The sequence below is a fragment of the Pseudomonas sp. GW458-11-26-14-LB4 genome (genome assembly GCF_059423925.1).
The window spans coordinates 1-56,715 of the sequence record NZ_JBWKYU010000032.1; the positions used below are offsets into that span (position 1 = coordinate 1).

Sequence of the window (56,715 nt, forward strand, 5' to 3'; positions counted from 1 at the left end):
ACCCCGAAACCGACCCAACCTCCCCATACACCTCCGTCAACTCGAAAAAACTCCACGAAGCCGCCGAACGCGCCCTCGATCATTACCTCTGCCCCGGCGCCCACATCATGGGCAGCGTCAACGAACCCGCCCCGATGTACCTCGCCAACCCGGCCTACAACACCGAATCCCTGCTCGCCAACGCCAGCGAATCCCTGGGCTCGGCCAGCGAAATGCTCAACAACTTCGCCGCCACCCTCGACCCCGCCCACCGCAAGACCGCCCTGGGTATCGCCCAGATCCTCATGCTGGGTGAACTGGCCGTAAATCAGGCCTTGGATCACGTCGAGCTGAAGGGCTGATCCAGCACATGCCCAATAAAAAAACGCGGCCCAGCAACGGGTCGCGTTTTTCACATTCAAACTGGAGTCACCATGGATCCCCTGATCTCCACCATCGTTTCAGACTTCGAAAGCGAAGAGCAGGCCGCCAGCTACGACCGGTGGTTCCGTGCCGAAGTCCAAGCGTCAATCGACGACCCGCGTCCAAGTATTCCGCATGAGCAAGTGATGGCTGAAATACAGGTATTGATGGAAGAGGTTCAATGCAGGTACCAGACACTTGAGGCGTCGAACAAGGACTGCACCGCAGCACCAAATTGATCGTTCCCACGCTCTGCGCGGGAATGCAGCCCCTGACGCTCCGCGTCAAATTCGCGAGTTGGAACGCGGAGCGTCCCTTGAGGCATTCCCACGCAGACGGTTCGACGCCTCGACGTGGGAACGATCAATACCCAATCATCAGCGCAAAAAAAACCGCGACCTCAAGATCGCGGTTTTCCAACACCCAACACTTACTGCTGCAAAACCGTCGCCTGGTTAGCCGACCCGAACTGCTGAATCGTCGCGGTCTGCGTCATCCCGCTCTGATCCACATTGGCAATGTTCCCGGTGCCGCCCTGGGTTACATACGCCACGTTCATGGTGTCAGCCTGTTTCACGGTGATCATGTTGTCGCTGCCATACAGCTGCGCGGTGTAGGCCTGGTTGCCGGTGCCGGATTGATCGAATTCGGCGCTGTTGCCCGAGCCGTTCGACGAGCCTTGAACCAGGTTGGTGGTGCCGCGTTGGTCGGCGATGAGGATGTTGTCGCTGCCGTTCTGGTCGAAGTACAGCTCGTTGTAGGAATCAGCCTGGCTGACCGTGGTTTTGTTGCCAGTGCCGGTCTGGTTAGTGGTCATGATCTGGCCGATGCCGTCCTGGGTGAAGCTGGCGATGTTGCCGTTGCCGGTCTGATTGACCGTGGCGCGCTGGTTGCTGCCGAACTGGCCGCCATGTTGCGGGCCTTTCCAGTTGCTGGCGTAGACCTTGTTGTCGTTGCCCACCGAGGTGGCGTTGAGGGTGTGGCTGTCGCCGTTCTGGTAGGTGAAATGCACGTTGCCGTTGCCGACTTGATACAGCGCCAGGGTCGAGTTAACCGATTCGAACTGGTCGGCATAGATGGCGTTGGTGTTGCCGACCTGGGTGACGGCGGCGGTGTTGTTTTCGCCGAAGCTCTGGTCGACCACGGTTTCGTTGCTGTCGCCGTACTGGTTGACGGTGGCCTGGCTGGCCAGTTGCGAGTCTTGCCAGATTTCGGTGCCGTTGAGGTTGCCGAACTGGTTGATGGTGATGTTGCCGCCGGTGCCGTTGCGCTGGTCGCCGTAGGCGTAGTTGTTTTCGCCGGCCTGGTTGATGCCGATCTGGCCACCGTTGTGCAGTACCTGTTCGGCGGTGCCGTAGTTGGCGGTGCCGTACTGGGTGATTACCGAGCTGTTGCCGGTGCCTTCGTACAGTTGCTCGATGTTGGCTTCGTTGCTGTCGCCGAACTGGAAGGTCTTGCCTTCGCTGCCGTTTTGCGAGTCCTGATAGACGAACGAGAAGTTGCCGGTGCCTTGCTGTTGTTGCAGCGCCTGGTTGCCGGCGCCGAAACCCAGGGACTGGCTGGCGTGGGTGGTGTTGAAGGCGCCGACCTGTTGTTGGGTGATGGTGCTGTTGTCTTCGAACAGCTGCTCGGCGTAACCGGCATTGTAGTCACCGACCGCGTCCTGGGTGATGACGCTGGTGGCGGTGTCCTGCACGGCGGCGGCGTTGTTGCCCTGGCCCAGTTGGGTCTGGGTCGCGGTGCTGAACGGCGCCTGGGTCTGCTTCACATCAGCGATGTTGGCCGTACCGAACTGGCTCTGGGTGGAAAGGCTGTCGTCGGCCATGGCCTGGGCACTGATCATGACCAGGATGGCGGCGGTGAGGGGCGTCAGTTTGAACATGATGAACTCTCCGATGATTGCAGTGCTTAGCGATATTGCTTGACCGAAACGCTCATGCCGTTGCCCGACTGGGTCACGGCGCTTTGCAGCCCCGTGCCGGCCTGCTCGATGCTGGCGTCGTTGTTGTTGCCGTTTTGCGAAATCTGCGCACGGTTGTGGCTGCCGGTTTGCGTGATGGACGCGGCGTTGCCGGAGCCGTTTTGCGTGATCAGGGCCATCAGGTCGCTGCCTTGTTGCAGGATGTACGCCTCCTGATTGCTGCCCGACTGCACGATCCTGCCCAGCAGCGACTGACCGTTCTGCGACAGCAGCGCCAGGTTGACCTGGCCGTTCTGGTCGATCAGGGCTTGCTGGCCCACGGGGGGCGGCAGTTCGCCGAGATCGGCGCTGTTGGGCGCCAGGTCGTCGTTTTCCATCAGGTCGTCGGCGCGCACGCCCGCACTGACGCACAGGGCGAGCAGGCAAAGCAGGGCGGCGGTCGGCGTGTTCATGGCAAATATCCTGTGGGGCGTTAACCGTTGAGCGTTGCCCCGCCGGCCCGAAAGCAGGCGGGGCGTTGGCTCACAGCGTGTTGACCGAGATGGTGCGAACGGTGCCCTGGGACGAGCGGATGGTGGCGGTCGGGTTGGCTGATGGCACGACCAGCGTGTTGTTCAGCGTCAGCCGCCAGCGTCCGGTCACCGGTACCGTGGTGGTGCCCAGCGTTACCAGCCCGGTCGGGGTGGTGACCTGCACGGTGATGGTGTTGCCGGTGGTCACCGACGAGGTGCCGGCGAAGTCCCAGTTGAAGCGGCCGCCGGAACGGGCCTGCACGGTCGAGGTGGTGATCGTGAAGGTTTCCGCCGCTGGCCGTGGCGACACTTGCACCGTGACGGTCGCCGGCGTCGACTGGGCGTTGAAGCTGTCCCGGGCGATGTAGGTGAAGGTCGTGGTGAAAGCCGTGGTCACGGTGGCCGGTGGGGTGTAGGTGATCACCGTGCCGTCGGTGCTGACCGTGCCGCGTCCTGCCGGTGGTTGGGTCAGGCTGGCGACGCCCAGCGGTGTGTTGCCTTCCGGATCGGTGTCGTTGGCCAGGACGTTGATCGGGATTGCGACACCCAATGTGGCGACGCTGTCGGCGACGGCGGTCGGTGGCCGGTTAGGCGCGACCGTCACCGTCACGGTCGCCGGGTTGGCCGAGGCCAGGCCTTTGTTGTCCTGGGCCTTGTAGGTGAAGGTAGTGGTCAGCGGAGTATTGACCACGGCTGGCGGGGTGTAGACCACCGACGTGGTGCCGTTCAGGGCCACGGTGCCTTGGCCGGCTGCCGGTTGAGTGAGGGCAGTGATGCTCAGCGGCACATTGCCGTCGGGGTCACTGTCGTTGGTCAACAGGCTGAGGGTGATCGGCACGCCGAAGCTGGTGCTGCCGGTGTCGGCGTTGGCCAGTGGCGCCTGGTTCTCACCGGTGTCCGGTGCTGCACCGACCACTACGACTGGCTCGGTATCGCTGCCGCCGGCGGCGGATTTGACCGTGACGGTCGCCGGAGGCTGGGTCAGGTCGGCCACGGTGATTTTTTGCAGCGTGCCGGTTTTCGACAGACGTCCGTAGCCCTGCGCAACCATGTCCGGCACCGCGACTTCATCGGTCGAGGTGGCTTCGATCAGCAGGCTGTGGTTGGCCCAGCTGTAGCGGGCGGTCTGGATTTTCACCACGTCGGTGAGCTTGGCCGAAACGGCGGTCGGACGGGTAGTGCCGGCCGGGTTGGTCGCGGTCACGACCACCACCGACGGCAGGGTGCCGGTGCCCAGGCGCTGGCCGAAGAACAACCCGTTGTTGTCACCCAGCAGACTGGTCTGGCACGGCGTCGGCGGTGGGCCGGGCAGCAACGCCACGGTTTCGCGGAAGCACAGGGTCGAGCTGCTGTCAGCCTTGGCGAACACTTCGGCGCGCACACCGGCCGAGGTCCGGCGATAGGTGGCGCGGTCGATGGCGACTTGGGTTTGCTGACGATTGTCGAGGACCTTGCCGGCGACGGTGAACAGGTTGGTCTGAATCGAGCCGGCGCCCGACGGGCCATCGATCCGCAGGAAGTTGGTGTTGAACGGGCTGCCGGTCACCGCTTCGGTGAGATTCGGGTCGCCGACGAAGGTTTCGATGCCGCCGGTGTCCGGGTTCACTTCGGTATAAGGGCCGTTGATGCTGCGCAGGAATGGGCCGATGGCGCCGTCGAGCGCACCGCTGAAGTTGCCCGGCGCGCCGATGCCGACGTCCTTGGTGATGTTGATTGCTCGTCGACCCGGTGTGGTGACGTTGACCGTTTCAACACCATACGGGTGGGTGATGGTGTAGGTGCCGGCCACCGGGACGTTCACCCGGATGCGGATCCGCGCGAAGCTTTGCTGATCGCCGTCCACCGGGTTTTCTGCAGCGAATGCCGCTTCGATCCCGGCCACGTAGGCATCCACGCCGAAACCGGCACCGTTGTTGGGGATCGCGGTTTCCGCCAGGAACCAGAACGCTTCCGGCGGCCAGTTGTCGGGGAACACCATCGGCAGGCTGTCATCGAACACGCCCGGTTCCGGCAGCAAAGTGCACATGTACGCCGGCGGGGTGCTGACCGGCACCCGCGAACTGGCGGCGCGCGACTGGCAGAGCTCCATCGACAGTTGATTGTTGTCCTGATACCACATCGGGAATTTCCCGGTGGCGAAGGTGTAGGGGCCGGGATCGACGGCGGCCAGTTGCGCGAACGCACTGCCGGTCAGCGAGATTGTCAGCCCGAGCGCGTTGAGCGCGAAGCGTGGCCACTTGTTCATGATGCCTCCTGATGCGGATCTGGGCATGTGAGCGTTCATTGCACGATGACCACTTCTTCGGTATCGCTGCCGCCGTTGGACGACGTCACCCGAACCTTGGCCGGTGGAATCGGCGTGATCCCGGTGGCCAGGGTTTTCACCGCGCCATCACCGCCCAGCGCACCGATGGTGGCGCCGGTGCCGGAGGTGGCGGTGAGCACCGGTGGCGAGGTTTCGTCACTGGTCGAGGCCACCACGGTCAATTGCCCGGAAGTGAGGCTGTACTCGGCGCGCTGGATCACCACCAGGTCGGTCAGGTTCATGGGCAGGGTGGTCGGCGAACTGGTGGCGATCGCCAGGTGGTTGTCGGCGGTCACCTGCAGCACGGAGGGCAAAGTCGGGTTGACCGCCGATTGCGCGTACCAGCTGCCGGTGCTGTCGGCTTCTGTCATGTTCACCACGGGCGTGCTGCTGGTGATGGCGGCGGTACCCGGCGCGGGCGGGGCTTTGACGAACACGTCTTGTTGGGCCACTGGTGCGCTTTCGCCGGGCTTGCGCGAGTAGGTGCTGCGCTCGGTGATCAGAGGCGTTGGCCGCACTACTGTCGACAACTTGCCGGACACGGCGAAAGTCGTGCTGCGCAGGTCGATGCCGCCCGGGCCTTCGATGCGTACGTAGTTGGTGTTGAACGGGCTGCCGGTGACCGCTTCGTTGAGGTTCGGATCGCCAACAAACTGTTCGGCCGCGCCGGTCAACGGATTGGTCTCGGTGTACGGCCCGTTGACGCTGCGCAGGAACGGACCGATGTCACCCTTGAGCGCGCCGTCGTAGGTTTGCGGGGTGCCGATGCCGATGTCGCGGGTCATGTTGATCGCGCGCCGGCCGGGGGTGTCGACGGTGAATACATCGACGCCGTAGGGGTGGGTGATGACGTAGGTGCCGGCAGTGGGCACATCGACCCGGATGCGGATTCGGGCGAAGCTGATCTGGTCGCCCTCTGCGGGGTCGCCGCCGCCGAACGCGGCTTCGATGGCGCTGACGTAAGTCAGGTCGATGCCGCGTGCTGCATCGACGACGGTGGTTTCTCCGGTGAACCAGAAGGCTTCATCGGGGAAGTTGGTGGGGAATACGAGCGGTTGCGCGTCATCGAACACGCCGGGGGTCGGCAGCAGCGAGCACATGTACGACGGGGCGCCGGGTGTGCTCGGCACGCGGGAGCTGAGCGCTTTGGACAGGCACAGATCCAGGGTGCGACCGTGGCTGTCCTGATACCAGCTGGCGAAACCGCCATTGGCCGGTGTGTAGGGACCCGGGTCGACGGCGAACAGAGCGGCCTGGGCAATGCCCTGGGCCAAAGCGCTCACGACCAGGACGGTCGCGGTTTTGGACAGTAAAGGGTGCATGAGTTAATCCCTCTATCAAGGTACCTGCCCCTTGGGGATGGGTCAGTTGCAGAGGGCTTTACAACTTCCATACCAACGACGGGCCAAACGGCGGCAAACGCCCGTGGCGCAAGGATTCGCGGCTTGTCGTGGGGGGGAAGGACGCACGTCCGGATAGGGCGACTGTCCCCAGCATTGGGGATTGTGGGGGCATGAACGCCTGGCGGTTTTCGCCTGACCGGGAAATCGGCCGAACGTGGGGCCGTTCACCCCCCGCATCCGGGCAAACACCCAACCGTGGGCTATAACCCTATAGGGACGTATCGGGAAGTCGCCGCCATGAACATGCAGTCAAAAACGCTACCGGTCGAGGAGGGCAGCCAGCGGCTGAACTCGCGCAAGCAGCCGTTCAACCTGTTGCGCTGGTTTTCATTGATCAGCATGGCGGTGATCGGCACCGTGGCGGTGGCGCTCGGGGCGGTGTCGACACGGTTCGTGATCGAAGAAAGCGTGCAGCGCGATGCCTTGCTGACCGCGCAGTTCATTCAGGCCATCGCGTCGGCGGAAGTGCGCCACGTCTCGATTCCCAATATCCGCACCATGGGGGAGTTGCTCGACCCTCGTCAGGACAACGATTTTCCCGATGTCGACCCGCAGGCCCGAGCCAGCGCCAGAGGCGAGTTTCTTGATCACATCGAGCATTTGCCGGACGTGATCCTCGCCAACATTTATGCGCCGGACCGTACCGTGATCTGGTCGACCAACCCGGCGCTGATCAACACCCGGATTCATGCCGACGAAGACCTCGACCGGGCCTTCGATGAAAAGATCCCGGTCTCGGCCAGCTATCACGACGTCGACAAGGCCCGCGAAGAACAAAAGTTCGTGGTGCCGCCGGAATACATCTTCATCGAAAACTACATCCCGCTGTTCGACGCCGAGGGCAAGAACGTCACGGCGATGGTCGAGATCTATAAAGAGCCCAAGGACCTGATCGCCCGCATGGAACGCGGGCTGACGCTGATCTGGCTGGCGACCGCGCTGGGCGGCGGGCTGATTTACCTGGGGCTGTACTGGATCGTGCGGCGGGCGGCGATTCTGCTGGCGGCCCAGCAAAAACAACTGATCGCCAACGAAACCTTTGTCGCGCTGGGCGAGATGTCTTCGGCGGTGGCCCACAGTCTGCGCAACCCGCTGGCGACCATTCGCTCGAGCGCCGAGCTGGCGCTGGAGTTCGACGCGGGGCCGGCACAGAAGAACATCAAGGACATCATCGGCCAAGTCGACCGCATGTCGAAGTGGGTGCGCGAACTGCTGCAATCGTTGCGACCGCTCAATGACGACCCGGAACCGGTGAACCTGGTGGCGGCGCTGCACGACAGCCTGATGGCGTTCGAGCAGCAGATCGCCAGGGCCGGCGTGCAGGTGGTGTTTCAACCTCAGCAGACGCCGATGGTGCTGAGCCAGCCGGTACAACTCACGCAAATCCTCAACAGCCTGCTGGCCAACGCGCTGGAAGCCATGGACAAGGGCGGCACGCTGACCATCACCCTCGAACCGAGCGACAGCCGTGGCGTGAGCGTCATGCTCAGCGACACCGGCAAAGGCATGAACGAGGAACAGCGCAGCATGGCGTTCCGGCCGTTCTTCACCACCAAGCAGGGCGGCCTTGGCGTGGGGCTGGTGCTGGTCAAACGGATCATGGAGCGCTTCGGCGGGGGCGTGAGCCTGGACAGCCGCGAAGGCGAGGGCACCACCGTTCGTCTGGCGTTTCAGCTCATCCAGTAAGTTGGGGTGAACTTCCCCCAGCAGTGGGTGTCAGGCCCCGGTCACCGGGGAGTGGGGAATGCAACAGCGCGTGCAAGTCCCTGTTACAACTGGAAATGATTTTTTGGCGAGGTAATTGCAAAACACCATCACCCCTTCCTTAGATGAGGCGGCTGATGATGGACAGAGCAATGCGTGACCCCAGAAAACTGTTTCTGTTGACGCCACTGAGCGTCTTTCTGATGTTGACCCTGGGCCAGATGTCCGCGGTCCGAGCGAGCCCGATCGACGACGAGAATCAGCCGGAAGCGTCCGACCCGTCGGCCTATTACGACGAGCCCGAAGACCGCGCTGGCGCGCTCAATGCAATCCTGACGATGCCCGAGGCGAACGTAGACTCCTTCGATCTGCCTGACGGGGTCAAAGGCACGCGCAACACGACGCGCACGGAAAACATCCTGCCGCCCACCGTCCAGACCAGTTTCAATTACCCCACCAACGGCAAGCCGAGCCCGCTGTACGGTGCCCAGCCGTTCACTCAGCAACTGGTGCTGTTCGAAGAGTTCGGCCCGGAAAAACTCGACCCGACCACACCGGCCGCGCCGTTGAGTTTTCCGCCAGCCGCCATCGGTCCGGCGCCGGCGCAAGACCCGAACAACATCGCCCGCAGCGCGCCTCCCGGCACGGCGCTGGATGCGTTTCTGCGTCAACCGGGGCTCACGCCATTTCCGAGCCAGTATGCCAACACGGTTGACCGCAACCCTTGGCAGGCGCAGATCGAACTGTTTCTCAACCGTCACATCGGTTCCTCCGCCGAAGGCCGGCCACCGGGAAAAGGCTGGGCTCATCAGCGCTGGAACGAGTTCTACCCGCAAGTCGCCTACAAGACCGTGCAGACCGGCGCGCGGCTGAACGGTGGTCTGCGTGACAGTCGGCAGATGCACGGTTATGCGGTGGGCGAATTCGGCCCCGGCGGTCTGTACCACAACGTCGCGGGCGTGCCGGCGACCGATGGCACGGCCAAGGGTGTCGACCCACGGTTCCACCCGGCGATGCCGGTGCAGGACCACAACTCGGTGTGGACCTTCGACGGCACGCTGCCGCCGAAACTGTTGATGGTGCGCTACGGCCAACCAGTGCTGATGCGTCACTACAACGGCTTGCCGATCGATCCTTCCGCCAACCGCGGTTTCGGTCTGCACACCATCACCACCCACGAGCACAACGGCCACGCGCCGGCGGAAAGCGATGGTTATGCCAACGCGTTTTTCTTCCCCGGTCAGTACTACGACTATCGCTGGCCGATCCAGCTTGCCGGCTACGACAGCATCAACACCAAGGCTGAAGACCCACGCGCGGCGTTCCCGTGCGCGCCGGGGGAAACCCTGTGGGTCAATGACCTGCAGCCTGCGAAAAAGACCTGCGACCACGGCACCATCAGGATTCGTGGCGACTGGCGCGAAACCATGAGCACCCACTGGTTCCACGACCACATGCTCGATTTCACCGCGCAGAACGTCTACAAGGGCAACGCGGCGATGATGAACTACTACAGCGCCCTGGACCGTGGCAACGAATCGGTGAACGACGGCGTCAACCTGCGTTTCCCCAGCGGCAGCGCCTTGCCGTGGGGCAACCGCGACTACGACGTCAATCTGGTGTTCGCCGACAAGGCCTGGGATCAGCAAGGTCAGCTGTGGTTCAACCCGTTCAACACCGACGGCTTCATCGGCGATCAGGTGCTGGTCAACTGGCAGTGGAAACCGACCCTCGACGTACGGGCGCGCAGTTATCGCTTCCGCCTCCTCAATGGTTCGGTGTCGCGCTACTTCAAGCTCGCCCTGGTGCGTGAAGTCAAAGGCACCGGCGGCGAATTCCAGGGGCCGAGAAACTCCGGTGTGTCGTACAGCCGGGTGCCGTTCCACATGATCGCCAACGACGGCAACATCATGGAACACAGCGTGCCGTTCGACGGCTCGATGGACCTGGATGCCGACGGCGACAAGCAGAACCACAACGCGATCCTGCCGACCCAGGGCATCGCCGAGCGGTTCGACATCATCGTCAACTTCGCGAAAAACGGCATCAAACCGGGCGACAAGCTGTTCTTCGTCAACCTGCAAGCCCAGGACGACGGCAAGGGCCCGAAAGAAGTGATCCCGCTGGCCGACGTGCTGTCGGAGAAATACCTGGCAGTCATCAAACAGACCAGCAAGGGTCCGCAATGGGATCGGGGTGACCCGGTGGTAGGCAAGGTCCTGCAACTCAACGTCAAGGCTTATACCGGCCAGGATCTGTCGATGAACCCGGCGGCCTACGAACCGGCCAAACCGGGCAAGGCGGAAGGCCTGGTGATGATTCCGCTGAAGATCCACCGTGACAACGCTGCCGACAAGGCGCTGCTGGCCAAGGCGCTGCACCGGACCTTCACCTTCGGTCGCGCCGACGGCACCGATGAAGCGCCGTGGACGATCAAGACCGATAGCGGTTTCGGCTTCCACATGGACCCACGCCGGTTGAATGCCTCGACCAAACTGGCCAGCGGCCCGACCGACGCCGGAGTCAGCGGCATCGGCACCCTGGAAGTGTGGAACATCAAGGCCGGCGGCACGGGCTGGAGTCATCCGGTGCACGTGCACTTCGAGGAGGGGATCATCCTCAGCCGTGGCGGCAAGGCCCCGCCTGAATGGGAAAAATGGGCGCGCAAGGACGTCTACCGGATCGGTTCGGAGGCCGACGGGCTGGACAACGTCGAGATGGCGATCAACTTCCGCGAGTTTGCCGGGACCTACATGGAGCACTGTCACAACACCCAGCATGAGGACAACTCGATGCTGCTGCGTTGGGACCTGGAAAAACCCGGGCAGCTGCAGTTGATGCCAACACCGCTGCCGAGCTGGGATGGCGTGCGCTACGTCAACTCCGCCGCACTGCCAACCTTCCGCACTGGCGACGGCTTCGGCCCGCAAGTGACCGTGAAACCATGAGCAGGGAGGGAGCCGACATGACCCAGCCAACGCCGCGCTCCCGCGCCCTGGGCATGCACTTGATTCTGGTGTTGGTCACCTGCCTGCTCGGCAGTCAGGTGCTCATCGCCCATCAGACGCAGCCCGAAGGCGCCAGTGAATCCGCCACCCCGTGGGGTGGCGACTATTTCCCCAACACCCTGCTGACCGACCAGGACGGTCGGCAGGTGCGCTTTTTCGATGACCTGATCAAAGACAAGGTGGTGGTGATCAACTTCATCTTCACTTCGTGCAGCGACTCCTGCCCGCTGGAGACCGCGCGCCTGCGCCAGGTGCAGAAACTGCTGGGGGACCGGGTCGGGAAAGACATCTTTTTCTACTCGATCACCATCGACCCGTTGAGCGACACCCCCGCAGTGCTCAAGGCCTATGCGCAACGCTTCAAGGTCGGCCCCGGCTGGAAATTCCTCACCGGCGAGTTCGAAGACGTCACCGAGCTGCGCAAGAAGCTCGGGCTGTTCATCGAAGGCGTCGACAACGGCCGCACCAAGGACCACAACCTGAGCCTGATCGTCGGCAACCAGAGCACCGGGCGCTGGATGAAAGCCTCGCCGTTCGAGAACCCGTGGATCCTCGCCGACCAACTGGCCAACACGCTGCAGAACTGGAAGCAGGCCAGCAGCGAAGAAAGCTATGCCGATGCCCCGCAGATTCGTCCGCCGAGCAATGGCGAAGAGCTGTTCCGCACCCGCTGTGCTTCGTGCCACAGCCTCGGCCCGCAGGACGGCGAAGGCATCGGCATGCGCAACATCGGCCCGGACCTGATCGGCGTGACCCGTCAGCGTGACGCGGTCTGGCTCAATCGCTGGATCCGCGAACCGGATCGCGTGCTGGCTGAAAAGGACCCGATCGCAGTGCAACTGTTCGAGCAATACGAGCGTATCCCGATGCCCAATCTGCGCCTGGACGAGGCCTCGGCGCAGTCGATCATCGACTTTCTGAGTGCCGAAACCGAGCGTCAGCATCCGTCCGTGCAGCCCTTGGCCGACGGGGCATTGACGCCAGTAAAACCGGCTTCTGCCAGCGAAACGGTGAGTCGAATGCAGTAGCGGCTAAATAGCATCATTGAACCGTGTGTCACGGTCATTGCCACCTACACTCATTCGAGAGAGGGCGGCTGTAACCGGCTCGATACCAGAACGCCAGGGCATCCCCATGCAACGACTGGAAGAACAGAAAACATCGGCACCGAACCTCGCGCTGGCGGCCATCAAGAGCTGGGGCGGGCAGTTCAATCTGCTGCGCTGGTTTTCGCTGGCCAGTTTTTTCATCATCGCGGCCGTGGCGCTGGGGCTGGGGTATATCTCCACGCGCTTCGTGGTCACCGAAAGCGTGGAGCGCGATGCGCTGCTCACCGCGCAATTCGTGCAGGCCATCGGCGATGCAGAAATGCGCCATGCCAACATCACGCCGCAACGGACCATGGGCGAGATGCTCGACTCGCGCCAGGACGGGAACTACCCCGACGTCGATTCGCTGTCCCATGCAATGGCCCGTGCCGAGTTTCTCGATCACGTCGAACACTTGCCGGATGTTCTGCTGGCCACGGTGTACGCCCTGGACCGCACGGTCATCTGGTCGACCAACCCCGAACTGATCAACGTCAAGTTCGAAGACGACGACGAGCTGGATGAGTCGTTCGAGATGAAAGTCCCGGTGTCTTCCAGTTATCACAAGATCGACGATGAAAAACCCGAGCAGCGGCTGTCTCGCGAACCCAAATACCTGTTCATCGAAAACTATATTCCGATGTTCAACGCCGACAAAAGCAAAGTCGTCGCCATGGTCGAGATTTACAAGGAGCCGGCGGATCTGGTGGACCGCATCGACCGTGGGTTCGCCTCAATCTGGGCCGCAACGATTCTCGGCGGCGCGGCGATTTACCTCGGCTTGTTCTGGATCGTGCGGCGCGCCTCGACCCTGCTGCAGAGCCAGCAGCAGCAACTGATCAGCAATGAAACCTTTGTCGCTCTGGGCGAGATGTCCTCGGCGGTGGCCCACAGCCTGCGCAACCCGCTGGCGACCATTCGTTCCAGTGCCGAGCTGGCCCAGGAAATCGCCAGCCCGGGGGCACAGCGCAACATCGGCGACATCATCAGCCAGGTTGACCGCATGTCGCGCTGGGTTCGCGAACTGCTGGTGTCGTTGCGCCCGATGAGTGACGACGGCGAGGCGGTGGACCTGCTGGCGGCGGTCGAGGACACCCTGGGGGCATTTGATGCGCTGATCCGGCGCAACGGCGTCGAAGTGCGATTCACGCCACAAGATTGTCCGCCGGTGGTCAGTCAACAGGTGCTGCTCACGCAAATTCTCAATAGCCTGTTTGCCAATGCCCTGGAAGCGATGCCCAGAGGCGGCGTACTCAGTGTCGAGATTGAAACAGCGCAGGCCGGTCAGGTGCGCATGACCCTGAGCGACACCGGCAAAGGCATGAGCGCGCAGCAGCAACAACTGGTGTTCAAACCGTTTTTCACCACCAAGCAGGGCGGCCTCGGGGTCGGCCTCGCGCTGGTCAAGCGAATCATGGAGCGGTTTCAGGGTTCGGTCATGCTGACCAGCCGCGAGCAGGAAGGAACCCGCGTCAGTCTCAACTTTAGAGTGGCATCGGGAGGGGAATATGGAACACAGCATTCTGCTGGTCGAGGATGACGAACTGCTGGCCGAAAATATTCAGACCTACCTGGAGCGCAAAGACTTCGAGGTGACGGTCTGCCACTCGGCCGAGGACGCGCTGGGGCAACTGGAAAGCTTCATGCCGGACATCGTCCTGACCGACAACTCGCTGCCGGGCATGAGCGGTCACGATCTGATCCAGAAGCTGCGCATCAGCGCGCCGGACCTGAAAGTGATCATGATGACCGGTTACGGCAACGTCGAAGACGCGGTGGTCGCGATGAAGGAGGGCGCCTTTCATTACGTCACCAAACCGGTCGCGCTGCCGGAACTCAAACTGCTGCTGGACAAGGCCCTGGCCACCGAACGGATGGAGCGCACGCTGTCGTTCTATCAGGAGCGCGAGGCGCAGAAATCCGGAGTGCAGGCGCTGATCGGCGAATCGGCGCCTATGCTGCACCTGAAGAACACCATCGGTCAGTTGCTCGACGCCGAGCGGCGTATGGCCAACGGCGATCTGCCGCCGGTTCTGGTGGAGGGCGAAACCGGTACCGGCAAGGAACTGGTCGCCCGCGCGCTGCATTTCGACGGCGCGCGCAGCAAAGGCCCGTTCATTGAATTCAACTGCGCGTCGATTCCGGCCAACCTGGTGGAGTCAGAGCTGTTCGGGCATGAAAAAGGCGCGTTCACCGATGCCAAGGACCGCCGGGTCGGGCTGGTGGAAGCCGCAGATGGCGGCACGCTGTTTCTCGATGAAATCGGTGAAATGGATCTGGTGCTCCAGGCCAAGCTGCTGAAATTGCTGGAGGATCGCACCATTCGCCGGGTCGGCTCGGTGAAGGAGCGCAAGGTCAACCTGCGGGTGATCAGCGCCACCAATTGCAACCTTGAGCAGATGGTCCAGCAGGGCAAGTTCCGCCGCGATCTGTTTTTCCGCCTGCGGATCATCTCGATCAAGGTCCCGCGCTTGTACGCCCGTGGCGAAGACATCCTGCTGCTGGCCCGGCACTTCCTCGCCAGCCACGGCAAGCGTTACGGCAAACCGAACCTGCATTTCAGCGATCAGGCCGAAGAGCTGCTGCTCAGTTACACCTGGCCGGGCAACGTGCGCGAACTGCGCAACATGCTCGAACAGACCGTGCTGCTGGCGCAGGGCGATACCATCGCCGCGCACCAGTTGAACGTGTGCATGAGCCTGTGCGATGACCTGCCACCGCAACATCAGCACGAGGTGCCGCACACGCACTTCGAACCGCGCCCGGCGAGCAACACCGAATCGATGAACCTGCCGGAAGTCGAACGCGACATGGTGCGCAAGATGCTCGACAAGACCGACTGGAACGTCACCAAATCGGCGCGCCTGCTGGGCCTGAGCCGCGACATGCTGCGCTACCGCATCGAAAAACTCGGCCTGGCACGCCCGGACAAGCGTCAGTGGTAGACCGCGTTGCTGCGTGGGCTGGGCGTGCCGAGGCATTCGAGCACGCACGTCGGGTCCAGCACCTCGTCGTTGACGTAAATGCCGCGCTCGGCATCGTAGGTGCGGATGAATACCCGCACCGTCGCATCGGCCACGGTCGGCAGTTGCGAGTCCTGGAAAACACGGCGATCCGGGATGACGATGAAGTCCTGTGGCGGCGTGTCATCGAACGGCCGGGGCGGCTGGGCCGACAGCGACGGTGGAGCAGGGTGGGCAAAGGGCTGGTCCGCCCCGTAGTAGTTGAAGTTGCTGTCCAGCGCCTGCGCCTGGGTGGCGGCGAGCAGACAGGCGGATAACAGCAGTCGATTGAACATTCCCATGGCAGCACCTGTGGAAGCGGATTTCCCCAAGGCTATTAACTATAGCTGTCCGTGGTGCAGGCGTTGGTGCAGGCGTTGTCGGCTTACAAGTTCGCAACAACCTGTTGCGCGAGGCTGAACTAGACTCGGGCCCGCTCAATTGTGAGCATCGCCCGGAGTGCGCCATGGAAGTGCCAAACAATAAAAATGCCGTCGAGAGCAATCGTCAGGCGTGGAATGATTCCGCCCGTCATCATCAGGACTCGCCCGATTGGCAGGCCTTGCTGACCGAAGTCACGCAGGCTGATTTTTCCTGCCTCGACGACACCCTTCGCGGCTTGCTCGAGCAGGTCGGTGTCGATGGCAAGGACGTCGTGCAGCTGTGTTGCAACAACGGCCGCGAAAGCCTGTCACTGTTCTCCCTCGGCGCACGGAATGTGGTCGGTATCGATCAGTCGAGCGCGTTTCTCGAACAGGCCCGCGAACTGAACAAGCGTTCGCCGCACAACGCCGAATTGATCGAAGCCGATATTCATCATTTGCCCGAATCGCTGCGCGCCCGTTTCGACGTTGCGCTGATCACCATCGGCGTTTTTGGCTGGATGCCCGACATCGGCGAGTTCTTTCGCCACGTCGCCTCGACCCTCAAACCGGGCGGACAACTGGTGATCTACGAAACCCACCCGTTCCTGGAAATGGTCGACCCCGAGGGCGAGGACCCGTTTCGCCTCGTCACCTCGTACTTTCGCGAAGAACCGTTCGTGCAGGAAGAACCGATCGTCTACGTCGGCAAGGTCGAACAGCCGGCGGCGAAGTCTTACTGGTTCGTGCACACCCTCGGCGCGATCTTCACCGCCGCCCTCGAGGCCGGCCTGAACATCACGCACTTCAAGGAATACCCGCACTCAAACCGGGAAGAAGCCTATGACCAGTACCAGAACCGCGAGGCGCAGATGCCGCTGTGTTTTACGTGGGTGGGGGTGAAGCGCTGAGGCAGGTACAAGAGGGGGAGGCGAGAGGTGCTGTTACTTTTTCGGTGAGTCGGATACGGGCTTGCGTCACGTATCCGATTGCTCGAAACAACTCTTCATCGTCACCTTCTGCCAGTACCTGAGAGAGGTACTCACGGATGGCATTCAAATCAACCAGCAATGCCGTCATTTCAAAATCGGATGTGTTTTGTTCCATCGGTTTGTCTCTGCGTTTCTGCATGAATGTATTCATTCACATGATTGCGAGCAGCCAGATGGAGCCGAAACTGAATGTCGCTGGTTCCTGTACGAGCGTAGGAAGATTCTGCGGCGCCGTCCCGGCCGCCGCAGGTTAAATCCGTCAAGCCTGCGCAGCCGCCGTCACCACCGGCCGTCCCGGTTTGCGCAGCGGGTCGAGGCGTGAGCCTTCGTAGCGGGTTTCGCGGAAGAACCGCCATTTGCCGAACAGGCAATAGACGTGAGTGACGCGGCCCTGTTCGTGGTAGCCCATGCGGATGTGCAGTTTCAGCGCCGGGATGTTGTGGGTTTCGCAGACGTCCACCACCTTGTTGCAACCCTGGGCGGCCATGGCTTCCCAGAGGGCGACCTGCACGTCCACCGACAGGCTGCTGCCGAAGTAGGCGCGGATCATTTCACCGCCGAACTCGAAGAACTCGCCGGGTTTGACCGGGAAGGTGCAGCCGTAATAGTGGCGGTCGTGGTAGTCGCGAATGCTGCCCCAGATAAACCCGACTGCGTGGCCGTCGGCGTCCAGGTACATGTGCCCGGTGTGGCCCTCGTTGGCCAGTTCGGCCATGGTCTGCACCCGGTCACCGAAGTGTTTGGCGAACGCGCCGGCATTCTCGGCGGTGATGTCGACTTTGCGCAGGCCGTCGTAGGGGCGCAGCTTGTGCGGCGGTACCGGGCTGACCAGGTCGCGCTCCATCCACAACAGTTCCCAATGGAAGAACACGTAGCGTTTCCACAACGTGCCGAAGGTACGGCCCAGGCCTTTTTGCTTGATACGTTCGCGCAGCTTTTCAATGACGCTCATGATGCCCTCCGAGGCCGGAGCCCGGGTGTTGTGGATGACGCTTTTGTGGGTATAGATCAAGCCGGCAAATTCATGTCAAAGCGCCAGCTTTGAAAGTATTGCAAGTTGTGTAACGGCTCAGATCGCCTCGGCACCCCGCAAAAAATCCTTGTTCAGATCGGCATAGGAAACCCGTGGAACGCCCGTCAGCCGCTGCTCTAGCAAGCGGCTCAGGGACTCTTCGGGTTGCAGATAGGCGTCGCCGAAATCCGCCCCGAGCTGGTTCGGATGGGCGACGATTTCCAGCACGCCGTCGGTCGGCGCGGGGGCGTTGCGCAGGTCGACCGGCGTGCAGACGTAATCCGCCGTCACCCCGGCCAATCCCTGCAATCGGCGGTTGAGCAACCCCTTGAACAGGCGCTTGGGCAGGCTGAGGTTTTGCCCCAGGTTGCGCGCCAGGCGCACCGGCACCCCTTGATGGGCGGCGAAGCGCGCGACAATCTCGCCGATCGGCCAGATGTTGTGCACGTGCTGATGCGAATCGAGGTGGCTGGGACGCACGCCGTGATCGACGCAGCGCTGCCACTGCGCCTGCAATTCTTCCTGCACCGCCTCGCGATCTTCCCGACTCAGCCACAGGCTGTGGCGAGGCAGGTTGAGGTCGAACACACCGTGGCTGTCGCAGAACGTGCGACGCTCGAGAATGGCCCGGCTCAGGGGCCGGCCGTAGGTCAGGTTGAAGTGCAGGCCGATCCGGCCTTCCAGCAGCGGCAGCCGGGCCATGGCGCAGGCCGCTTCGAACGCCGGCATGTTGGCCATGGCGGTGGCGGAACTGATGACCCCGGCCTGGAACGCACCGAGGATCACCGCGTTTTCGCTCGGGCTCAGGCCGAAATCGTCAGCGTTGACTATGACTTGGCGAGGCATGTTCGCCCTCCTTGGTGGGGTTGATCACAGGTGTCGCAATGACCGCCGCTTTGGCCGCCGCACGCTTCGCCCGCCATTGTTGCAACCCGGGTTTGAGCCGATGCCAGACGCGCAGCCCCAGCCCCAGCAACAGGCCGCTCGGGCGCCACGAGTAGAAGCTCCAGCGCCAGTGTTCCAGTTGCCCGGTCATGCGTTCGTGCAATTGATGGCTGGAATTTTCCAGGCTGACCCGCGAGGCATCGATCCAGCGCCAGTTGTCGTCCAGCCCCCAGCGAATCCATTCCTCCAGCAACACCCGGCCGCTGCCCAGATCGGCGTATTGCGGCAGGAAGGCGAGGTTGTAATCGTAGAGCCGGCCCTGTTCGAACAGACCGAGTCGATAGCTGATGCAACGTCCGTTGAGTTCCAGCATCACCACGCGCACCCGGCCCGAAGCGGCGAGGGCGGTGAAGGCGTTTTCCATGCAGCGGCGGCTGCGGTCGCTGGCAAAGATTCCGACGCCTTCGTCGCCTTTCCAACTGACCGCTTCGACTTCGCTGATGACCTGCAGCAACGGGCCCATGCTGGTCGCGTCGGGCGTGATCCGCCGGACTTCGGCGCCGCACGCGGCAATCCGTTTGCGCGCCCGGCGCAGTTTGTAGCGCGGGTCGCCCGAGACTTCCTGGCGGTCAGCCTCGCTGATCAGGTGCACCGGCACCCGGCAGCTCAAGCGAAGTTCGCCGGTGGAGCTGTGGACCATCCATTCGGTGAGCACGCTTTCGGCACCGACCGGCTCGGTGATTTCATTGAGTTGCAGCAGGGCGTGGGGCACTCGCTGGCGAATCAGCCGCAGGGCTTGGCGCATGTCGTCGGCGTTCAGCTGTGATAACAACGCCAGGCGATCGGCCAGCGGATAACCCAGGTGATGCACCACCCGAAACGGCAAACCGAAAAACCGTTCACGGCTCGCCACCAGTGGCAGGCACAGGCGCAATTCGTCTGCTTCCCAACCCAGCAATACATGCAGCCGCTCGTGCGCATCGAGCGCCTGCTCTGCCGCACACAGCCAGTCGAGGCTGTTGAACGGCGTGTGATCCGTCACCCGCAGGCGCAGCGCTTCATAGGCCGCCGCCGGGAAGTCAGGTGCGCACAACGAGGTGCGCCATTCGAATCGCGCCATAGGCTCAGGTCGCCGTTGCTGTGACAGGTGGACGGGAAGGTTTGCGCAGCGCCTCCAGGCGCGATCCGCTGTAGCGGGTTTCGCGGTAGAAGCGCCAGCGACCGAACAGTTTGTAGATGTTCATGATCCGGCCCTGTTCGGTATAGCCCATGCGCAAGTGCAGCTTGAGCGCCGGGATGTTGTGGAACTCGCAGACGTCCACGACCTTGTCACAGCCCTGGGCGGCCATGGCTTTCCACAGTTCCAGTTGCAGATCCACCGACAGTTCGGTGCCCCAGTACGAGCGGGTCAGTTCGCCGCCGAACTCGAAGAACTCGCCGGGTTTCACCGGGAACATGCAGCCGTAGTAGTGACGGTCGAAGTAGTCCCGGGCGCTGCCCCAGATGAACGCCACCGCATGGCCCTGATCGTCCAGGTGCATGTGCCCGGTGTGATTCTCCCGGGACAGCTCGGCCATGGTGCCGACCCGGTCACCGAAGTGGCGGGCGAAGGCGCTGACGTTGTCCGGGGTGATCTTTACCACCCGCAGTGGCGGGTAGGGTTTGAGGCTGTGGGGCGGCACCGGGCTGACCAGGTCGCGCTCCATCCACAGCAGTTCCTGATGAGAAAAGACGTAGTGTTTCCAGACCTTTTTCACGGTGGCAGTGAGTCCTTTCTGCCGTAGGTTATTAATCAGTTTGCCCAGCATGTTCATGGCGTTCACTCCTGATGACGAGTCATCGCGCGGCCAGGGGCCAGCGCGGCCGGACATCAACGGGGCGGTCATGAGGCGCTCCAGCGCAGGGCAAACAGGGTCTGTCCCGGCAGTTCGAAGCGCACGCGGCCGTCCTGACAGCGAAAAGGCGCGTCGCGGCTGCGGTTGTCGGCGCCGAAGTAGCGCAGCGCGCCGTTGTTCAATGGACATTTCGCGCCCGCGAGGTCGACATGCTGCAAACGCGTGCCTTTGTTCACGCCGAGCAGCCCGCGCTGATCGTCGCCGGCCATCGCCAGCACATCGACTTCGAACGCGTCGTTCTCCAGCCACAGCACGTTGTGCAGCCAGTGTTGCTGGATGAACTGCTGGGCCATGCCCACCGGTTTCAACTCGAAGCGGTCATCGCCCAGCACCCGCAACATGCCTTTGGGGTACTGCGGCTCATCGGCGGCCTGAAACCAGTTGAGCATGGTCAGCAACCCGTCCTGGGAGGCGTTGATTACCACCGAGGCCCACCACAGCGAGGTGAAATGGGTTTCCTGATCGTAGGGGCTCAGGCTCGAGCCGCTGGACAGGTTGGTCTGATCCAGCAGCAACGCTTTGCGCGGCTGGCCCTTGGCATCGAGGCCGACCAGATCGGCAGCGCGGCGCACGCTGTCGCGGTACACGCGAGTGGCGAGCAGGTCGCGAATCATCCATTCGTGCCAGGCCAGCGCATCGACCTGATCGGCGGATTCACTCAGCAGTCGCCGGGCCCAGTCGATGCCACGCTTATTTGCTGCGTTGTCCGCGAACGGCCCGTTGACCAATCGCGAACTGGCCGGCATCGCGATGCGCACACCGGCCCTGGCATTGGCCGGATCGCTGCGCACTTGGCGGGCCATGCTGGTGAAGATCGAACGGTATTGCTCGTAGCTTGAATAATTCAGGTTGGGCTCGTCGGCGAACCCGATGTAGTGCGTGCCTTTGCCGCCCAGCGCACGGGTGCCAGCCAGCCAGGCGTCGAGTCCGCTGTTGCTTTGCACGTCGGCGCGCAGATCGGCTTGGCGCTGACTGCCGGCGAGCAAGGTTATGTCCTGGCGAATGCCGAAGCGATCCTGATAGACCTGGCGAAACGCATCTTCGAAGTGCGGTTGTCTCGCCGTCACGTCGACAAAGCTGTAGTAACTGGCGGCCGTCGGTTTCAGCGCATCGAGCAGCGGATGACTGGCGGGCGGCGGCATCACGTAGGGCAGAGCGATGCCCAGATCCGGGGTGCGGCCGAGGACTTTGTCGTGCAGGGTCAGGCGCGTGTGGCCGTCGTCTTCACGCAGTGGTTTGAGCTGTTGCGGATTCTGTGCGAACAGATTGGCCGTACCATCGAGCCAGAACGCCGCTTTGCCGCTGCCTTGCAGACGCAGGCGCCAGACCTGCTCGCGTTCGCTGACCGGCAACGCCAGCTGATCGAATTGCCAATAGGCGCGATAGGGTTTCAGCGCCAGTGTCATGGGCTGCCCGTCACCGACCCGCTGCGCTTGCAGGGCGCTGACCCCGCCGTGAAACTTGCCCGCCAATATCGCGTGCTCACCCGCGGCGACCTTGAAATACAGTTCATCGCCGTTACGGGTTTCCGCACTGAAATGCACCTTGGCCGGGGCAAACAGCGCCACGGTGTTTTCGTCGTGCTCGACCCGGTAACTGCGGAAGCTGTAGCCGGGGATTTCCAGCTGATAACTCGCGGCCCCCGGCGCCAATGGCCAGCTCTGACTGCCACGGGTTTCACTGGCCTTGATGAAGCGCTCGCCCTGCAATTGGCCCCGGCCGTCGAGCAGGTAAATGTGCTCTTCGTTGGCCTCCGCCTGCCACGCCGGTGCCCAGCGCACGGTCACCGTGTCGGGGCGATCGGCTTGCAGGTACAGGCTGCCGTCACGAATGTCGCCCCAGCGCATCGACGCCGCGAAGGCGTCCAGCGACAGGCCAAGTCCGAACAGCAGGGCCAGGCCTTTCATGCTGCCTTCCGACGCTGCAACATCAGCCACATCGGCGTGAGGTCGCTGGGCAGAATGATCAGGGTTTGCCAGAACGCCACGCCGCTCAACCGGCAGTACAACACCAGCATCGCCACGGTCACCGCCAGATAGGCAATCGACGACGCTGCCGCTGCACCGACGATGCCGTAGGCCGGAATCAGCAGCAGGTTCAGCGCAAGATTGAGCAGCGCGCCGATCCCCATCAGCAGCGACACCGTGCCGGGGCGATTCTTGCCGATCAGGTCCAGGCGCAGGATGCTGGCGTAGCACAGGCCCAGCAGCCCCGGCAGTAACGCCAGCAGCGCCGGATACGCTGGCTGGTAGGCGACGCCGAACAGAGTGACGATCAGCCATTCGCCGATCACGGCCATGGTCAGGCAGGCGCCGAGCATCACCGTAGCGGTCAGGCGCAGTGCCAGCGGGGTGACTTTGTCCATGCCTTCGTCCTGTTGCAGCAGGCGTTTCATCAGCGGCGTGGTCACCGCTTCCGGGACGATCAGCAGCAATTCGGCGGCGGCGCTGGCCATCGCGTAATGCCCGAGGGCGGTGCTGCCGAGCAGGGCGCCGATGAACAGGTAATCGGAACGCAGGATCACTTGCTGGAACAGCAGATCCGGGTGGCTGCGCGCACTGAAACGCAGCAGTTCGTTCTGGCTGGCGCGATCCCATTGCAGTTGCAACGGCTGCGCGCGTTTGAGCAACAGCCAGCCGACCAGCACCACCAGACTGATGCCGGCCAGCCAACTGATCAGCGCGGCTTCGAGGGCCGCTTCTTTCCACATCCAGAACAACGCGAGAAACAGCAACAGCGGCGCCAGGGATTCCACCAGCCGCAAGGCATTGAACGCGACCACGCCGCCGGACGCATTGTGCAAGGTCAGCAGACCGCTTTTGAGCACGGTCAACGGCACCGCCAGCAGCAACAGCCACGCCAGCAGACCGAGTTGCATCGTTACGTCCAGTTCACTGCCGAACTCGCGCACCAGCGCCACCACCAGCAAGGTCAACAAACCCGCCAGCAGACAGCCGAACACCAGCACTTGCGCGAGCAACAAGCCCATCGGTCGTTGCTTGGCCGCTTGATAACCAACAGCGGAGTTCAAACCGCCGCTGGTGGCCGCGCTGATCAGATCCGGCAGGGTGCTGAGCAGGGCGAACAGGCCCCGCTCACTGGGCCCGAGAATTCGCGCCAGCAGCACATTCCTCAGCAGGCGCAGGGCGATCATCGCCAGTTTGGTGCCCATGCTCAGCGCCAGATGCTTGAGGTAGCTGCTTCGACTCATGGCCGCGCCCCGCGATAGATCCGCCACGACAGCAGCTCCGGATTGCGCGCGGTACGCTGGCTGACGCCGAAGCGTGGCAGATTCAGCGGATCACCGGTACCGCGATAGATGCCGCTGCCGGTGCCCAGCGCAAACGGGTAATCGTGATTGGCGATCTGCTCGCGCACCCGCTCATCGTTGTCGCCGTTGGGGTAGCAATACACCGGCAGCGGCCGGTTGCAGCCGTTGAGCATGGCATCGCGGCTGCGGCTGATTTCTTCGCTCAGGCGCACATCGTCAAGGCCGGTGAGGATGGCGTGACTGGCGCCGTGGGGGCCGAAACGCACCAGCCCCGACGCTTCCATCGCCCGCACCTGATGCCAGTCCAGCGCTTGTGGCAACGACTCCTGCGGACACTCGTCGGTCAGGCGTTCGAGTATCTTCGGATCGAGCGCCTTGAGGCTTTGCAGATAATGCAACAGGGTCAGACTGCGGCGATCCACATCGATGTCGTCCAGCAGCACTGGCAACGGCTGGCCGGCGGCACGCAGGCATTCGATCAGGTGCGTGCGGGCTTTTTCACCATGACTGCCCCACAGGGTTTCGCCGAGGCTCTCCCACCAGAAACGCTGACGGCTGCCGATGAAATCGGTGGAGAGAAAAATGCTCGCCGGCACCTGATGTTTCTGCAGCAACGGAAAGGCATTGGCGGCGTTGTCGCGCCAGCCGTCGTCGAAGGTCAGCGCCACTCGCGGGCGCTCGGTGCGCAAGGCGTTGGGCTGGAGGATTTCCATCAGCGGTACGCAATCGAAATGCTTGCGCAGCCACACCAGCAAGTGTTCGAAGGCCTTGGGCCCGACGCACAGTTCGTTGCGGTGCGGCAGGTCGGCGGCGCGGTCGTTGGACAGCACCCGGTGGAGCATCAGTATCACGCCGGCGCCGTGCAGCTGGTTTCGCCCCACGGACGAGTTGAGATAGAGCCAGCCGCTGGTGCGTTTAATCAGTTGCTTGATCGCCATGGCTCGATCCCTCTCAACGGTTTTGGTCAGGGTTCCATTGGGCATAACGCTGGCCGCGCAGGAACTGCCACAAGCCGATGCTCATGCCCGCCAGTGTCACCAGCAGGAATGCCGCAAGGCGGAACGGCTTGGGCAAGCGGTGTTGTGAATCCAGCAGGCCGGCAATCGCGATGGCGTAGCCGATCAATTGCGCGATCAGGCTCAGGCGATAGAAATCGTGCTCTTCCCACAGCCAGAAATTGCTCAGCAGCAGCGGCAGCAACAGGATCGGCGCCAGGCGACGGATCAACTTGTGGCTGATCAACGCAATCGAATACAGCCCATGCTTCAACGGATTGAGCAGTGCACTGCGTTGCGCCAGACTTTGCAGGCCGCCGACGGTGACCCGCTGGCGCCGGCGGAATTGCTTGTCGGCTTCGTCGACGCCGTGGTCGATCACCTGCGCTTCGGGCACGTAGACGATCCGTTTGAATTTCACCGGGGCGCAGGTGCTGATGAAGAAGTCGTCGTTGACCTCGGCCGGCACGTTCTCGAACAGTTCGCGGCGCAGGGCCAGCAGGGCGCCGTCGGCGGAGACCATGCAACCGGTACGGTTCTCGACCCGACGCAACCAGCCCTCGTAGTGCCGATAAAGGCTGTCGCCGATGCTCAAGCCACCGCCGGTGACTGGAATCACCATGTGTCCGGCACAGGCGCCGACCTGTGGGTCGCTCAGGGGCGCCAGCAGGTAGCCGAGGGTTTCCCGCGACCATTGGTTGTCAGCGTCGGTGAACACCAGAATGTCGCCCGTGGCCAGCGCCGCGCCGGCATTCAGGGTGGCGGCCTTGCCCTGGCGAGGCAGGTCGAGCACGGTGATTCGCGGGTCGACGACCTTGTGTGCGCAGGCCACGGTGGCGTCGGTGGAACCGTCGCTGGCCAGAATGATTTGCAGGGTCGCCGGCTGATAATCCTGGGACAGCAGCGAGCGCAGCTTGTGTTCGATGTGCCGCGCCTCGTTGTGGGCGGCAATGACGATGCTGACGTTCAGCGGCGGGGCCGGGCTGTGGCGCCATGCCGGGAATAGCGGCGCCAGCAGCGTCAGCAGCAGCGGGTAGCCGACATAGGCGTAGGCCGGCAGCAGCAGGCACATCCAGAAAATGAATTCAGCCACGGGCAGGCCTCCTGGCGTTCCAATGACACAGACTGAGAATGAACGCGGCGCCCGCCAGGTGCAGGCGCAGCCAGTGCAGGCCCCACAGTTGCAGGGTCAGGCAGACGTTGTGGTGCTTGGCGCTCTGGCGCACGCTGAGCACCAGCCCCGGCACCAGCGTCAGCATCACCATGATCGCGGCGTGATGGGGAAAGCCGTCGAGCAGCGCGGATATCGCCAGGAAATCGAGAATCCAGACGAAGATCGACAGCATCGGAAACCGCAACAGGCGCAGGCTGAAACCGTGGCTGCGCAGCAATTGCAGATGACTGCCCTGACGCCACAGTTCCTTGCCCATCCACTCGCGCCAGTTCATTTCGTAGCCCCAGTGCAGAGCCACGCTTTCATTGATCGAGAGCAGTCGCGCGCCGTGTTCTCTCAGGCGCAAGGTGAACTCCTTGTCTTCGCCGGTGCGCAGGGTTTCGTTGAAACCGCCGACCTTGTCGAACCAGCGCCGACGCATCAGCAGGTTGGCACTGGGCAGCCAGTCGACGACGTGGCTGGTGTGGGTGGTCGGGCGCAAGGTCCGGCGCTGCCAGGCGGTGGCGTACCACGGCGCGGCGGCGGGGGTGTGCAGGTCGAGACCGAAGACATCGGCCTGGCCACTGGCTTCGATGTCGAACAATGGGTGCAACCAGTCTTCCGGCATTTCGATGTCGGCATCGATGAACGCCAGCCATTCCCCGGTGGCGATGGCGGTCCCACGATTGCGCAACGCGCCGATCAGCAGGCCTGGCATCACCAGTACGTGGGCGCCGAACTGCCGGGCGATCTGCGGGCCTTCGTCGCTCGATCCGTTGTCGACCACGATCAGTTCACACTCGACATCCGCCGCGTGCGCCGCTTTTTGCGCAGCCAGCAGGGTGCGGCCAATGTGCCGGGCCTCGTTGAACATCGGGATGACGATGCTGATCCGGCTCATGCTTTGGCCTCCGTCATCGGTGCCTGCTCGGCTTTGAGGCGCAAGACGCTGGTCATGGCGAGCATGATCCACAGGTATTTCTGGTTCGGTGCGCTGAGGAACATCAGGAACAGCGTCAGCGACAGAAAACTCACCCCCAGGTGGGTCATCAGATCCGCCTGTTGCCAGTCACGTCGCAGCATCCACGCCTTGCGCGCCTGCATCAGGTTGTACAGACCCAGCGCGAGCATGCCGACGAACATCAATCCGGCGGGCACCCCCAGTTCGCTGAAGATTTCCAGGTAGGTGTTATGCGCCCGGCGATACAGGTCGCCGATCTTACGGTTGGCGGAAAACGCCTTCGCATAGCCGGTGGTGGCGTAGTGCAGCGGGAAGGTGCCGGGGCCGGAGCCGAGCAACGGGTTCTCGCGGATCATCTGGCTGCCGACCACGATGTACGAGGCGCGGCGGCCAAGGGATTCATCGTTGTGCCCTTTGGCGCCTGCGCTCAACACGCTGAGGGACTGGATGCGCGCGATGTAGCCGGCAGGCATCGCATAGATCGCCAGCGGAATCACGATCGCCGCACCGAGCATGGCAAAACCGAGGTGACGTGGACGAATCCGCGCCAGTTGCGCACGGTAGTGCCAGCAACCGATCACCAGACTCAAGGCCAGCACCACCAGCCCGGAACGCGATTCGGTCTTGGTCATGCCGCCGAGCAACAGCAGGCAGCAACCGCCCCAGAACAGCCGATGCAACAGGTTCGGGCTGCGGATCACCAGCAGCAGGCCCAGCGGAATGGCGAAGGCGATCAGCAGGGCGAAAGCGTTGGGGTCTTCGAGCAGGCCGGCGGCGCGGCCCTGATCCTGGAATTTGGTGGAGAACATGGCCATGGCGCAGGTCGTGCTGACCGCCAGGGTCACCAGCCGCGCGAACAGGTCGAGGTTCAGCTCGCGGCCGATCAGCAGGGTGATGACAAACAGAATCAGGCCGACGCTGATTTCCCGCAGGTGGCCGAGCGACATGCCCATGTCGTCAGTGTTGAGCAGGCTCAGAAAGTACAGGGTCATGAAGGCGATCAGAAAGCGCCAGATATTGCTGCGCAGGCGATCCGAGGGAATCTGGTGCATCGCCAGTTGCAGCATCAGGATCACCGCCAGCGAGGCGCCGATCAGTTTGCTTCCGGACAGTGAACTGTCCTTGAAGAAACCCTCGAACGGCACCAGGGCGACGATGCCGAGCAGGCCCCAGGTCGGTTTGCGGTACAACACCGCGAACCCCACCAGACCGAGCACTGCGCCTGGCGCGAGGTAGGGCCAGGGGCTGGCCAGCAGAGCAATGCAGGCCAGCCCCAACAGACTGACGATCGAGAGCGGGAAAATCATGCGCGTGCCTCCCGTGCCGTGCGGATGTACAGCTGCGACCAGCGTTCGGCCAGGGCCTTGAGGTCGTAGCGATCCTGTTGCGTGCGTTTTGCGTTGTCGCGCAGTTGCCGTGCCAGGCCAGGCTCGGACAGCAAGGTGTCGAGCTGGCGGGCGAGGGCGGCGCTGTCGGTGGGGGCCGCAAGCAAACCGTTGTGGCGATGCTCCAGTACGTCGGGAATCCCGCCGACGGCGAACGCTACCACCGGCACCCCGGCCTGCATCGCTTCCAGCAGAATCATTGGCGTACCTTCGGTGCGCGAGCTGATCACCAGCGCATCGAGTTGCTGCCACCAGTGACGCATGTCGGTCTGGTAACCCGGCAAGCGGATGCGCTGTTGCAAACCGGCGGCGTCGATTCGCGCCTGCAAGTCTTCGCGTTCCGGGCCGTCGCCGAGCATCACCGCGTCGAGTTGCGGGTGCTGGTGACACAGCGGGATCAGCGCGTCGAGAAACAGATCCGGGCCTTTCTCACTGCTCAAACGCCCGATGTAACCGGCGAGCCAGCGTTGTCTTGGCGCATCGGAAAGCAGCGCGGCGGCTGCCGGTAATCCGTTGGGAATCACCTGCAATTTCTCCGCAGGCACGCTGGCCTGACGGTGCAACACCGCGATGCTTTCGGCGACACACACCACCCGATCCACCGACGCCGTGCGGCACAGTTGCAGGCTCAGCCAGGTGTAGAACTTCTGCTTGCGGCTGCGCGGGGTGAAGCCGTGTTGAGTGATCACCAGCGGCAGGCGCAACAGCGTGGCGCCGACCCAGCCGAACAACAGGCCTTTGAAATTGTGGGTATTGATCAACGGACGTTCACCGCGCCGCTGACCCAAGTGCCGCAGCAGGGCACCGAGCCCTGCGCAGCCTTGTGCATCGACGCCGGCCTCGCGAAAGCGCGCGATCAATTCCGGCGGCGCATCGAGGAACAGCACCTGGTGCTGCCCCGGCGTCGCCAGGCAATGATCGAGCAACATCCGCTCGGCCCCATAGAAGCCACCGCTGCTGAGCAAATGCATGATCGGCAGGGCGGCGTTCGGGGTGGCGGACGTGTTCAATTGCGCACCCAGTGCACGAAGCTCGGCACGGTCCAGTTCTTGTGCGGGTTGCTCGGTTGCGCGTTCTGGTCGTTGATCACCAGCAGCACCGGCAGGCCCAGCTCGTGGCTGATTTGCGCCGGATGTTTGAAGCGGTGATCGAAGAACTCACGCACGTAGACCAGTGCAATCGCCAGCAACAAACCGGTGAACAGCCCGAACGGAATGATCAGCATCGGCTTGGGAAACGCCGGTTCGGTCGGTTCGAACGGTGGGCTCAAGACCCGGGCGTTGGACAGGTCGTCGCTCAGCGAACGGGTGGTGCTACTTTCGGCAAAACGCTGGGCGTAGGTCGAGAACGCGGCGTGCAGCGCGTCGATCTCGGTGTCCATCTGCCGCAGTTTGCTCTGGGTTTGCTGCAACTCGTGGATGCGGTTCTTGAACTCGGCAATGCGCGCGGTTTTCTGATCGATCACCTGCTGGACCACCGCCAGATCGTTGGTGCGTTCCTGAATACGATTGCTCACCACCTTGAGGAACTGCTGGCGAGTGCGGGCAATCTGCTCGCGGGTCAGCAACATCGGTTCACTGCCCGGCTGGAACACCGCCAGATCATTCATGTAACGGCTGACCTGGGTGGTCAGTTGCTCGCCCATCTGTTTGATTTCCCGATCCTCGAACGCCACGTTGTCGACCGTGGTGGTGAAGGTGTAGGGGAAGGTGTAGTCGTTGAGTTTGCTGTTACTGGCGGCAGCCAGCGCGGTCTTCAGGTACTCGAGCCAGCGCTGGCTTTGCAGCAGGCGGTCGCGATACAGGTTCAGCGCCTGCTCTTCGGTATTGATCGCGTTGAGGCGGAAGGTGATTTCCTCCTTCGGATCCGACGCGCCAACACTTTCCAGCAACGCCTGGCGATTGCCTTCCAGTCCATCAAGGCGCACCTGATACAGGTGTTTCTTGGTTTCGTAGAACGATTGCGGCAAATCGATCGATTGCAGCGCCTGACGGCTCACCAGGTAGTTTTGCAGCAGGGCAGAGACGAAGGTCGTGCCTTGATGCGGGTCGGGGAAGCTGTAGATGATCGAGATCACGTTGGAGCCAGGCAGGGTCTCGATTTTCAGGCTGTCTATCGCATCCTGGGTCAGCGCGTCGAGCGCGGTGTCGCGCACCGGATCGGTTTCAAGCCCCAGGGTGTTGCGCACGGGGTTGATCACGTACTGGCGCAGCGGCGAACTGATGTAGCGCTTGAACGGTTCGCCCACCAGTTTGCTGAACATGCCGGGCGAAGGGGTGTATTCGCCCTTGTCGCGCAGCTCGCTGATGGTCTGACGGATCAGCGCCGGCGAACGCAGGATGTTGCTCTCGGTTTCCATGTCCGCCAGCGACGGCGGGATGAAGGTGGCGTTGTCCACGGTGAGCGATGTGGTGGCGTCGCCCTGTGAAAGTTTTTTCGACTGCACGATTACCTGAGCGGTGATATCGAAGCTCTGTTTGAGCAACAGCGGCAGCACCAGCGCGATCACTGCAAAGACCAGGAAGACCCGTTTCACCAATTGCTTGTTGGCGAAGAAGATCCTGAAGAACTCATGCAGGTAGTTTTCCTTTGGATTCATGGTCGGTCACCTGAGAGTCAGTTGTTGTTGCTGTCTTTGTTGTCGACGCGGTAGCCGAAGCTGAAGCCCACGCCCTGGAACAGCACCACGTCGGCCAGTTGCCGGGCGAGTTCGCCGGCGCTGGCCAGTTTGGTTTTCGGCACGTACAGCATGTCGTCCGGTTGCAGGTAGGCGATTTGCGGCGCCTCGCCCGACAACGCTTTCTCGACGTCGTAACGCACGGCCTGCACCTGATTGCCGTTGCGCCGCATGATCACCACCGAATCGAGCCGCGCCTTGACGTTGGTGCCGCGCGCCAGGGTCAGCGCCTCAAGCACCGACACCGGCCGGCGGATCGGGTAGGAACCCGGCTGGCCGACTTCACCCAGCACATAGATTTCGTTGCCGGCGGTGGACTTGAGCAACACGTCCACGGTCATGCGGCCCGGCAGTTGTGCGTACTTTTTGTTGAGGAAGGCTTCGAGCTGGTTGACGGTCATGCCTTGCAGCGGCACCGCGCCGATTTCCGGGAAGCTCGCGTAGCCGTCGGTGCCGACGGTGATCTCGCGGCTCATGCCGGTGGCCGGGTGGTTGAGCGCGCTTTTCAGGTTCTGCTCGTTGGTCAGCGGGCTGATGATCTGCACCGTCAACTGATTGCGGTTGGGCTGGAACAGCTGTTTGCGTTGATAGGCGCGCTGGATTTCCTGGCGCGCTTCTTCGCTGGTCAGCCCGGCGATTTTCACCGAGGTGTTGGCGCCCGGCAGTTCGATGGTGCCGTCCGGCAGCACCAACTGGTTGCCATTGAGCTGGCTGGCAGCAGTGAAGTTAAGTCCGATCTGGTCCCCCGACTGCACGCGATAAGCGTCCGAGCCGCTGGTGCTGATGTGGAAGATCACGTCCAGCACATCCTGCGGGCGCAGGGTCTGCTCGATCTTCGGCATGTCGGTGGCCTGGGAGTTGGCCGGGGTGGCGGTGAGAATGTTCACCGGCATGTTCTGGGTTTCGGAGGTGCTCGAGCAGCCTGCAAGCGGCAGCATCAGCAGCACAAGAATCCTGGCGTTCATGGCGTCATCCTTTGCGGTTGCTTACAGGTTTTTGTAGAGCCATTTAGGCATGTAGTACTTGCGCCGGTTGAACACGCTGCCGACCACTTTGGCCCCGGCCTGGGTCAAGCGCTGCACTGCCGCCTGGGCGACTTCCCAGCGGGTGTCTTCGGCGCGTACCACGAACACCACGCCGTCGACCTGGGTGCTGATGACCAGCGTGTCGGCGGCCGAATACACCGCGTCGCCGTCGATCACCACAAAGCGGTACTGGCTGCCCAGTTGATCGAGCAGCGGGCTCAGGCGCTCGGCGGTCAGGTGTTCCATGGTGCGGATCGGCCGGCCGTTGGGCAGCACGTGAAACGGCAGGCTCGACACCTGCACCACGCAGTCCTGCAACAGCGGCGGGTTGTCCGGGTTGAACAGCAGGTCGCGCAGGCCGCGCTCCTTGCTCAGGTTCAGTTGCTGGGTGAGGTTGCTCGCCGACTGGCTGGCGTCGACGTACAGCACCTGGCCGCTGCTCATCTGCGCCAGTTGACTGGCCAGCGCCAGGGCGCTGGTGGTGGTGCCGGCGCCGGGGTTGGCGGCGGTCAGAAACAGGATCCGCAGATCCAGGTCCAGCACGGTCGAGGTCAGGTTCGACTCGCTGGGGCTGGCAATGCTCAGGCTTTTGTTGGTTGAACCGTCCATTAGCTTGCTCCGTGGCCGCTGAATACTTTGAAGGGGGTTTTCAACAGAATCTTCAGATCAAGCAGAAGGCTCTGCTCGGCGATATAGCTGAGGTCCAACTCAACGCGCTGGTCGAAGTCGATGTTGCTGCGTCCTGAGATCTGCCACAGGCCGGTCATGCCGGGGTAGATCGCCAGACGGGCGAGGTGACTGTCCTTGTAGCGATAGGCGTTGAACGAGGTCGGGCGAGGGCCGACCAGGCGCATGTCGCCGGTCACTACGTTGATCAGGTTGGGCAGTTCGTCGAGGCTGGTGCGCCGCAGGAAGCCACCGATCCCGGTAATGCGCGGGTCTTGGTCGATTTTGAAGTCGATGGCATCGGCACCGTGCTTGTTCAGGTGGCGCAACGACTCCTTGAGCTCTTCGGCGTTGGCGACCATGGTCCGGAACTTGTACATACCGAACTTGCGCCCGCGATAACCGGTGCGTTTCTGCACGAACATCACCGGGCCCTTGCTGGTGAATTTGATGGCCAGCGCCAGACCGATCAGCAGCGGCGAAATCATCAGCAGAATCGTCAGCGCACCGAGGCAGGCGACCACCCGATTGGTGCGCGACAGTTGCCACGGCCGACCGCCCTCGCGACCGGTCATCCAGCCCTGGCCCTGGCGGTGGATTGCCGCGTCCAGGCGCATTCGCTGTTCCGGATCCATGCGTTTGTCACGCACCAGTTGTTGGATCGGTACACCTTTCTCAAGTCCAGTCATGGAGTCCTCCGCTGATGTTCAGCCGCGAACGGCGCGTGGGCGATAGGCAGTGGGGTAGTAATCGCGGAACCAGGCGATGAACCGCCCCAGTCCCTCATCCAGCTCTATCCGGGGCTGAAACCCGGTGGCCTGGGCCAGGTCGCTGGCCTCGGCGCAGGTATTGAGTACGTCGCCCGGCTGCAGCGGCAGCAGCTCGACCACGGCTTTCTGACCGAGGTGTTTTTCCAGCAGGGCGAGGTAGGTTTTCAGCGCCACCGGGTGCTGGCCGCCGATGTTGAACAAGCGCCACGGCGCCATGCTGCTGGCCGGGTCGGGTTGTTCGCGGTTCCACTCGGGATTGGCCCGGGGCGCCCGCTCGATCAGGCGCGCGATGCTTTCGATGATGTCGTCGATGTAGGTGAAATCGCGCTGATGCTCGCCGTAGTTGAACAGCTTCAGTGGCGAGCCTTCGCTGATCGCCTTGGCGAACTGGATCGGCGACATGTCCGGCCGGCCCCACGGTCCGTAGACCGTGAAAAAGCGCAGCCCGGTGCAAGGGATGCCGAACAGGTGGCTGTAGCTGTGGGCCATCAATTCATTGGCTTTCTTGGTCGCGGCGTACAGTGACAGCGGGTGATTGACGCCGTCCTGCACCGAGTAGGGCGTGCGCTGGTTGGCGCCGTACACCGAACTGGACGAGGCGTAAATCAGGTGCTCGACCGGGTGCCGGCGGCAGCACTCCAGAATGTTCAGGAAACCGTCGAGGTTGCTGTCCAGATAGGCCCGTGGATTCTCCAGCGAATAGCGCACCCCGGCCTGCGCGGCGAGATGGACCACGACTTGCGGCCGCTCGCTCGCGAACAATGCTTCCAGCGCCGCAGCATCTGCCAGATCAACCGTGGCGAGCTGGACATCGCCAATTTGCCCGCGCACCCAGTCCACCCGATCGTGCTTGAGCTGCGGGTCGTAGTAGCTGTTGAAGTTATCCAGGCCGATCACCTGATGCCCGTCGCGCACCAGCCGCAGCACGCCATGAGCACCAATGAACCCGGCCGCACCGGTGACGAGGATTTTCATGGCCGCAACCCGTCAGGCGCGATGTGGCGCAGACCGATGCCGCTGTAGTGCAGGCCGGCGGCTGCCACTTGTTCCGGGTTGTAGAGATTGCGTCCGTCGATGATGACTTTCGAGCGCAGCTTGCTGGCCAGCAGCTCGAAATCCACCACGCGGAAATTCTTCCACTCGGTGCAGATCACCAGTGCGTCGGCGTCTTCCAGGGTGTCGTCGCGGGTGGCGCACAGGTGCAGGTCATTGCGGTATCCGTAAATGCGCCGGCATTCGGACATCGCTTCCGGATCGTAGGCCTGCACGCTGGCGCCTTCGGCCCACAGCGCCTCCATCAGGTAACGACTCGGGGCTTCACGCATGTCATCGGTGTTCGGCTTGAACGCCAAACCCCAGATCGCGATCGACTTGCCGGCCAGGCCTTGAGGAAATTGCGCCCTGAGTTTGCTGAACAGAATGTGCCGTTGCGCGTCATTGACGTCGGTGACGCTGCGCAGCAGTTTCAATGGCATGCCGTTGTGTTCGGCGGTGTGCAGCAGGGCGCGCAGGTCCTTGGGAAAGCACGAGCCACCGAAGCCGCAGCCCGGGTAGATGAAGTGATAGCCGATGCGCGGGTCGGAGCCGATGCCCTTGCGCACCGCTTCGATGTCGGCGCCGAGCAGTTCGGTGAGGTTGGCCAGCTCGTTCATGAAGCTGATGCGGGTGGCGAGCATGGCGTTGGCTGCGTACTTGGTCAGCTCGGCGCTGCGGTTGTCCATGAACATCAGTTTTTCGTGGTTGCGGCAGAACGGCGCGTACAGCTCGCTCATCTGCTCGCGGGCCAGGTCATCGTGGGTGCCGACGATGATCCGGTCCGGCCGCATGCAGTCGGCGAGGGCGCTGCCTTCCTTGAGAAATTCGGGGTTGGACACCACCCGCACTGCCAGAGCGCTTTTGCCACGCCGTTGCAGTTCTTCTTCAGCGGTGTGCAGCACCTGATCCGCCGTGCCGACCGGCACCGTGGATTTGATGATCAACGTGCGATCGTCTTCCATGAAGCTGGCGATCTGCCGCGCCACGTTGAGCACATGGCTGAGGTCGGCGGAGCCGTCTTCGTCGGCCGGCGTGCCCACGGCGATGAAGATCAGTGCGGCATGTTCCACCGCATCGCTGGCCTGGGTGCTGAATAATAAACGCCCGGCCTTGATGTTTTCTTCCAAAGTTGCCGAAAGACCCGGTTCGCTAATAGGCGGTACCGCCTGTTGCAGTTGTTTAATCTTGTTCGGGTCAATATCGACGCACAATACGCGATGTCCGACATCGGCAAGTGCGGCTGCTTGTATCAGGCCAACATAGCCCGTACCAAATACGCTCACGTCCATATTGGCGTGCCTCGTAAGACGGTGATGGAAGATCGAAAATGGAACTGTCAAAAGGGGTATAGCGCAGCGTGGGAAAAGCGTGTCAGCAAAATGACATGTTGCAAGGGTATAACACCCCCATTTTTGGGGGCGAAAGGCCATCAAGTGCTTGCTGTAGATGGATTTGTCCCGTTCTTGACGTGTTCGAAGAAATCGATAAACGGTCGTAGGCCACGAATTTCAAGGGTTTTAACGACTTGGGTGTGTCAGATTTGAGTCAACGTTTTTTTGACGCTTTTTGATTATGTCCGACATTTCTTGCGCTTTAATGGCCCGGTGCTAGTGTCAGATTTTGACCGACAAACCCTTGACAACCTCTCGTCGGACGCGCCCCGGAATCGCCATGTTTCGATATTTGAAAGAACTGCTTTTAATTATTTATCTGTTGCTTTATTTCGAATATTACCTTGACCGATTAAATGCGATGGGTATTGGTCTGGCAGTACTTCTTTTTGGCGCGATGTTTTTGACGCTGACTTTCGCATTATTACTAACAGCCTATATACGTCAGACTTTCATTCGGCATTTGTTCGCATTAACCCTGTTTATTTCGGCGGTGTTTTTCGATGTTTATACGAGGGTGACCGCCGATTACCTGACCTACAGCAGTTTCGTCTCGCTGGTGTATTCCGGCGGCTTCATTCAGGAAGCGGCGTATCAGTACCGGGGGGCGATCATCCACGGACTGCTCAACGGCTTGCTGCTGTTGTTCGGAATCGGCCTCAAGCCTCGGCACGCGATGCCCGTACCCAATGCCTTGCGGATTGCTGCGCCGCTCTGCGGTGTGTTGCTGCTCAGCGCCGTGTTGTTCGTGCGCGCCGGCGAGGGTGCACGCGGGTTGCCGATCATGTACACGCCGCTGGCCTATCTGAATTTGTTCGGCTACGAAGCGCTGCACAACACCGTCGGCCCGCGTGAGCCGGTGACCCTGGCGCGCAATGGCCCGGCGGTTGGTCACGACATCGTGCTGATCATCGACGAGAGCATTTCCGGCAATTACCTGGACATCAACGCGCCATTCGGTGTGCACAGCAACCTCAAGCAGGTCCGTCCGGGCGTGCAGATCTTCAATTACGGCTACGCGGCGTCCATCGCCAATTGCAGCGCCGACACCAACATCACCCTGCGCTACGGCGGCACCCGCGCCGACTACATGCGGATCAACAGCACGCTGCCGTCGATCTGGCAGTACGCGAAAAAGGCTGGCCTGCGCACGGTCTACATCGACGCTCAGCGCACCGGCGGCAACCTGCAGAACCTGATGAACGATGCCGAGAAAAAGGACATCGACGAATTCGTGCAATTCGACCAGACCAGCGTGCGCGACCGCGACATGGCCGCCGCCGCCAAGCTGATCGAACTGCTCAACGACGACAAACCGGAGCTGGTGCTGGTCAACAAGGTTGGCGCGCATTTCCCGGTGCACGACAAATACCCCGACGCTTTCATGGCCTACCGCCCGACCCTGCCGCGCGGGCAGTTCACGGAAGTCGCCGACACCGGCGAGCGCACCGGCTTCAACGGCCAGCCGGATGACTGGGTGCTGTATCGCAACGCCTACAAGAACACCGTGCTGTGGAATGTCGGCGAGTTCTTCTCGCGGGTGTTTGCCCAGGCCAATCTGAATAACGCGCTGCTGATCTACACCTCGGATCACGGCCAGGATCTGCACGAACGCGGCAATCCGGGACTGAACACCCACTGCGGCGGCGACCCGGTGGAGGAAGAAGGGCTGGTGCCGCTGGTAGTGATTCAGGGCGATCAGTTGCAGACACTCGACTGGTCGGCGCAACTGGCGGCGAACAAGGATCGCTCCAGTCACTACAACATCTTCCCGACCCTGTTGCAGTTGATGGGCTACGACCTGCCGGGAATCGAAGCGGTGTACGGCAAACCGCTGAGCGTGGCGACGGCGGACGAATTCACCTTCAACTACCGTTTCAACGCGCGGCTGGGCGCCAAACCCGAGTGGAAACACATCGACCTGAACAGCATCGTCACGCCGGGTGAGGCGCCGACGAGTGTGGCGGTGGGTCAGTAACGCGTCGGTATCCGCTATCCTTGCCCGACACGGATCGATCGGATGGCGGCATGCTCCAGGTTCAAAACGTCTTCAAAAGCTACCTCACCCCGCAAGGCCCGTTGCCGGTGCTGCAAGGCATCGACCTGACGCTCAAGCCCGGCAGCAGTCTGGCGCTGATGGGCGAGTCAGGCAGCGGCAAGAGCACGCTGCTGCACCTGATCGCCGGGCTCGACAAGGTCGACAGCGGCATCATCCGCAGCGGCGAACATCGGCTGGATCGCATGAACGAGGCGCAACTAGCCAACTGGCGGCGCACGGAAATCGGCCTGGTGTTCCAGCAGTACAACCTGATCGGCAGCCTGCGCATCGAAGACAACCTGGCGTTTCAGGCGCGGCTGGCCGGGCGGCATGATCCGCGCTGGCAGCATCATCTGGTGCAGCGCCTGGGGCTGGGCGAGTTACTCAAGCGCTATCCCGAACAACTCTCCGGCGGCCAGCAACAGCGGGTCGCGCTCGGCCGGGCGCTGGCCGCGCAACCGAAGCTGCTGCTGGCCGACGAGCCCACCGGCAGCCTCGACGAAGCCACCAGCGACGAAGTACTGCGGCTGTTGCTGGAATTGCTCGACGACACCCCGACCACTTTGCTGATGGTCACCCACAGTCAGCGCGTGGCGGCGCGGCTGGCGGAGCGCGTGGTGCTGTCCAGCGGTCGGTTGACGTGAAGGTTTTCCGCCACGCGTTGATGGCGCTGCTCAGTCACTGGCGGCGCCATCCGGTGCAGTTTTTCAGCGTGCTGACCGGTTTGTGGCTGGCCACCAGTCTGTTGACCGGGGTCGAAGCGCTCAACAGTCAGGCGCGGGACAGTTACGCCCGGGCCAGCCAGTTGATTGGCGGCGAACCCCAGGCCAGCCTCAGTACGCCGAACGGCGCGACGTTCCCGCAACAATGGTTCGTTGATCTGCGGCGTCTGGGCTGGCCGGTGTCGCCGGTGCTGCAAGGGCGCCTGATTCTTAAAGGCCACGAAAATCAGCGCCTGCAATTGATGGGCATCGAACCGGTGTCGTTGCCCGGCGACAGCGCGGTGGCCGGACAGGCGATGCCGATCGAGCGCATCGTCGAGTTCTTCAGCCCGCCGGGCAGCACCTGGATTTCTCCCGAAACCTTGCGGGCGCTGAACCTCGCCGAGGGCGCGACCCCGGCCACCGAAACCGGTCAGACGCTGCCGCCGCTGCGGGCGCAAACCGACATGGCCCCCGGCGTGCTGCTGGTGGACATTGGCGTCGCTCAGCGCGTGCTCGAACAGCCCGATCAACTGTCACGCCTGCTGCTGCCAAAGGATTTTCACGCTGACATCCCGGCCGCGTTCAAAGGTCAGTTGCAGCTCAAGAGCAGTGGCGAGGAAAACAACCTTGCGCGACTGACCGAAAGCTTCCACCTCAACCTCGATGCGCTCGGATTTCTCTCGTTCATTGTCGGTTTGTTTATCGTCCACGCGGCTATCGGTCTGGCGCTGGAGCAACGTCGGGGATTGCTGCGCACCTTGAGGGCCTGCGGGGTCAGCGCGCGGATGCTGATCGCTTGCCTGATCGTAGAACTCGGCGCGTTGGCGTTGATCGGCGGGTTGTTCGGTGTGGTCAGCGGTTACTGGCTGGCGAGCGTGCTGTTGCCGGACGTCGCGGCCAGCCTGCGCGGTCTGTACGGCGCGGAAGTGGCGGGGCAGTTGCGCCTGAGTCCGTGGTGGTGGTTCAGCGGCATCGGCTTGAGTCTGCTCGGCGCGTTGCTGGCCGGGGCCAACAGCCTGCTGCGGGCGGCGCGTCTGCCGTTGCTGGCGGTGGCGGATCCGCAGGCCTGGCATCAGCAACATGCGCGCTGGTTGCGGCGTCAGGGTTGGGTCGCGGGTATCTGTGCAGTGATTGCGCTGGCTGCGTTGGTGTGGGGCAACAGCCTGGCCAGCGGTTTTGTGTTGATGGCGGGGCTGTTGCTCGGCGCCGCGCTGGCGCTTCCGGTGTTGCTCAGTGCGTTGCTCAACGGTTTGCTCGGTCGCAGCCGATCGGTGCTCGGGCAATGGTTTCTCGCCGACTGCCGCCAACAATTGCCGGCGTTGAGCCTGGCGTTGATGGCGCTGCTGTTGGCGATGGCGGCGAACATCGGTGCCGGCAGCATGACCGCTGGTTTCCGCCAGACCTTCAACGACTGGCTCGAACAACGGCTCACCGCCGAGCTTTATCTGAACCCGAGCAACCCGGCGCAGGCGCGGGAGCTGTACACCTGGCTCAAACAGCAAGCGAATGTCACCGCGATCATGCCCAACTGGCAGGTCTCTGTGACGCTGCAAGGCTGGCCGGCGGACGTGTTCGGGATCATCGATCATCCGCACTATCGCCAGCACTGGCCGTTGCTCGAATCTCGAGGAGACGACCCGTGGGCGGCGCTGGCCAAGGACGATGCGGTGATGCTCAGCGAACAACTGGCGCGGCGCTTGAAAGTGACGCCGGGCGATCACCTGTCGATTCCCACGCCGGGCGGGTCGTGGTCGCCGCGCATCGTCGGCATCTACGCCGACTACGGCAATCCCAAGGGCCATGTGCTGGTCAACAGCAATCACCTGTTGCGCGGCTGGCCACAGCTGACGCCAAACCGCTTCAACCTGCGCATCGACCCGCCGAACATCCCGGCGTTGCTCACGGCCTTGCAGGCACGCTTCCAGCTTGATGACAGCCGGATCGTCGATCAGGCGCGGCTCAAGGGCTGGTCGGTGCAAGTCTTCGAACGCACCTTCGCCGCGACCGCCGCGCTGAATAGCCTGACGCTTGCCGTCGCCGGCGTGGCGCTGTTCATCAGCCTGCTGACCCAGAGTCAGAGCCGTCTCGGCCAGCTCGCACCGTTGTGGGCCCTAGGCGTGACGCGACGGCAATTGATGCTGCTCAACCTCGGGCAAACGTGGCTGTTGGCGCTGCTGACGCTGGTGCTGGCCTTGCCGTTGGGCATCGGCCTGGCGTGGTGTCTGGACGCGGTGATCAACGTTCAGGCCTTCGGCTGGCGTCTGCCGCTGCGGGTGTTTCCATTGCAGTTGCTGCAACTGATGGGGCTGGCGCTGCTGGCGACGTTGCTGGCCTCGGCGTGGCCGCTGTATTCGCTGTACCGCACGCAACCGGCGAACCTGCTGAGGACGTTTGCTCATGAAGACTAGGTTTGCGCTGGTGTTTTTGGCGTTGTTGCTCAGTGGTTGCGATAACTCCGCACCGGAGCAGAAGGGCTTTGCCGGGATGGGCGCTCAGGCGCAGGCGTTTACGCCGGTGGTGCCGGGTCGGGTGTTCAGCTTCCCGGCGGATCACGGCGCCCATGACGGTTTTCGTATCGAATGGTGGTACGTGACGGCCAATCTCAAGGATGCGCAGGGCAACGATTTCGGCGTGCAGTGGACGTTGTTTCGCAGCGCTCTGAACGCCTCGCCGCCGCAGCCGGGCTGGGCCAACCAGACGATCTGGCTCGGGCATGCGGCGGTGACATCCGCCAGCGTCCACCATGCCGCCGAGCGTTACGCCCGTGGCGGCGTGGGGCAGGCCGGCGTGCGTGCAGCGCCGTTCGAGGCGTGGATCGACGACTGGCGTTTCGTCAGTCAGGCGAGCGATCCGCTGGCCGACCTGCAACTCAGTGCCCGGGATAAAAACTTCAGCTACCAATTGCGCCTGACCTCCAGCCGCCCGCTGGTGCTGCAAGGCGACAAGGGTTTCAGTCAGAAATCCGAACAGGGCCAGGCGTCGTATTACTACAGTCAGCCGTTTTTCCAGGCCAGCGGCACCCTGCAGATCGACGGCCAGACCTACACCGTCAACGGCCCGGCCTGGCTTGATCGTGAGTGGAGCAGCCAGCCGCTGACCGCCAACCAGACGGGCTGGGACTGGTTCTCCCTGCATCTGGACGGCGGCGAACACGTCATGCTGTACCGCATGCGCCAGAAGGAAGGGGCGCCGTACCTGACCGGCACGTGGATTGCCGCCGATGGCCAGACCGAAACCCTGCACGCCGAACAGATCAAGCTGACCCCGAAGGACACTGCGAAGGTCGCCGGCCGTTCGATGCCGGTGCGCTGGTCGATCGACATTCCGCAAAAAAATCTGCAGATCACCCTCGATGCAATCAACCCCGACGCCTGGATGAACCTGCGCATTCCGTATTGGGAAGGGCCGGTGCGCCTGAGCGGCAATCGGAGCGGGCAGGGTTATCTGGAGATGACCGGGTATTGATTCCGCGCGCCGTGCCGCGAAGGAATCGATTGGAACTCTGTCCGGGATGCCCCCTCTACCGAGGAACATGGCCGAGGATCCGATCCATGAGCGAGGAACTGAAATCTCCAGACCTGACGACCTGGCAGCAGATGTTTGACGATCAGACGTACTGGCAACAATCCCCGGATGCCCATTACTTCGATCTGCAGCGCATTGCTGACGATTTGCTTGGTCAAGGTGCCATCGATCTTGAGCAGTGGCAGATCCTCAGAGCCAAGGCCGATGACCTGCACAAGGACTCACCCGCCGTAAACGTTGCGCGGGAACTCGATGACCCGGAAGCCTGAGGAGGTACGACATGAAGACTGTTCCTGATAGCGAGCACCCCGACGAACCTCGTCCGCCGGGTGAAACCGAGCGCGACAACGACGCACTGCGTCCCACCGATCCCAAACAGCGGCAGAACTCCGGTAAAGGCACCCCCAGTGGCGAGTCAACCGCGCAGGACACCGCGCAACGATCGCGGAGCAAACCCTGAAGGGCGTCTATGCTCACTGGCACATCCGTCGCTGACCACGTTGGCGACGGGTGCTGCCATCCATCACAGGGAATGTATCGCTTATGAAGCTCCAAGCACTGACGCACGCCATTGCACTTGCCACTGTCCTTTCTACTGCCAGCTTTTCGGCGGTGGCCGCCGATATACCGCTTTCGGCCGCTGTCGAGGCCGACCGGGTCACCACCAAAGTGCTGGCGGTTGACCCGGCCAATCATCAAGTGGTCCTGGAAGGCGCGGAAGGTCGCCAGGTGCACATTCAGCTCAGCGACAAGGCGAAAAACCTCGGTAATTTGAAAGTGGGCGATCTGGTTCAGATCGAAGTGACCCGCTCTGTGGCCGCTTATCTGGACACCGACGTGGATAAAGGTCTGCCAGGCTCTACCGAGCGCACCGGTGAACTGCGCAACGCCGTGGGCAGCAGCAACCCCGGTGGCGAGGCCTTCCGCCAGGTTCAGGTGCAACTGAAAATCACCAAAATTGATTTGGCGACAAACCAGGTCACCCTGGAAAACCCTTCGGGCCAGTCGAAAACCCTCAACGTCGAAAAGCCTGAGATTCAGGCCAAACTGAAAGATTTGAAAGTCGGGCAAAGCGTCGTGGTCACTTACACCGATGTATTAAAAGTGACCAGTCAGCATGAAAGTTGAGTATTGACTCTACAGAATGGCTGTTCTTGTACAAGTAATTGTATGAGAACAGTCATATGAAGTATTCGAGGTGGTGATGTCAGAAAGTTTGTCGGGAAAAATCGGTAAGCAATGTCCTTTAACTTTTCAGTACATAAATTTCATCTTCAATTAGCACGACATATCCGCCAACTTCCATTAAAATCCCTCCCGTTCGCCCAGTGTCAGGGCTCTTTACCGGTGCATGGATTGCCAGGCCATTACACTGGGCGAACACCTCCTCGGAGTGGAAGCCAAAGAATTCAGATGCAGAAAGGGCGACTTTGAAGTCGCCCTTTTTTATTGTCTTACGATTTGGCGGGTCGCATGCGCTGTTGTAACTGAAGGCGCTTGAGCGTTTCCTGATACATGGTGGTGCGGCGGTGCTGTTTGCCGTATCCACCGATCGCGGCCACGGTGCCGGCCTGAATGTGATCGAGGTAGCGGAAGATCGTCCGCGGCGAGAGGCATTTGATGCCGTAGCCAAGGTTGCTTAAACGATCCTGCAGCGTGTATCCCGGGACCCGGTCGTCCATCGAAAAATGCAGCCCGTGAGCCTTGATCAGCCGTGCATTCCACAAGGTGCAGAAGCTTTTCAGGTGAGTTTCCCGGTAGGGTTTTGGATCTCGGGAGGGCAACCCCAAGTGCTGTTTTGCTCGGCGGAAATAGTGTTTGAAATAACGCGAAGACAAACGCCAGCTGTCTCTAAGGACGCCGCGATCCAATTGTTCGACGCAACCGACCGCCGCTGTATCCAAAGATTGCATGCACTCATTCATCATCTTCGAAAAGACAGTACTGTCAAAAACGAAAGTGTCGGTGTGCAGCAAAAACAGGTAATCGGTTTCAACTTTCGCAAGTGCCAGATCAAGTGCCTTGCCATGAGCAATATGCCCCGCTTCCTTGCCGGGAGAAGGGCGCTCGATCAAGTTGATCCAGTCCAGAGACCGCAAGTAAATCAGGCTTTCATCGGCGGAATCGTTGTCCACCACCCACACCGGAATTTGATTCTCCTTGACGTACTGCTGGAGAAACTCCAGGCACATCCGGGTTATTTCCGGCGTCTTGTAATTGACCAATACAAGACTGAAGGCGGGCAGTTGTTTAGAGGTGGAATTGATCGCACTCATGGTCCGGGCTCACTTCAAGTTGAAGGGTTCTGCTGACGGCAATCAGCACACAGAACCGCTGCTTTGTGGCCCGGATGGTAGGGACGCAACCTTAGTTGAAGCTTAATTTCCGAGCGCCCGGGCGGGGCGACTTGTTACGGCTTGCGACAGCGGCGAGGCGCTTGGCGGCCAAGCGCGGTTGCACGGTAAGATGCGCCGCCCTTTCAAGTTCAAGGAAGACAACGGCCCGCGCCGTTCGCCACGGATGAAACCACTTTCCCTCTACCACCCGGCCCTTTACTGGCTGCGCGTGTGGCAAAAAAGACTGTTCCGCCACATCGCCTGGCACTGCTCGAGCAAACGCTACGCACGGCCTGCCACGACGTCCGAGCGCCTGCCTTACCGCTACCTCAAACACACCTCAAAACTGATCCGCAAACTCGGCGACTCCGACCTTGCGCTGCAACACAACAAAGTCATCAACCTCAAACTCGCCGTCGCCGCCATCGACGGCGTCACCATCGCCCCCGGCGAATATTTCTCCTTCTGCCGCCTCGTCGGCCGCCCGACCCGCCAACGCGGCTACGTCGAAGGCATGGAACTCTCATTCGGCGAAGCCCGCACCGGCATCGGCGGCGGCATCTGCCAACTCAGCAACCTCATCCACTGGATGGCCATTCACTCACCCCTGGTCGTCATCGAACGCGCCAACCACAGCTTCGACCCCTTCCCGGACGACGGCCGCGTCCTGCCATTCGGCTCCGGCGCGGCGATCTTCTACAACTACATCGACCTGGTACTGCACAACCCGACGGATCGCAGCTTTCAGCTGAAGTTGAAGGTCGGGGAGACGCAGTTGGAGGGGGAATTGTTGTGTGATCGGGAGCGGGCTTATCGGTATCACGTGTTTGAAGTGGGGCATCGGTTTGTGCGGGAGGGGGCGCGGGTGTATCGGGAGAATGAGATTTGGCGGGAGGTGAGGGAGAAGGGGCAGGTGGGGGCGTTGGTGGAGAGGGAGCGGTTGTATGGGAATCGGGTGGTGGTTAAGTATGAGGTCGGGGAACAAGTCATTGAAAGGCAGCAGTAGGTTGTGTTTTTGCCTTAGGGTTTTGAGTCTGTGACGGAAATAACGCAATTACGGGTTTAGGTAGGGATACGTTTCGCCGCATAGGTGAAACGTATCGTCCAGATAATAAACTCCGGAAATCGAGTTTATTACCAGTTCTAGCTTTCCCTTTGATGGGAATAGCAAATAGAACAGCTCAAAGAATAAATAGTCTTTGATGAGGGTTGCTGCTACGTCTGGGCGGTTTCTTATCAGGGTTGAAAGTGGCGGGTAATTGCAATCTCGTAATGCGGGGATGTCGGCGTAGCCTTGTTTGTTATCGTCTTGTATGCATTCGGCGATGAATGCATTTGTCAGCTCGTGGAATTGCTCGGGCAGTTCGTGAGTTTTTATTGATAAAGTATATTTTTTGGTATTTTTGGAGAGCGGTTCACCGAAGCCAAGGCTGCGGTAGGTTACAGAGGTTGGGTCAATGATATTGTTCTCTGATTTGAAGATCATGATTTTTTAATCGCGGGAGGAAACGAAGGGGATGCTGTATGTACGCAATCGTGGTCGTCTACATAAGTTAAGAAGCTAAGGGCTATATTAGTTATCCAGAATGGAAAGCCAGTCGTTTCTGAAAGCAATATTTTCAAATCGGATGATGACTGAAGCGTCCAGGCATGGATTTGGTTGTCGAGGACGATTAATTTTGGTTTCTCAGAAGGGTATAGGAGATCGACTTTTTTCCAAAAGTTTGGGTCGTGTTGTTTTGTTACGGATTTTAGATTGAAGGGGTCAAGGGTTTTTGTGTTGGAGTAAAAGAAGCAGGTTTTTATGTCTGAGATTATTTTTTCTAATTCAATGTCTTTGATTTGCTGGTTTTTTAGATTGTTTGTTTCAAGTGCTGATGTGATTTCTTTTTCCAAGTAACTCATCGAGATATTCCTGTTGTTTTTTTTTTTTTTTTTTTTTTTTTTTTTTTTTTGAAGCATAAATAGAAGTGAGTCTGTTCCCTTTGTGGAGTGTTTTAATTATTGATTGTAAATTCGATAGCCAGCGTCAAAGTTGCTAGTGGTGTGAGTGTTGCTATATGTGGAGTCGAATATGCCTGTGAGAGGTGGTTGAGTAGATTTTTCTATTGAATTTAGTTTTTCTAAAGCCTTTTGAAACTCCGGGTAGCTTTCTATGTATGTGTAGTCTGATGAGTTAAATTCAAGTGTTATAGTATTGGGTGAAATGAATGCGAAGTTAATCAAGAGCTCCGGGGTCGAAAAAATTCTTCCGCTGATGTCGTAAATCTTGTCTCCGGTATTTAATTTTTTGCCGTAGCGCTCGTGGGTTAAATACCCGTGATCTTGATTTGATAGTCGCAGTAGTTTTTCGTAGCCTTTTATTGACTCAAAGGAAATACAGGCTTGTCTTATTATAAGGAAGCCGTGTTCGGTCATGTTCTCCAAAAACGTTGAGTTCTGCCTGTTGATCGAATCGATTAAGGGCTCGTCGATCAGGTTAAGTACAAAATTTGATAGCTTAAGGCGAAATTTTTCCTGAGGGTTCTCGATGGGTGGGATGCTGATACAGCTTATAATCCCGCCTGCGTTATCGGAGTCGATTACGCCAAAGCACTCTGTGATATCAATTGAGAAAATCATTGCGCTCTCCAGCGAGAACTGAATACACCTATAAGATGTTGGAGGTGGATGTTTTTAATCTTCTTTATTCCATTCCGCATGGGTCTCAATGGCTATTTTTAGCCACGCGCTAAAGTCAGGATGTTCTCCGTGAAGCTCCCACCCCTCTGAAGCATATGCATGTATTATTAGCACTTTTGGATTGCCGGATAAATCATCACCGTCAAAGCAAGCAATATCATCATTGGCGTTGAACTTTGCGAAAGGAACTAACGTGCGGTTGGGATACAGATTTTTTAGCGTGTTGTGCCAGTAATTTATTTTTCCCTCTTGATATATTAGTAACCACCAAGGTTCAATGTCCGGTTCAGGTTCCGTAGTCGCGAATTCTATAAATGTACTAGGGAAGTTGTAGTTTTTCAGGTGTTCAATGTTGAGAGAAATTTTCATTTTGCCTGTTGGTTTTGAAATGCGGAAAAGGGACGGGGGCAGATTTATTTTCTTTAACGAATAATAAATCTGCCCTCTTCAATTTGGTTCTATTTAAAGTTGCGCGCTGCTGGATTTTTTTAGAAGGTTTTCAAGTTCGGGGTAGGATTCAAGTTCTTCGTGGGTTAGGGAGTTAATAATAGCTTGTATTTTTTTTGCGTATTTATTCTCGATCGGGACTTCGCTCCAATCCAGTTCTGAGGCAGAGGCTATTAATACTTCGGTAAATGGAGAGTCCAAAAGTTTCTTTAGAATTTCAATTGCCTGAGTGGAGCGATTCTCTCCAAGAGCCGCAGCACTTCGCTCCTGCCAATACTCTTTCCTTGATAGGATCGTGTCATTAAGTCGGTTCCAGTCTTCAGCGCTGAATTTTCCTAGAACTCCTTTGGCTACCTGCTCTGTAATGTATTCATTCCAGTTAGAATCCTCGCTTTGTCCCAGCCGGTAGTTGTATTCATCGAAGGCCTTGCTATTCATGATTGTTACTCAATTTTAATAGTAGGCGACATATGGGGCTGAATAGGGGGCAGGTTGATTTTCTATTTTTTTTCAGCGAAAAATAAACCGGTCTCCTTTAATTTATGCTTCAAGCATAAAGTCTTCGATTTTCTTAATGTATTCCATCTTGTCCTTTGTTCTGAATTCCCCTAGGAATATTTCAGAGTTTTTTAGAGGTTTTCCTTTGTTGTCATACTTGATTGTCAGGAAATCAACTACAAACTCCCCCGATGGATCTCCTTCTGGTTCAACTCTGGAGTCAAAGCAGTGTCCCGTAGTTTGTCGTGCACCACCTAGTAAAACTGAGCTACTAAACCAATCTGCAGTTTCGGGGGTGAGATCAACCTCGTAAAGGTTGTTGATTGTGATTGTCCATCCGCTGGGTACTCGTAGGGGTTGGAGTTCGTATTTAAGTTTTCTTCTCATATTGTTTGGTATTTTTCATTTGTTTTTGAACTTGATCTGGAGATGCCGGAAATCCGTGTGTTACATATTGAAAGGAGGGCGGACGTATTTTGTCCGAAGAAAAATAAATCTGTCCCCTTCTTTGGTCCAAACCCCCACCATGTTTTTCTAAGGATTGTCTTCTGGAAGCTCATTTTTGTTATTCAAGTTAACTGGGAAGGGCGCGGATTCATTTTTAAAAGAAAATAAATCTGCCCCCGTTTTGATATTTATTCGTCCCCTTTGGTTTTTTGGTTATTCTGGGGCGTTCAAGTAAGCGGATGGGCCGCAAAGTAGCGGATGTTTAGTAGTGAATTCAATTAATGAATTTTCACTGGATGCAATTACTCTGAATTTTTGTTCGTTGGATGTGATTTTGATTGTCATTTTTTCATGGGTGGGAATATTTTTTATTAAAAGGTCTTCGATGTTGCTGCAATTTAAACCTATGCGGCAGGTGTTAAATCCAGATTGCTTCCATTTGGCTGGCGGTGCATCTGGGTAATCTGGAATATCAAACTCCATTATTATAACTGGTCTACTGTTGTCAATATTTATGGAGAACAGTTCTATCTCCCCGATTGGGATGGGTGAGGTGAATACCTTGTTAAAAAAATTGCTTCCGTCTAATTCGTTCCAGGAATTCATTTTTTTTCCTTGAAATAATAGTGGTCTTTTGCACCAGGAACCTTGCCTGTTCTCGTATTTTCAATTTGAAAAGGGGACAGATTTATTTTTCGCTGAAGAAAATAAATCTGTCTCATTTGGATTTGTCCCCTTTGGATTTTTTCGCTACTAAATCTAGATCCGGGAATCGACTAAAGATTCTCAATGTCTGTGTTGCAGCCATTGTTTTTCAGTCTTTGGATTTCTTGCTCAAAAGAGTACTTGGATGAGTTTTCGTTTTTTTTGTCATACACTTTTCTCAAGTATCGGAAGAGTTTGCCAATATTATTTTTTGTCTTGTCGTCAAGGCTAGCAATAAGGTCGTAATCATCCATTGATAGAATGTGTAATTTATTCTTCAGAACGTAGTATGCGGTAATGTTCGAAAGCAAGCCCGCCGCATCTTCGTAGTTTTCTTTCAAGTATTTAGCATAATCTTCAAATATTTTTGTCAAAAGACTCTGCGCGGCTTTTTGAGTTTTCAATACGCTGCACATTTCCTGCCAGTTGCTGACATACAGGTGGTCACCCCAATCGGAGCCTCTAGCAAAATAAATTCCTTCTCCTTTGAAGAATTCAGAAATTTCATGCTGGTCTAAGGCAGTTTCAAATGTAGTTTTCATTGAAGCTTTTCCCAATCGTCGAAATTTTTCAACAGCGTTCCAATGTCGCTGTTGTGGGTGACATTCTCAGAGCCGATCAGAGCGGCTTCTTTTGTACCGCTTTTCGTTGCACCACCAGGAACCCATTCGTTAGGGTAGGCGCCATTTTCCTTACCATTAGGCATCTCATATTTAAAACGAGGGTCATCCGGCTTTATTTTAACAATATAGATGCCTTCACCTTCGAGAGTCTTTGCACCAAGGTTCAGCTCTTTATTCAGAACTCGCCAGTCGTTACCTGCAGCTCGATATTTGGCAACGACTTCTTCCATCTCAGAAGATAGACCCACAAACTTCCGTTGAGGAAAGGTTGGGTAGCTGGAACCGGTGATCCAACTTTCGATTACCACGAAGGATCCTCCCTCTTTTGCGAAGAGCTCTCGATGGGCCTTAATGTAGTTCTCAGGAAGATAGTCACCAGGATTCGGTGGCCGATCAGCCTTATTCATATCAATTATTTCATCGAATTTTTCCTGACTCATCGGCAAATGGTCAGGCTTGGTGGCGTTGGCTGAGTTCGTCGGTAGCTTGCAATCAGGTCCAGGACAGGTCGTACTCAGTCCCAGTGGATCGACCCAGCCCGTAGGGTTCGGTACGTATTGGTAGTTGTTCAACCCACCCGCAAGCTTGATCGGATCCGGCGTCAAAAAACGCGCTGTGTTCGGATTGTAGTAGCGGTGCCGGTTGTAATGTAACCCTGTCTCGGCGTCGAAGTACTGACCCTGAAAGCGCAGCGGGTTGTCGATTTCGCTGACATCCAGTGCCGCAAGGTTGCCATAGGCGCGGTATTTTGCCGACCACATGATCTCGCCGCTGTAGTCGGTGAGTTCCTGCGGAGTGCCGAGGTGGTCGAGTTGGTAGTAGAACGGCGTGGCCTTTAGTGGACCCGCGCCGTCGAGCATCGCCAAGGGGCGGAAGCTGCCGGGTTCGTAGATGTAGGTGCGATAGCGGTTGTCGGCGCTCTCGGCGATCAGACGTTCGCCTTGCCACAGGAATTCGGTGGTATGGCTGTCGACGGTCTTTTCGATGCGGCGGCCGAAGGCATCGTATTTGTACGACGCCGTACTGCCTCCCGGCAGGCTTACGCCGATCAGCCGATGTTGGCAGTCATACCGGTATTCAGTGACGAGTTTCTGGTTAGCGCCGCGCCGCTCGCGGATTAGGTTGCCGTAGGCGTCGTAGTCGTAGTGGCGGTCGCCCTGCATCAGCAGGCGGTTGCCTTTGACGTTGGCCAGGTTGGCAACGGGCATGTCGGTCTGACCGAGCAGGTTACCCGCCGGGTCATGGGCGAAGCTTTCGGGTGTTGCGCCACGTACGTTAATCAGTCGATCCAGCGGATCGTAGTGGTAGCTGCGATTGCCTTTACGGCTGTCGTCGATACCGGCGAGGTTACCGTTGGCGTCGTAGTTGTAGCGACGCTGGAACAGGTTTTTGTCGCGTTGACTGACGCTGTGCGCTTGCAGGCGACCTTGTTCATCGTATTGATATTGGCTGAGCAGCAGACCTTGCTGACGTTGCTGTTCACGACCGGCGCTGAACTGGTGGGAAGTCAGGCGCGTGCCGTTGAGGTCGATACTGCTCAGATGCCCGCCAGGTTGGTGGCGATAATCGAGTGTGCTGCCATCCGGCAGGCGGCAGTGATTGAGCTGTCCGACGCTGTCGTATTCGTAACGCGTGGTGCCCCAGCCCTGATGCTCGGTGATCAGCCGATCTTGCACATCATATTCATAAGCTAGCGGCCAATGACCATCGTCCACGTTGACCAGACGGCCAAGTGCATCGTAGTTGTAGTGAATTTCCTCGCCATCGGGCAGGGTCTTCACCAGCAGTCGGCCAGCGGCGTCGCGCTGGTACTCGGTGACCAGTTCGCTGCCGTCGTCGCCGAATTCGGTTTTCTTCAGCAGCTTGCCGTTGAGGTCGTACTCGTAGGCAGTGCGGCGTCCGTCGAAACCGGTTTCCTGCTGGATCAGCCCGTTCGAGTAGTAATTCAGCTGATAGTGTTCGCCGCGTTCGTTTTCGATGTCGGTGAGCAGCAGGCGTGCGTTGTCATAGCGATAACGCAGTTGACTGCCGTCCGGGTTGATACGACGGCTGACCAGGTGCAGGTTATCGGCATACTCGTAACGGGTTACGCGGCCCAGTTCGTCGCGTTCAGCCGTGACGCGACCGTATGGGTTGTAGGTAAACGCGCGGGTGGCACCACCGGGCAGGGTGATCTGTGCCAGACGGTTTGCAGCATCCCACTGGTAGTGGGTGATTGCACCGGTCTCAGCCTGACGTGTGATCTGCCGACCGAGCGCGTCGTAGCGATATTTGCGTTGACCGCCGTCGGGCAGGCGCTCCTCCAGCAACTGGCCAAGGTTATTCCAGCCCAGTTGATGACGGCTGCCATCAGGGTGTCTGATTTCCAGCAAACGTCCCTGGCGATCGTAGCTGTAGTGGGTCGAGTTTCCATCTGGATCAATTTGTTCGGTGATATCGCCCTGGTCGTTACGCCAGTAGATCCATTTGGCCGGGCCACGATTAACCACACGGACGTAGCCGTGGTAGTACTCGTAGGAGGTCGGCATGTCTTCCGGCGGGATGATCGCGACCAGTCGACCGGCCTCGTTGTATTGGTATTCAGTGACCGCCCCCAATGGGTCCTTTTCGGCGATCAACCTACCTTGATCGTCGTAAGCCTTGAGGTGTTCCGCGCCATCCGGATCGACCTTGGCGACGAGTCGAGCCTTGTCATCGTGGGTGTAGACCTCTTCGCTGCCATCTGCGTTGGTAACCGTGACGCTACCTTTGTCATCCCACGCGTAGTGCGCGTCCATTTGCGAGAAGCTGGCCCAGTGATGGATGCAGCGCGCTGACTTGCCTTCCTTTTCCCATTCCCAGTAGAAGCTGGCGCCACCGGCGAGTTGCCGCTCGAGAATGACGTTCTGTTCGTTGTAGGCGTAACGCTCCGACTCGCCGGCAGCGTTCGTGGCTTTGATCAGGCGTTGTTGAGCATCGTACGTGTAAGTGACCAGCGTCTGGACGGTGCTCCATGCATCTTCCAGATTGTCTGCCGGAACGAATTGCTGATAGTCGATGGCGACAATGTGTTTGCGGTCGTACCGAACCAGAAGTGCTCGACCGGCCCCGTTATCCACGCGCTTGATTCGACCGTGGATGTCACGGGTGATGTGCAGGCGATTGTCGTAGTTGTCGCTGATGGCGATCAGCGTCGCGCCTTTGCTGTTGAAGCAGAAGTGATAGAACTGCTTGCGTTCACCAGCCTGTGTGAGGATAAGTTCGGAAGGGTCGTTGCCGATGAAGATCGCGGCTTCCGAAAGGCTGTTGGTGATTGCCGGACGCTGCTCGCTCGGCATAGGAAAAGTCGTGACACGGTTTTCGTGGTCGGTCCAGACGACTTCATCGCCATTGATGTCCACCCGTTGGGCGAGGGCATGGCTCCAGCCATATCCAAGACCGCAGTCAATTTCCGCGGCGCTAGTGCGATAGAGACGAGTCCAGGCGAAGGGCAACAGACCACCGAGTTCACCATCGGTCAGCGTCAGTAGTTCCTCGCCGGTGACCATTGAGACCGGGCAACCATTGGTACAGGTTTTTTTCGCGCAGGTAGCGCTTTTCTCGTCGGGGGTCTTGGATTGATCGGGAACGTCGTCGACCTTCTCCTTCGGTTCAAGCTTGGTCTGGTTCTGTTTCTTGTCACGTGGGAATGAAGAGGCATCTTTGACCTCTTGTTTCGGTGTATCTGAAGTCTTGGGCAGCGAGGCTTTGGCTGGTTGCTCGGCTACCTGGCTTTTGGGTGCGGCCTGCGGAGGCTGGGGTTTAGGCTTGGGCGCTTCAGTGGCGGCTTCGTCGATCTTCAATGCTGCCGTTTTGGCAGGCTTCATCGGCACATTCTTGGCGCTGGCGATGATTGGTTTCGACACTTCCGCATGAGCAGGCAGGGCGTGCTTGTTGCTGAGTGTCATCAGAGTAGAAGCAAGATCATCCAGATACTTGATCGCTTCACCCGATTTGACCGTGGACAGGACTTTTGTCCCTGCTCTTACAGCCAGGCCGGCACCACCCGTCAGGCAGATACCCACCAGTACGTTGATCAGAAACTCCGAAGCAATCGCCGTCATAACGTCGACGATGACCTGCGGCGGAAGCATGCCTACCCACGCCACAATCGCCGAGACATAGATGAACATCAGCGGCTCGTCGCTGAGGATCAGCAATCCTGAAGCGATGGACTCTTTCGACGCGGCATAGAGCTTGTCGATTTCGATGTCCGAGAGATATTTTTTGAGTTTTGCGTAGTTTTTTTGCGGATTGGCGAGCAGCTCGAACAGGCTTTTGATGTCGTCCCACAGACGAAGCAGCGCTTTCTCAAAACCATCCAGTGCCCGTTTAAGCAAAATGACCGAACGCCCGGCACGGTCTGCCGCCGAGTAGCTGGCCCATTGCGGCTGAAACTTGCTCGACCATTCGCTTTGCAGCCAGCTGTCAAGCTTGCCGATAACGCCTTGATAGGAGTCATAGAGCGCTTTGACGTCGTTCTGCGAGACATTGGGAAAGAACGTGATGCGGTAGGTCTGACCTTTCTTGCAGCCTTCAACCACCTTGATGCCGCTTGGGCCGATCATGGTTTCGATAACCGGTCCGGTAACGTCGTCGTAGAAGGTGCCTTTGGTCACTGGCTCCAGCTTCACCGGAGTATTGCCAATTGGGACGAATCGCGCTGACTCAAACATATGGATCAGCGTGAAATCACCCACCAGTGGGCAGGTCGCATAAGTTTCCACGGCGCCGGTTTTGGTCTTGCGTTTCGTGACGCTGACTTCGTTGCCGACCTTGAAGGTCTGGTCGACATCCAGCGCCCAGCCCGTCCAGAAACCGTCAGCCCAATCCTTGTAATCGCTCAGGCAGTTTTTGAAGTCTTTGAGAATCAGGCTCACGTCAGGTGTTTTGGCGTCCAGCACACGCAGGACCAATGTACCAATCGGGGTATTCATGACGTGACTTCCTTTGTCAGCTCAGCAGCAAGACGCTCTGCCATCTCTTCTGTATTGGGGTTTTGGCGTACGAAGCGTTCGACCTTTCTGCGCAGGTTGGCTTCAGGGAATTCGAAGTAAAGCTCTGGACAATCCTCTGATAGCCACTGCATCAGGTTCTCAACGACGGTGGTGTGATCCTTTTTTGCGAGGAGATCCAAGAGCGTTTGAGGCACCTCCCACCACGGCCAATCCTTCGCCTTCGGCACCACCCTCGGCCCGACTTCCAGGCTCCGCCCATTAATCAGATACCGCTCAAACACCGGCAACACTTCCCCAGCCGTCTCACCCAACCCTTCCAGAATCGGATAGATATGCCGCCCATCCCAAAACCGGAAAAACACTTCGGTCCCGTCCGGCATCTTCACTTGGGTCAAGCTGCGCAGGTGTTCGAAAACTTCGTTGGGCTCCGAGCGGGAGACCGCCAGCCAGCCCCAGTCGAGGGCGTCGGTTTCGGTGATCCAGGGCAGGAAGGCCGAGCTGGCTTGGAGTTCGGCGACGTATGGCATCACCGGTTGCCAGGTGGAGTAGGGTGTTCCACCCCAGACGGGAATGGCCTGCACGGACGGTTCGCTCTGATACAAGGCCTTGAGCGCTTCGGCATCACTGGCGGCGCTGACGATCAGATACAGACGTTCGTCTTTTTGCAGCGGCTGTTGTGCCAGCCAGTCCTTGGGTGTCAGTCGATTAGATGGCACAGGCACCTGCCTTGCATTTTTCACACTCTTCACAGAACGGCGCATTACGCTTGAGGGTGTTGATCTGCGCCGGGGTCAGCACGGCGCCAGCCTTGTCGGCATCCGCCTGCTTCAACACGCCCGGCAGCAGTGGGGCGGCGCCGGTGCCGCTGCCCGGTCCTCCGCCGGAGTTGATGTTGATCGCCGGCCCGCTCATGGTCACGCCGCCGCCATCGATCTTGATGAAGCTGCCACCGCCGACCAGCGTCAGTTCGGCCCCAGCCTCCAGCACCACCTTCATGCCACTGCTCAGGTGAATTTCCTGCCCCGCGTCGATGAACTGCCCGGTGCCGATCTTGATGTGCTGGTTCACGCCCACGGTCAGGTGATCGTTGGCCCGTGCTTCGACTTTGCGGTCTTCATAAACCGTGTGGTGTTCTTCGGCCTTGAATTCCGTGTAGCTGTTCTTTTCCACGACGTCGTGGCGTTCGTGGCCGACGCGGATTTTCTGGTCGTGTTCGATGTTTTCGTCCCAGTCGCGCTGGGCGTGGAGGAAGATCTGTTCCTGGCCTTTCTTGTCTTCGATGCGCAGTTCGTTGAAGCCGCCGCCGCCCATCGAGCTCAGGGTCTTGAAGGTGGTGCGGGTCTTGTTCGCCGGCCGGGCGTAAGGGACGGTGTTTTCCTTGTGGTACAGGCAGCCGCTGATCAGCGGCTGGTCGGGGTCGCCTTCGAGGAAGGTCACCAGCACTTCCATGCCGATGCGCGGGATGGCGATGCCGCCGTACTGGGCGCCGGCCCAGGCGGAAGACACGCGCAGCCAGCAGCTGGTTTTGTCGTCGGCCTGACCTTCACGATCCCAGTGGAACTGGACTTTGACGCGGCCGTATTCGTCGCAGTGGATTTCTTCGCCTTTAGGGCCGGTGACCACGGCGCTCTGGCTGCCGAGGATGCGCGGTTTCGGGTGGCGCAGGGGCGGGCGGTTCGGCACGTCCCACGGGGTGGCCTGGAAGCGGTTGCGGTAGCCCTGGTGGAAATCGTCTTTGAGCGCGGTGGTGTCGCTGGTCACCGACTCTTCCAGCACCTGCGGCTGCTTGCCTTCGTGGTGGACTTCGGTGAGCAGCCACAGGTCGTTCCACTTGGCTTTCGGGTGTTCTTTCAGCGCGAGGAAATGGCCGCTGACCAGCAGAGGTTGGTCGCTCTTGCCTTCCGCGAGCTGGAA

The 56,715-nt window shown here is 59.8% G+C and carries 49 protein-coding genes and 1 pseudogene; 16 read left to right on the plus strand and 34 right to left on the minus strand.

Features of this window, described 5'->3' with window-relative positions; genetic code table 11:
- The coding region (locus AC07XZ_RS28165; protein WP_102688526.1) for a DUF6124 family protein at positions 1-341 on the plus strand (341 nt) is incomplete at its 5' end.
- A 72-nt stretch (positions 342-413) separates the two neighbouring features.
- Entirely contained in the window at positions 414-641 is a 228-nt protein-coding gene (gene relB / locus AC07XZ_RS28170) for a type II toxin-antitoxin system RelB family antitoxin (RefSeq protein WP_102688527.1), read from the plus strand.
- Between the two features lie 191 nt (positions 642-832).
- On the opposite strand, the gene AC07XZ_RS28175 is transcribed toward relB, so the two are convergent.
- The 4 genes from AC07XZ_RS28175 to AC07XZ_RS28190 all read right to left on the minus strand — a co-directional run bounded on the left by AC07XZ_RS28175 (position 833) and on the right by AC07XZ_RS28190 (position 6,462).
- Entirely contained in the window at positions 833-2,284 is a 1,452-nt protein-coding gene (locus tag AC07XZ_RS28175; RefSeq protein ID WP_102688528.1) for a curlin, read from the minus strand.
- Positions 2,285-2,310: 26 nt separating this feature from the next.
- Entirely contained in the window at positions 2,311-2,775 is a 465-nt protein-coding gene (locus AC07XZ_RS28180) for a curlin (protein WP_064595177.1), read from the minus strand.
- A 70-nt stretch (positions 2,776-2,845) separates the two neighbouring features.
- Entirely contained in the window at positions 2,846-5,080 is a 2,235-nt protein-coding gene (locus tag AC07XZ_RS28185) for an Ig-like domain-containing protein (RefSeq protein WP_102688529.1), read from the minus strand.
- Between the two features lie 35 nt (positions 5,081-5,115).
- Positions 5,116-6,462 (minus strand): hypothetical protein, encoded by a 1,347-nt coding sequence (locus AC07XZ_RS28190; protein ID WP_085748456.1) that lies wholly within the window; start codon positions 6,460-6,462, stop codon positions 5,116-5,118.
- A 318-nt stretch (positions 6,463-6,780) separates the two neighbouring features.
- Between AC07XZ_RS28190 and AC07XZ_RS28195 the strand changes: the two genes are divergently transcribed.
- From AC07XZ_RS28195 to AC07XZ_RS28215, 5 genes are all read left to right on the plus strand, one after another.
- Complete coding sequence (locus tag AC07XZ_RS28195) at positions 6,781-8,229, plus strand: sensor histidine kinase (protein ID WP_102688530.1); 1,449 nt, start codon at positions 6,781-6,783, stop codon at positions 8,227-8,229.
- 158 nt (positions 8,230-8,387) lie between these two features.
- On the plus strand, positions 8,388-11,195 hold the full coding sequence (locus AC07XZ_RS28200; protein ID WP_102688554.1) for a multicopper oxidase domain-containing protein: 2,808 nt from the start codon (positions 8,388-8,390) through the stop codon (positions 11,193-11,195).
- Positions 11,196-11,212: 17 nt separating this feature from the next.
- On the plus strand, positions 11,213-12,283 hold the full coding sequence (locus tag AC07XZ_RS28205) for an SCO family protein (RefSeq protein ID WP_371921044.1): 1,071 nt from the start codon (positions 11,213-11,215) through the stop codon (positions 12,281-12,283).
- Between the two features lie 106 nt (positions 12,284-12,389).
- Complete coding sequence (locus AC07XZ_RS28210; protein ID WP_102688532.1) at positions 12,390-13,883, plus strand: sensor histidine kinase; 1,494 nt, start codon at positions 12,390-12,392, stop codon at positions 13,881-13,883.
- Positions 13,852-15,288, plus strand: coding sequence for a sigma-54-dependent transcriptional regulator (locus tag AC07XZ_RS28215; RefSeq protein WP_102688533.1), 1,437 nt, complete (start codon positions 13,852-13,854; stop codon positions 15,286-15,288). The genes AC07XZ_RS28210 and AC07XZ_RS28215 overlap by 32 nt, the downstream gene beginning before the upstream one ends.
- Here AC07XZ_RS28215 and AC07XZ_RS28220 read toward each other — a convergent pair.
- Positions 15,279-15,647: a hypothetical protein gene (locus AC07XZ_RS28220; protein ID WP_102688534.1), complete on the minus strand. Its 369-nt coding sequence runs from the start codon at positions 15,645-15,647 to the stop codon at positions 15,279-15,281. The genes AC07XZ_RS28215 and AC07XZ_RS28220 overlap by 10 nt on opposite strands.
- A gap of 164 nt (positions 15,648-15,811) precedes the next feature.
- Here AC07XZ_RS28220 and AC07XZ_RS28225 point away from each other — a divergent pair, with 164 nt between their 5' ends.
- On the plus strand, positions 15,812-16,618 hold the full coding sequence (locus AC07XZ_RS28225; protein ID WP_102688535.1) for a class I SAM-dependent methyltransferase: 807 nt from the start codon (positions 15,812-15,814) through the stop codon (positions 16,616-16,618).
- A gap of 55 nt (positions 16,619-16,673) precedes the next feature.
- Here AC07XZ_RS28225 and AC07XZ_RS28230 read toward each other — a convergent pair.
- From AC07XZ_RS28230 to AC07XZ_RS28315, 18 genes and pseudogenes are all read right to left on the minus strand, one after another.
- Positions 16,674-16,814 (minus strand): annotated as a pseudogene (locus AC07XZ_RS28230) (addiction module antidote protein); the annotation flags it as partial.
- 144 nt (positions 16,815-16,958) lie between these two features.
- Positions 16,959-17,651, minus strand: coding sequence for a GNAT family N-acetyltransferase (locus AC07XZ_RS28235; protein ID WP_102688555.1), 693 nt, complete (start codon positions 17,649-17,651; stop codon positions 16,959-16,961).
- Positions 17,652-17,768: 117 nt separating this feature from the next.
- The gene (locus AC07XZ_RS28240; RefSeq protein ID WP_102688536.1) at positions 17,769-18,557 is read right to left on the minus strand and encodes a ChbG/HpnK family deacetylase; all 789 of its coding nucleotides are present in this window, start codon (positions 18,555-18,557) and stop codon (positions 17,769-17,771) included.
- Complete coding sequence (locus AC07XZ_RS28245; protein ID WP_102688537.1) at positions 18,529-19,716, minus strand: GNAT family N-acetyltransferase; 1,188 nt, start codon at positions 19,714-19,716, stop codon at positions 18,529-18,531. The genes AC07XZ_RS28240 and AC07XZ_RS28245 overlap by 29 nt, the downstream gene beginning before the upstream one ends.
- 4 nt (positions 19,717-19,720) lie before the next feature.
- The gene (locus AC07XZ_RS28250; protein ID WP_102688538.1) at positions 19,721-20,410 is read right to left on the minus strand and encodes a GNAT family N-acetyltransferase; all 690 of its coding nucleotides are present in this window, start codon (positions 20,408-20,410) and stop codon (positions 19,721-19,723) included.
- Positions 20,411-20,478: 68 nt separating this feature from the next.
- Positions 20,479-22,398, minus strand: coding sequence for a hypothetical protein (locus AC07XZ_RS28255; protein WP_102688539.1), 1,920 nt, complete (start codon positions 22,396-22,398; stop codon positions 20,479-20,481).
- Positions 22,395-23,702 (minus strand): lipopolysaccharide biosynthesis protein, encoded by a 1,308-nt coding sequence (locus AC07XZ_RS28260; RefSeq protein WP_102688556.1) that lies wholly within the window; start codon positions 23,700-23,702, stop codon positions 22,395-22,397. Before AC07XZ_RS28260 ends, AC07XZ_RS28255 begins: the two co-directional genes overlap by 4 nt.
- The gene (locus AC07XZ_RS28265; RefSeq protein ID WP_102688540.1) at positions 23,699-24,700 is read right to left on the minus strand and encodes a polysaccharide deacetylase family protein; all 1,002 of its coding nucleotides are present in this window, start codon (positions 24,698-24,700) and stop codon (positions 23,699-23,701) included. The genes AC07XZ_RS28260 and AC07XZ_RS28265 overlap by 4 nt, the downstream gene beginning before the upstream one ends.
- Positions 24,701-24,713: 13 nt before the next feature.
- A complete protein-coding gene (locus AC07XZ_RS28270) occupies positions 24,714-25,850 on the minus strand; it encodes a glycosyltransferase (RefSeq protein ID WP_102688541.1) in 1,137 nt (378 codons plus the stop codon).
- Complete coding sequence (locus AC07XZ_RS28275) at positions 25,843-26,811, minus strand: glycosyltransferase (protein WP_102688542.1); 969 nt, start codon at positions 26,809-26,811, stop codon at positions 25,843-25,845. Before AC07XZ_RS28275 ends, AC07XZ_RS28270 begins: the two co-directional genes overlap by 8 nt.
- Positions 26,808-28,178 carry an O-antigen ligase family protein gene (locus AC07XZ_RS28280; protein WP_102688543.1) on the minus strand — a complete coding sequence of 457 codons (1,371 nt, stop codon included), beginning with the start codon at positions 28,176-28,178 and terminating at the stop codon, positions 26,808-26,810. Before AC07XZ_RS28280 ends, AC07XZ_RS28275 begins: the two co-directional genes overlap by 4 nt.
- The gene (locus AC07XZ_RS28285; RefSeq protein ID WP_371921045.1) at positions 28,175-29,227 is read right to left on the minus strand and encodes a glycosyltransferase family 4 protein; all 1,053 of its coding nucleotides are present in this window, start codon (positions 29,225-29,227) and stop codon (positions 28,175-28,177) included. Before AC07XZ_RS28285 ends, AC07XZ_RS28280 begins: the two co-directional genes overlap by 4 nt.
- A gap of 35 nt (positions 29,228-29,262) precedes the next feature.
- Complete coding sequence (locus AC07XZ_RS28290) at positions 29,263-30,855, minus strand: GumC family protein (RefSeq protein ID WP_102688545.1); 1,593 nt, start codon at positions 30,853-30,855, stop codon at positions 29,263-29,265.
- A 17-nt stretch (positions 30,856-30,872) separates the two neighbouring features.
- The gene (locus AC07XZ_RS28295) at positions 30,873-31,898 is read right to left on the minus strand and encodes a polysaccharide biosynthesis/export family protein (RefSeq protein WP_085748435.1); all 1,026 of its coding nucleotides are present in this window, start codon (positions 31,896-31,898) and stop codon (positions 30,873-30,875) included.
- A gap of 21 nt (positions 31,899-31,919) precedes the next feature.
- Complete coding sequence (locus tag AC07XZ_RS28300) at positions 31,920-32,567, minus strand: CpsD/CapB family tyrosine-protein kinase (protein ID WP_085698620.1); 648 nt, start codon at positions 32,565-32,567, stop codon at positions 31,920-31,922.
- Entirely contained in the window at positions 32,567-33,313 is a 747-nt protein-coding gene (locus AC07XZ_RS28305; protein ID WP_085748434.1) for a sugar transferase, read from the minus strand. Before AC07XZ_RS28305 ends, AC07XZ_RS28300 begins: the two co-directional genes overlap by 1 nt.
- Positions 33,314-33,331: 18 nt before the next feature.
- Complete coding sequence (locus AC07XZ_RS28310) at positions 33,332-34,369, minus strand: NAD-dependent epimerase/dehydratase family protein (RefSeq protein ID WP_102688546.1); 1,038 nt, start codon at positions 34,367-34,369, stop codon at positions 33,332-33,334.
- On the minus strand, positions 34,366-35,718 hold the full coding sequence (locus tag AC07XZ_RS28315; RefSeq protein WP_085748432.1) for a UDP-glucose dehydrogenase family protein: 1,353 nt from the start codon (positions 35,716-35,718) through the stop codon (positions 34,366-34,368). The genes AC07XZ_RS28310 and AC07XZ_RS28315 overlap by 4 nt, the downstream gene beginning before the upstream one ends.
- A 382-nt stretch (positions 35,719-36,100) precedes the next feature.
- Here AC07XZ_RS28315 and AC07XZ_RS28320 point away from each other — a divergent pair, with 382 nt between their 5' ends.
- From AC07XZ_RS28320 to AC07XZ_RS28350, 7 genes are all read left to right on the plus strand, one after another.
- Positions 36,101-37,798 carry a sulfatase-like hydrolase/transferase gene (locus AC07XZ_RS28320; RefSeq protein WP_102688547.1) on the plus strand — a complete coding sequence of 566 codons (1,698 nt, stop codon included), beginning with the start codon at positions 36,101-36,103 and terminating at the stop codon, positions 37,796-37,798.
- 50 nt (positions 37,799-37,848) lie between these two features.
- Complete coding sequence (locus tag AC07XZ_RS28325; protein WP_102688548.1) at positions 37,849-38,502, plus strand: ABC transporter ATP-binding protein; 654 nt, start codon at positions 37,849-37,851, stop codon at positions 38,500-38,502.
- Entirely contained in the window at positions 38,499-40,970 is a 2,472-nt protein-coding gene (locus AC07XZ_RS28330; RefSeq protein WP_102688549.1) for an FtsX-like permease family protein, read from the plus strand. The genes AC07XZ_RS28325 and AC07XZ_RS28330 overlap by 4 nt, the downstream gene beginning before the upstream one ends.
- On the plus strand, positions 40,960-42,027 hold the full coding sequence (locus tag AC07XZ_RS28335; RefSeq protein ID WP_102688550.1) for a lipocalin-like domain-containing protein: 1,068 nt from the start codon (positions 40,960-40,962) through the stop codon (positions 42,025-42,027). Before AC07XZ_RS28330 ends, AC07XZ_RS28335 begins: the two co-directional genes overlap by 11 nt.
- An 86-nt stretch (positions 42,028-42,113) precedes the next feature.
- A complete protein-coding gene (locus AC07XZ_RS28340; protein WP_007956199.1) occupies positions 42,114-42,356 on the plus strand; it encodes a hypothetical protein in 243 nt (80 codons plus the stop codon).
- 11 nt (positions 42,357-42,367) lie between these two features.
- The gene (locus tag AC07XZ_RS28345; RefSeq protein ID WP_102688551.1) at positions 42,368-42,547 is read left to right on the plus strand and encodes a hypothetical protein; all 180 of its coding nucleotides are present in this window, start codon (positions 42,368-42,370) and stop codon (positions 42,545-42,547) included.
- Between the two features lie 83 nt (positions 42,548-42,630).
- Positions 42,631-43,215, plus strand: a complete 585-nt coding sequence (locus AC07XZ_RS28350; RefSeq protein WP_102688552.1) for a hypothetical protein — start codon at positions 42,631-42,633, stop codon at positions 43,213-43,215.
- Between the two features lie 326 nt (positions 43,216-43,541).
- Here the strand turns inward: AC07XZ_RS28350 and AC07XZ_RS28355 are convergent, their stop codons facing one another.
- The gene (locus AC07XZ_RS28355; protein WP_102688553.1) at positions 43,542-44,363 is read right to left on the minus strand and encodes a glycosyltransferase family 2 protein; all 822 of its coding nucleotides are present in this window, start codon (positions 44,361-44,363) and stop codon (positions 43,542-43,544) included.
- A gap of 244 nt (positions 44,364-44,607) precedes the next feature.
- On the opposite strand from AC07XZ_RS28355, the gene AC07XZ_RS28360 reads away from it, so the two are divergent.
- A complete protein-coding gene (locus AC07XZ_RS28360) occupies positions 44,608-45,429 on the plus strand; it encodes a VanW family protein (RefSeq protein WP_102688557.1) in 822 nt (273 codons plus the stop codon).
- Between the two features lie 48 nt (positions 45,430-45,477).
- Here the strand turns inward: AC07XZ_RS28360 and AC07XZ_RS28365 are convergent, their stop codons facing one another.
- The 10 genes from AC07XZ_RS28365 to tssI form a co-directional block, all read right to left on the minus strand.
- Entirely contained in the window at positions 45,478-45,909 is a 432-nt protein-coding gene (locus AC07XZ_RS28365; protein WP_085748422.1) for a hypothetical protein, read from the minus strand.
- Positions 45,906-46,328, minus strand: a complete 423-nt coding sequence (locus tag AC07XZ_RS28370; protein ID WP_102718948.1) for a hypothetical protein — start codon at positions 46,326-46,328, stop codon at positions 45,906-45,908. Before AC07XZ_RS28370 ends, AC07XZ_RS28365 begins: the two co-directional genes overlap by 4 nt.
- A gap of 96 nt (positions 46,329-46,424) precedes the next feature.
- Positions 46,425-47,045, minus strand: a complete 621-nt coding sequence (locus tag AC07XZ_RS28375; RefSeq protein WP_102686524.1) for a hypothetical protein — start codon at positions 47,043-47,045, stop codon at positions 46,425-46,427.
- Between the two features lie 54 nt (positions 47,046-47,099).
- On the minus strand, positions 47,100-47,474 hold the full coding sequence (locus AC07XZ_RS28380) for a hypothetical protein (RefSeq protein WP_085748420.1): 375 nt from the start codon (positions 47,472-47,474) through the stop codon (positions 47,100-47,102).
- A gap of 93 nt (positions 47,475-47,567) precedes the next feature.
- Complete coding sequence (locus AC07XZ_RS28385; RefSeq protein ID WP_102686525.1) at positions 47,568-47,990, minus strand: hypothetical protein; 423 nt, start codon at positions 47,988-47,990, stop codon at positions 47,568-47,570.
- A 720-nt stretch (positions 47,991-48,710) separates the two neighbouring features.
- Complete coding sequence (locus AC07XZ_RS28390) at positions 48,711-49,103, minus strand: Imm50 family immunity protein (protein ID WP_102686526.1); 393 nt, start codon at positions 49,101-49,103, stop codon at positions 48,711-48,713.
- Positions 49,104-49,273: 170 nt separating this feature from the next.
- Entirely contained in the window at positions 49,274-49,744 is a 471-nt protein-coding gene (locus tag AC07XZ_RS28395) for a hypothetical protein (protein ID WP_085686252.1), read from the minus strand.
- On the minus strand, positions 49,741-54,780 hold the full coding sequence (locus AC07XZ_RS28400; RefSeq protein WP_102686527.1) for an RHS repeat-associated core domain-containing protein: 5,040 nt from the start codon (positions 54,778-54,780) through the stop codon (positions 49,741-49,743). The genes AC07XZ_RS28395 and AC07XZ_RS28400 overlap by 4 nt, the downstream gene beginning before the upstream one ends.
- Complete coding sequence (locus AC07XZ_RS28405) at positions 54,777-55,517, minus strand: DUF4123 domain-containing protein (protein WP_102686528.1); 741 nt, start codon at positions 55,515-55,517, stop codon at positions 54,777-54,779. Before AC07XZ_RS28405 ends, AC07XZ_RS28400 begins: the two co-directional genes overlap by 4 nt.
- Positions 55,507-56,715, minus strand: a 1,209-nt coding sequence (gene tssI / locus AC07XZ_RS28410) for a type VI secretion system tip protein TssI/VgrG (RefSeq protein ID WP_494990441.1), incomplete at its 5' end; no start/stop codon positions are given. The genes AC07XZ_RS28405 and tssI, both read right to left, overlap by 11 nt.

Coding starts and splice junctions, on each gene's coding strand:
- AC07XZ_RS28245 (WP_102688537.1), bottom strand. CDS start 19,716: ATGGCGCGATTCGAATGGCGCACCTCGTTGTGCGCACCTGACTTCCCG.
- AC07XZ_RS28190 (WP_085748456.1), bottom strand. CDS start 6,462: ATGCACCCTTTACTGTCCAAAACCGCGACCGTCCTGGTCGTGAGCGCT.
- AC07XZ_RS28265 (WP_102688540.1), bottom strand. CDS start 24,700: ATGGCGATCAAGCAACTGATTAAACGCACCAGCGGCTGGCTCTATCTC.
- AC07XZ_RS28325 (WP_102688548.1), top strand. CDS start 37,849: ATGCTCCAGGTTCAAAACGTCTTCAAAAGCTACCTCACCCCGCAAGGC.
- AC07XZ_RS28365 (WP_085748422.1), bottom strand. CDS start 45,909: ATGATCTTCAAATCAGAGAACAATATCATTGACCCAACCTCTGTAACC.
- AC07XZ_RS28335 (WP_102688550.1), top strand. CDS start 40,960: ATGAAGACTAGGTTTGCGCTGGTGTTTTTGGCGTTGTTGCTCAGTGGT.
- AC07XZ_RS28295 (WP_085748435.1), bottom strand. CDS start 31,898: ATGAACGCCAGGATTCTTGTGCTGCTGATGCTGCCGCTTGCAGGCTGC.
- AC07XZ_RS28350 (WP_102688552.1), top strand. CDS start 42,631: ATGAAGCTCCAAGCACTGACGCACGCCATTGCACTTGCCACTGTCCTT.
- AC07XZ_RS28360 (WP_102688557.1), top strand. CDS start 44,608: ATGAAACCACTTTCCCTCTACCACCCGGCCCTTTACTGGCTGCGCGTG.
- AC07XZ_RS28180 (WP_064595177.1), bottom strand. CDS start 2,775: ATGAACACGCCGACCGCCGCCCTGCTTTGCCTGCTCGCCCTGTGCGTC.
- AC07XZ_RS28185 (WP_102688529.1), bottom strand. CDS start 5,080: ATGAACAAGTGGCCACGCTTCGCGCTCAACGCGCTCGGGCTGACAATC.
- AC07XZ_RS28175 (WP_102688528.1), bottom strand. CDS start 2,284: ATGTTCAAACTGACGCCCCTCACCGCCGCCATCCTGGTCATGATCAGT.
- relB (WP_102688527.1), top strand. CDS start 414: ATGGATCCCCTGATCTCCACCATCGTTTCAGACTTCGAAAGCGAAGAG.
- AC07XZ_RS28215 (WP_102688533.1), top strand. CDS start 13,852: ATGGAACACAGCATTCTGCTGGTCGAGGATGACGAACTGCTGGCCGAA.
- AC07XZ_RS28240 (WP_102688536.1), bottom strand. CDS start 18,557: ATGCCTCGCCAAGTCATAGTCAACGCTGACGATTTCGGCCTGAGCCCG.
- AC07XZ_RS28255 (WP_102688539.1), bottom strand. CDS start 22,398: ATGAAAGGCCTGGCCCTGCTGTTCGGACTTGGCCTGTCGCTGGACGCC.
- AC07XZ_RS28305 (WP_085748434.1), bottom strand. CDS start 33,313: ATGACTGGACTTGAGAAAGGTGTACCGATCCAACAACTGGTGCGTGAC.
- AC07XZ_RS28285 (WP_371921045.1), bottom strand. CDS start 29,227: ATGCATTTGCTCAGCAGCGGTGGCTTCTATGGGGCCGAGCGGATGTTG.
- AC07XZ_RS28200 (WP_102688554.1), top strand. CDS start 8,388: ATGGACAGAGCAATGCGTGACCCCAGAAAACTGTTTCTGTTGACGCCA.
- AC07XZ_RS28310 (WP_102688546.1), bottom strand. CDS start 34,369: ATGAAAATCCTCGTCACCGGTGCGGCCGGGTTCATTGGTGCTCATGGC.
- AC07XZ_RS28290 (WP_102688545.1), bottom strand. CDS start 30,855: ATGAATCCAAAGGAAAACTACCTGCATGAGTTCTTCAGGATCTTCTTC.
- AC07XZ_RS28300 (WP_085698620.1), bottom strand. CDS start 32,567: ATGGACGGTTCAACCAACAAAAGCCTGAGCATTGCCAGCCCCAGCGAG.
- AC07XZ_RS28225 (WP_102688535.1), top strand. CDS start 15,812: ATGGAAGTGCCAAACAATAAAAATGCCGTCGAGAGCAATCGTCAGGCG.
- AC07XZ_RS28370 (WP_102718948.1), bottom strand. CDS start 46,328: ATGAGTTACTTGGAAAAAGAAATCACATCAGCACTTGAAACAAACAAT.
- AC07XZ_RS28400 (WP_102686527.1), bottom strand. CDS start 54,780: ATGAATACCCCGATTGGTACATTGGTCCTGCGTGTGCTGGACGCCAAA.
- AC07XZ_RS28340 (WP_007956199.1), top strand. CDS start 42,114: ATGAGCGAGGAACTGAAATCTCCAGACCTGACGACCTGGCAGCAGATG.
- AC07XZ_RS28395 (WP_085686252.1), bottom strand. CDS start 49,744: ATGAAAACTACATTTGAAACTGCCTTAGACCAGCATGAAATTTCTGAA.
- AC07XZ_RS28220 (WP_102688534.1), bottom strand. CDS start 15,647: ATGGGAATGTTCAATCGACTGCTGTTATCCGCCTGTCTGCTCGCCGCC.
- AC07XZ_RS28195 (WP_102688530.1), top strand. CDS start 6,781: ATGAACATGCAGTCAAAAACGCTACCGGTCGAGGAGGGCAGCCAGCGG.
- AC07XZ_RS28320 (WP_102688547.1), top strand. CDS start 36,101: ATGTTTCGATATTTGAAAGAACTGCTTTTAATTATTTATCTGTTGCTT.
- AC07XZ_RS28385 (WP_102686525.1), bottom strand. CDS start 47,990: ATGAATAGCAAGGCCTTCGATGAATACAACTACCGGCTGGGACAAAGC.
- AC07XZ_RS28315 (WP_085748432.1), bottom strand. CDS start 35,718: ATGGACGTGAGCGTATTTGGTACGGGCTATGTTGGCCTGATACAAGCA.
- AC07XZ_RS28380 (WP_085748420.1), bottom strand. CDS start 47,474: ATGAAAATTTCTCTCAACATTGAACACCTGAAAAACTACAACTTCCCT.
- AC07XZ_RS28345 (WP_102688551.1), top strand. CDS start 42,368: ATGAAGACTGTTCCTGATAGCGAGCACCCCGACGAACCTCGTCCGCCG.
- AC07XZ_RS28235 (WP_102688555.1), bottom strand. CDS start 17,651: ATGAGCGTCATTGAAAAGCTGCGCGAACGTATCAAGCAAAAAGGCCTG.
- AC07XZ_RS28205 (WP_371921044.1), top strand. CDS start 11,213: ATGACCCAGCCAACGCCGCGCTCCCGCGCCCTGGGCATGCACTTGATT.
- AC07XZ_RS28355 (WP_102688553.1), bottom strand. CDS start 44,363: ATGAGTGCGATCAATTCCACCTCTAAACAACTGCCCGCCTTCAGTCTT.
- AC07XZ_RS28375 (WP_102686524.1), bottom strand. CDS start 47,045: ATGATTTTCTCAATTGATATCACAGAGTGCTTTGGCGTAATCGACTCC.
- AC07XZ_RS28280 (WP_102688543.1), bottom strand. CDS start 28,178: ATGATTTTCCCGCTCTCGATCGTCAGTCTGTTGGGGCTGGCCTGCATT.
- AC07XZ_RS28250 (WP_102688538.1), bottom strand. CDS start 20,410: ATGAACATGCTGGGCAAACTGATTAATAACCTACGGCAGAAAGGACTC.
- AC07XZ_RS28260 (WP_102688556.1), bottom strand. CDS start 23,702: ATGAGTCGAAGCAGCTACCTCAAGCATCTGGCGCTGAGCATGGGCACC.
- AC07XZ_RS28275 (WP_102688542.1), bottom strand. CDS start 26,811: ATGAGCCGGATCAGCATCGTCATCCCGATGTTCAACGAGGCCCGGCAC.
- AC07XZ_RS28390 (WP_102686526.1), bottom strand. CDS start 49,103: ATGAATTCCTGGAACGAATTAGACGGAAGCAATTTTTTTAACAAGGTA.
- AC07XZ_RS28210 (WP_102688532.1), top strand. CDS start 12,390: ATGCAACGACTGGAAGAACAGAAAACATCGGCACCGAACCTCGCGCTG.